36 protein-coding genes and 4 tRNA genes (2 of these 40 only partly in view) are annotated in these 57,671 nt (G+C 63.2%); 26 read left to right on the top strand and 14 right to left on the bottom strand.

The window, feature by feature from the left end; genetic code table 11:
• From OU994_RS03300 to OU994_RS03310, 3 genes are all read right to left on the bottom strand, one after another.
• A protein-coding gene (locus tag OU994_RS03300) for a CehA/McbA family metallohydrolase (protein WP_281609625.1) crosses the window boundary here: on the bottom strand, window positions 1-1,062 show its 5' portion. 366 nt of this gene lie to the left of the window's left edge; the window shows 1,062 of its 1,428 coding nt (coding positions 1-1,062); it begins with the start codon at window positions 1,060-1,062; its stop codon lies off the left edge, out of view.
• Window positions 1,052-3,535 (bottom strand): TonB-dependent receptor, encoded by a 2,484-nt coding sequence (locus OU994_RS03305; RefSeq protein ID WP_281609626.1) that lies wholly within the window; start codon window positions 3,533-3,535, stop codon window positions 1,052-1,054. Before OU994_RS03305 ends, OU994_RS03300 begins: the two co-directional genes overlap by 11 nt.
• A gap of 98 nt (window positions 3,536-3,633) precedes the next feature.
• Complete coding sequence (locus tag OU994_RS03310; RefSeq protein ID WP_130186612.1) at window positions 3,634-4,161, bottom strand: Lrp/AsnC family transcriptional regulator; 528 nt, start codon at window positions 4,159-4,161, stop codon at window positions 3,634-3,636.
• Window positions 4,162-4,288: 127 nt separating this feature from the next.
• On the opposite strand from OU994_RS03310, the gene hppD reads away from it, so the two are divergent.
• From hppD to OU994_RS03330, 4 genes are all read left to right on the top strand, one after another.
• On the top strand, window positions 4,289-5,419 hold the full coding sequence (gene hppD, locus OU994_RS03315) for a 4-hydroxyphenylpyruvate dioxygenase (RefSeq protein WP_281609627.1): 1,131 nt from the start codon (window positions 4,289-4,291) through the stop codon (window positions 5,417-5,419).
• A gap of 214 nt (window positions 5,420-5,633) precedes the next feature.
• Window positions 5,634-9,197 carry an indolepyruvate ferredoxin oxidoreductase family protein gene (locus tag OU994_RS03320; RefSeq protein ID WP_281609628.1) on the top strand — a complete coding sequence of 1,188 codons (3,564 nt, stop codon included), beginning with the start codon at window positions 5,634-5,636 and terminating at the stop codon, window positions 9,195-9,197.
• Window positions 9,198-9,461: 264 nt separating this feature from the next.
• Window positions 9,462-12,098 (top strand): TonB-dependent siderophore receptor, encoded by a 2,637-nt coding sequence (locus OU994_RS03325; protein WP_281609629.1) that lies wholly within the window; start codon window positions 9,462-9,464, stop codon window positions 12,096-12,098.
• 139 nt (window positions 12,099-12,237) lie between these two features.
• Window positions 12,238-13,995, top strand: a complete 1,758-nt coding sequence (locus OU994_RS03330; RefSeq protein ID WP_281609630.1) for a M14 family metallopeptidase — start codon at window positions 12,238-12,240, stop codon at window positions 13,993-13,995.
• 205 nt (window positions 13,996-14,200) lie between these two features.
• Here the strand turns inward: OU994_RS03330 and ttcA are convergent, their stop codons facing one another.
• From ttcA to OU994_RS03345, 3 genes are all read right to left on the bottom strand, one after another.
• The gene (gene ttcA / locus OU994_RS03335) at window positions 14,201-15,139 is read right to left on the bottom strand and encodes a tRNA 2-thiocytidine(32) synthetase TtcA (RefSeq protein WP_281609631.1); all 939 of its coding nucleotides are present in this window, start codon (window positions 15,137-15,139) and stop codon (window positions 14,201-14,203) included.
• Window positions 15,136-15,534 (bottom strand): dihydroneopterin aldolase, encoded by a 399-nt coding sequence (locus tag OU994_RS03340; protein ID WP_281609632.1) that lies wholly within the window; start codon window positions 15,532-15,534, stop codon window positions 15,136-15,138. Before OU994_RS03340 ends, ttcA begins: the two co-directional genes overlap by 4 nt.
• Before the next feature lie 111 nt (window positions 15,535-15,645).
• On the bottom strand, window positions 15,646-16,452 hold the full coding sequence (locus tag OU994_RS03345; RefSeq protein WP_281609633.1) for an SDR family oxidoreductase: 807 nt from the start codon (window positions 16,450-16,452) through the stop codon (window positions 15,646-15,648).
• A gap of 50 nt (window positions 16,453-16,502) precedes the next feature.
• Between OU994_RS03345 and OU994_RS03350 the strand changes: the two genes are divergently transcribed.
• The 3 genes from OU994_RS03350 (at window position 16,503) to OU994_RS03360 (ending at window position 20,514) form a co-directional block, all read left to right on the top strand.
• A complete protein-coding gene (locus OU994_RS03350) occupies window positions 16,503-17,651 on the top strand; it encodes a class I SAM-dependent methyltransferase (protein ID WP_281609634.1) in 1,149 nt (382 codons plus the stop codon).
• A gap of 120 nt (window positions 17,652-17,771) precedes the next feature.
• A complete protein-coding gene (locus tag OU994_RS03355; RefSeq protein ID WP_131148140.1) occupies window positions 17,772-18,716 on the top strand; it encodes a J domain-containing protein in 945 nt (314 codons plus the stop codon).
• Window positions 18,717-18,852: 136 nt separating this feature from the next.
• On the top strand, window positions 18,853-20,514 hold the full coding sequence (locus tag OU994_RS03360) for a tetratricopeptide repeat-containing response regulator (protein ID WP_281609635.1): 1,662 nt from the start codon (window positions 18,853-18,855) through the stop codon (window positions 20,512-20,514).
• 25 nt (window positions 20,515-20,539) lie between these two features.
• On the opposite strand, the gene OU994_RS03365 is transcribed toward OU994_RS03360, so the two are convergent.
• Complete coding sequence (locus tag OU994_RS03365; protein ID WP_281609636.1) at window positions 20,540-23,806, bottom strand: EAL domain-containing protein; 3,267 nt, start codon at window positions 23,804-23,806, stop codon at window positions 20,540-20,542.
• Window positions 23,807-24,010: 204 nt separating this feature from the next.
• Between OU994_RS03365 and OU994_RS03370 the strand changes: the two genes are divergently transcribed.
• The 14 genes from OU994_RS03370 to OU994_RS03435 all read left to right on the top strand — a co-directional run bounded on the left by OU994_RS03370 (window position 24,011) and on the right by OU994_RS03435 (window position 38,336).
• A tRNA-Tyr gene (locus tag OU994_RS03370) sits at window positions 24,011-24,096 on the top strand.
• A gap of 45 nt (window positions 24,097-24,141) precedes the next feature.
• Window positions 24,142-24,215 (top strand) — tRNA-Gly (locus OU994_RS03375).
• 25 nt (window positions 24,216-24,240) lie between these two features.
• Window positions 24,241-24,315: transfer RNA gene (locus OU994_RS03380), tRNA-Thr, on the top strand.
• Window positions 24,316-24,440: 125 nt separating this feature from the next.
• Window positions 24,441-25,631: an elongation factor Tu gene (gene tuf / locus OU994_RS03385; RefSeq protein WP_130186564.1), complete on the top strand. Its 1,191-nt coding sequence runs from the start codon at window positions 24,441-24,443 to the stop codon at window positions 25,629-25,631.
• A gap of 92 nt (window positions 25,632-25,723) precedes the next feature.
• Window positions 25,724-25,799 (top strand) — tRNA-Trp (locus OU994_RS03390).
• A 36-nt stretch (window positions 25,800-25,835) separates the two neighbouring features.
• Window positions 25,836-26,219, top strand: a complete 384-nt coding sequence (secE, locus tag OU994_RS03395; protein WP_131148137.1) for a preprotein translocase subunit SecE — start codon at window positions 25,836-25,838, stop codon at window positions 26,217-26,219.
• Window positions 26,220-26,846, top strand: a complete 627-nt coding sequence (gene nusG / locus OU994_RS03400; RefSeq protein ID WP_281609637.1) for a transcription termination/antitermination protein NusG — start codon at window positions 26,220-26,222, stop codon at window positions 26,844-26,846. It begins immediately after the preceding gene.
• 100 nt (window positions 26,847-26,946) lie between these two features.
• Complete coding sequence (rplK, locus tag OU994_RS03405; RefSeq protein ID WP_131148135.1) at window positions 26,947-27,378, top strand: 50S ribosomal protein L11; 432 nt, start codon at window positions 26,947-26,949, stop codon at window positions 27,376-27,378.
• Between the two features lie 2 nt (window positions 27,379-27,380).
• A complete protein-coding gene (gene rplA / locus OU994_RS03410; RefSeq protein WP_130186597.1) occupies window positions 27,381-28,076 on the top strand; it encodes a 50S ribosomal protein L1 in 696 nt (231 codons plus the stop codon).
• Window positions 28,077-28,346: 270 nt separating this feature from the next.
• Window positions 28,347-28,877: a 50S ribosomal protein L10 gene (rplJ, locus tag OU994_RS03415; protein ID WP_131149375.1), complete on the top strand. Its 531-nt coding sequence runs from the start codon at window positions 28,347-28,349 to the stop codon at window positions 28,875-28,877.
• A gap of 60 nt (window positions 28,878-28,937) precedes the next feature.
• Window positions 28,938-29,312, top strand: a complete 375-nt coding sequence (rplL, locus tag OU994_RS03420) for a 50S ribosomal protein L7/L12 (RefSeq protein WP_130186596.1) — start codon at window positions 28,938-28,940, stop codon at window positions 29,310-29,312.
• A 325-nt stretch (window positions 29,313-29,637) separates the two neighbouring features.
• Complete coding sequence (gene rpoB, locus OU994_RS03425) at window positions 29,638-33,747, top strand: DNA-directed RNA polymerase subunit beta (protein WP_281609638.1); 4,110 nt, start codon at window positions 29,638-29,640, stop codon at window positions 33,745-33,747.
• Between the two features lie 149 nt (window positions 33,748-33,896).
• Window positions 33,897-38,144: a DNA-directed RNA polymerase subunit beta' gene (gene rpoC / locus OU994_RS03430; protein ID WP_131148133.1), complete on the top strand. Its 4,248-nt coding sequence runs from the start codon at window positions 33,897-33,899 to the stop codon at window positions 38,142-38,144.
• A 27-nt stretch (window positions 38,145-38,171) separates the two neighbouring features.
• A complete protein-coding gene (locus OU994_RS03435) occupies window positions 38,172-38,336 on the top strand; it encodes a hypothetical protein (RefSeq protein WP_281609639.1) in 165 nt (54 codons plus the stop codon).
• A gap of 198 nt (window positions 38,337-38,534) precedes the next feature.
• Here OU994_RS03435 and OU994_RS03440 read toward each other — a convergent pair whose 3' ends face one another.
• From OU994_RS03440 to OU994_RS03450, 3 genes are all read right to left on the bottom strand, one after another.
• The gene (locus OU994_RS03440; protein ID WP_281609640.1) at window positions 38,535-41,138 is read right to left on the bottom strand and encodes an AAA family ATPase; all 2,604 of its coding nucleotides are present in this window, start codon (window positions 41,136-41,138) and stop codon (window positions 38,535-38,537) included.
• 1,417 nt (window positions 41,139-42,555) lie between these two features.
• Window positions 42,556-42,750, bottom strand: coding sequence for a hypothetical protein (locus OU994_RS03445; RefSeq protein ID WP_281609641.1), 195 nt, complete (start codon window positions 42,748-42,750; stop codon window positions 42,556-42,558).
• Between the two features lie 158 nt (window positions 42,751-42,908).
• Window positions 42,909-45,689 carry a pitrilysin family protein gene (locus OU994_RS03450; protein ID WP_281609642.1) on the bottom strand — a complete coding sequence of 927 codons (2,781 nt, stop codon included), beginning with the start codon at window positions 45,687-45,689 and terminating at the stop codon, window positions 42,909-42,911.
• A gap of 95 nt (window positions 45,690-45,784) precedes the next feature.
• Here OU994_RS03450 and OU994_RS03455 point away from each other — a divergent pair, with 95 nt between their 5' ends.
• Complete coding sequence (locus OU994_RS03455) at window positions 45,785-46,393, top strand: ArsR family transcriptional regulator (protein WP_281609643.1); 609 nt, start codon at window positions 45,785-45,787, stop codon at window positions 46,391-46,393.
• Window positions 46,394-46,477: 84 nt separating this feature from the next.
• Here the strand turns inward: OU994_RS03455 and OU994_RS03460 are convergent, their stop codons facing one another.
• The gene (locus OU994_RS03460; RefSeq protein ID WP_281609644.1) at window positions 46,478-47,908 is read right to left on the bottom strand and encodes a sensor histidine kinase; all 1,431 of its coding nucleotides are present in this window, start codon (window positions 47,906-47,908) and stop codon (window positions 46,478-46,480) included.
• A 202-nt stretch (window positions 47,909-48,110) separates the two neighbouring features.
• Between OU994_RS03460 and OU994_RS03465 the strand changes: the two genes are divergently transcribed.
• Window positions 48,111-48,557 (top strand): thioesterase family protein, encoded by a 447-nt coding sequence (locus OU994_RS03465; protein ID WP_281609645.1) that lies wholly within the window; start codon window positions 48,111-48,113, stop codon window positions 48,555-48,557.
• A gap of 132 nt (window positions 48,558-48,689) precedes the next feature.
• Here the strand turns inward: OU994_RS03465 and OU994_RS03470 are convergent, their stop codons facing one another.
• Window positions 48,690-50,504, bottom strand: coding sequence for a DUF885 family protein (locus OU994_RS03470; protein WP_281609646.1), 1,815 nt, complete (start codon window positions 50,502-50,504; stop codon window positions 48,690-48,692).
• Between the two features lie 225 nt (window positions 50,505-50,729).
• Here OU994_RS03470 and OU994_RS03475 point away from each other — a divergent pair, with 225 nt between their 5' ends.
• Complete coding sequence (locus OU994_RS03475) at window positions 50,730-51,404, top strand: PEP-CTERM sorting domain-containing protein (protein WP_281609647.1); 675 nt, start codon at window positions 50,730-50,732, stop codon at window positions 51,402-51,404.
• Between the two features lie 411 nt (window positions 51,405-51,815).
• On the opposite strand, the gene OU994_RS03480 is transcribed toward OU994_RS03475, so the two are convergent.
• Together OU994_RS03480 and OU994_RS03485 are read right to left on the bottom strand one after the other, a co-directional pair.
• A complete protein-coding gene (locus tag OU994_RS03480; RefSeq protein ID WP_373922540.1) occupies window positions 51,816-52,994 on the bottom strand; it encodes an HPP family protein in 1,179 nt (392 codons plus the stop codon).
• A gap of 7 nt (window positions 52,995-53,001) precedes the next feature.
• Complete coding sequence (locus OU994_RS03485; RefSeq protein ID WP_281609649.1) at window positions 53,002-53,490, bottom strand: Lrp/AsnC family transcriptional regulator; 489 nt, start codon at window positions 53,488-53,490, stop codon at window positions 53,002-53,004.
• Between the two features lie 99 nt (window positions 53,491-53,589).
• Here OU994_RS03485 and OU994_RS03490 point away from each other — a divergent pair, with 99 nt between their 5' ends.
• Both OU994_RS03490 and OU994_RS03495 read left to right on the top strand, forming a co-directional pair.
• Window positions 53,590-55,551, top strand: coding sequence for an aminotransferase class V-fold PLP-dependent enzyme (locus tag OU994_RS03490; RefSeq protein WP_281609650.1), 1,962 nt, complete (start codon window positions 53,590-53,592; stop codon window positions 55,549-55,551).
• A gap of 217 nt (window positions 55,552-55,768) precedes the next feature.
• Window positions 55,769-57,671, top strand: partial view of a GH36-type glycosyl hydrolase domain-containing protein gene (locus OU994_RS03495; RefSeq protein ID WP_373922541.1) — the beginning only. It continues 6,836 nt past the right edge of the window; the window shows 1,903 of its 8,739 coding nt (coding positions 1-1,903); it begins with the start codon at window positions 55,769-55,771; its stop codon lies off the right edge, out of view.

Consider the following 57,671-nt stretch of genomic DNA (forward strand, 5'->3'; position numbering starts at 1 on the left):
CGCCTGCGACAACGCCGCCGCATGCACGACGGTGGCCGGTATGCCGGGCGGGCTCTCGTCCGGCCGGTGGCTGTCGCTGCCACCGATCGCCGTGATCCGGTAGCCCCGGTCGAGTTGCGCCTCCCAGAAGGGGATGCCGGACCAGCGGGTGCCGGCATCCTTGCCATTGACGGCTTCGATCGCCTGCACCAACGCCATGTCGGTCCGCGTGTCCCAGCCGCAGCCCATGCAGTCTTCGCCGGACGGGCGCACCGGGTGGTTGATCGACACCAAGCCACGCAGTGCCTGCGCATCCTTCAATACCGTATCCCAGCCGCGGCGGAAATCCAGCGGCGCCAGCGTGCCGAACAGGTTGGCATGGCCATGAAACGTGGTGATCTCGCGGCCGGGCATCAACAGCAGCGTATCGAAATACGGTTGCAGTTCGCCCAGCGCCTGCGCATGCGACACGGTGTTGTGTTCAGTGACGGCCAGGAAGTCCAGCCGGCGCGCCGCCGCGGCTTGCGCCAGAACGAACGGCGGGCACGGCACGCTGGCCGAACCGCCGCGGTTGCGGCAACTGCCATCGGAGTGCCCCGTGTGGCTGTGCAGGTCGCCGCGGTACCAGCGTGCGCCGGTGGCCAGCGCCGCGTCATCCGAGGCCTGCCCGCGCGAGAACGTTACTGTCGCCGTGTAGTCGGCGGTGGCATTGGCGCGCATGTTCGGAATGCCGAGCAGCAGCGCCCATTGCCCGGCCAGCGCCGGCACCGCCAGGTAGGAAGGCGTGGCGTCGACGGTACCGACCGTGAAGGTGCGCTTGTTGCCCCCGCTCCAGCCGCGCAGCATGCCGTCCGGGCCGATCAGGCCCAGGTCGATCACGCTGCGCTGTTCCCTGCCCGTGTAGTCGAACGTGACGGTCACGCGGTCGACACCGGGCGGTACCGCGAACGGCACTTCCCGGTAGGTCTGGTGGTCGGTACCGGTCAGGCGTCCGCGCAACACCAGGTCGGTGGACTGGGCGGCCGCCTGCTCCAGCAGGCCGCACAGCAGGATGGCCAGTCCGGCAAGCCGCTCAAAACGCATACTTCAGTGCCGCGCGCACGGTGCGGCCCAGCAGCGGGCGGGCAATGAACGAGTTGGCACCGGCATCGGCGCTGGCCAGTTCGCCGGCGCGCGGGTTGCCTTCGGTGAGGCCCTGCGAATTGTCCACGTTGTCCACGTACAGGAATGCCTCGACCGCCGGCGTGGCCTGCCAGCGCGCCGAGAAGTTCAGCACGTGGTACTTGGGCAAGACCACGGTGTTGGCCGAGTCCACGTAGCGCTTGCCCTGGTATTCGTACGCCAGTTGCAGGCGCAGCTTGTCGCCCAGCAGGTTCACGCCGGGCACCAGCCGGGCGCTCACTTTCGGCACGCGGATCAACGCATTGCCCGAGTAGTCGCGCGGCACCGGCAGGTTGTTGACCCGGTCCGTATAGCGCAGGTCTCGGTACTCGGGATCCTGCAACGTCAGGTTGAAGCCCAGGTCGACCAGGCTGCTGGGGAACAGCCGGCCTTCCAGCTCCAGGCCGAAGGTACGCGACGATGCGTAGCCGGTCTGCGGGCGCGATGTCGCGTTATCGATCGAAAACACGTTGTTCGTGTACGCCACGTTGTCGTACTTCGAATAGAACAGGGTGGGATACAGTTCCAGCATCGCGCTGCTGTACTTGTAGCCCAGCTCGCCCAGGTCCATCGTCTGGATCACCGGCACCGCGGCCGGCGAGGTAATGTAGGACGACAGGTTCGGCAGGCGGAACGCCTTGGTCCACCGGCCGAACACGCCCGACGTGCGCGCCAGTTGCCAGTTCGCGCCGAGCGTCCAGCCCACCTTGTCGAAGTCGTTGTCGTAGTAATCCAGCACGCCGGTGCCGGTACGTATCTTCGAGGTGGCGAACGTGCCCAGATCGACGTTGGCACCGCGCTCGGTCCAGCCGCGCGTATTCACCTTTTCCCAGCGCACGCCGCCATCGATGCGCAGGCGCTCGTCGACCTGCCATTCGTCCGACAGGTACAGCGCGTGCGTGCGCGACTTGCCGCGCGCATGCTCCCATTCGTACCCGTAATTGTAGATGCCGCGCTCGGTAATCGTGCCGGCCGCGCGGCCGGCGGCGTCGAGGCCAGCCAGGTCCAGCAACGGCGCCTGGCTTTGCGCGCCAAGCAGCACGGTCGACGAATAGCGGTCGAACCCCTGCGTGAAGCGGGCAAAATAGTAGCCGAGCGTGACGTCGTGCGTTTGCGTGCCGGTGGCGAACTTGCGGGACAGGCGCAAGTCGTTGACGGTTTCCTCCAGCGGCATCGTCACGCCGCGCAGCCCGCCGACCAGCAGCAGGCCGTTCGGATCCGCGTAATCCGTACCTGGCGCGTCGACGCGCCGCAGCGCCAGCCGCGTGGCACCCGGCACGCGCGCCAGCAAGCCTTGCGATTGCCGCAGGAAGGCTTCGCTGGACAGCAACTGGTTCGGGAACACGCCGTTGCGCTGCGTGTCCGTGCTGGAATGGCGCAGCGATTCGGCCAGCTTCCAGCCGCCCAGTTCCTTGTCGAGCGCGACGGTGAACTGCTTGCGCTTGACGTGCGTGCCTTCGCCGTTGTCGAAACGGTAGGTGGCGCCGTTCCCCATCCGCATGTCGACCACCCTGGTCTGCGGCCCGGCCACGGTGCCGCGGTTGCCGTCGAAGCCGGGAATCGCCGCGATATCGCCATCCGGGTAAGTGCGCATCGGAATGCCGAGGAACAGCGCCACCTTGTCGTCCAGGTGCTTGAAGTCCAGGGCGATGCGGCCGCCGTCGAGCATGCGCGTCAGTCGCACGCGCACCTGGCCACCATCATTGGCGCGATAGCCGGGCGAGCGGATGCCGTCGTCGATGCGGTAAAAGCCGCCGATACCGCCTTTCCAGCCATTGCCGAGTGGCGCGCCGGCCCAGAAGTCGACGCGCCGCATGCCGAAATTGCCGGCGCCGACCTTGACGATGCCGCTCGCCGTGTCGCCGATCTCGCGCGTACGGAAGTTGATCGCACCGGCCGGCGCGTTCGTGTAGAACACCGACGACGGGCCGCCGCGCACGACCTCGATGCGTTCGATCGTCTCGTCGAGGCGGAATGCCTGGTCGGCATTCAGGTAGCCCAGCGAAGGATCGTGCTGCACCGGAATGCCGTCTTCCAGCAGCGTGACCGAACCGAAGCCATCGACAGGAATACCGCGAGCGCGAATATTGCCCGATGCTTCGCCGCCGGAAGCTTCGACCCAGAACCCGGGGACCGATTTCAGCGCTTCCGTCACCGACGTGGGGGCCTGCATTCGCAGCGCGTCCTCGTCGATCGTGGTGATCGAATAGCTGGCCTTCGATTTCGTGCGGGTACCGGCACCGGCGCGGCCGGTCACGATCACGACATCATGGGGAGCATCCGCCGCCTGTTCTGTCGCTGGCGGCGGCTGGACGTTTTCCTGTGCGAGCAGGGGAGCGCTGGCGAGGGCCAGCATGGCCGCGCGTACGGCATGGCGGATGATCGGCGAATTCACGTTGTCCTTTGCTGGTCTGGATGAACGCGCCAGACACTAGCAAAGGAATATGAAGCGATGATGACGAAAAGAAAACTCCGCGCACCGCGCGGCCGCCGTCAGACCAGCGGAAGCGCCGTGGTGTCCTTGATGCGTTGCAGCGCAAAGCTGGACTTCACGTCCAGCACGGCGGGGTGCCGCAACAGCGTGGCCATCATGAAGCGCGAGAAGTGGTCCATGTCTTCCACGTGCACGCGCAGCAGGTAATCCATCTCGCCTGTCATCGCATAGCACGCCACCACTTCCGGCCAGCCTTCCACGGCCACGGCGAAATCCTCGCGCGGCGAGACGGTACCCGGCAGCGCACCGAGCGCGCGGGCCGTGCTGTGCGCCACCGCGGCGGCATCGCTGTGCTTTTCCAGCCGCACGTTGACATAGGCCAGCAGGCCCAGGCCGATCTTGTCCGGGTCGAGCAGCGCCACGTACTGGCGGATCACGCCTTCCTCTTCCAGCCGCTTGATGCGGCGCAGGCAGGGCGAGGGCGACAGGCTGACCTGCTCGGCCACGTCCTGGTTCGACAGGCGGCCATCTTCCTGCAGGATCGATAGGATTTTACGGTCTGTCTTGTCCAGCGTGATCTTGGTCATAATCTCCTCGTGGCATGCCTGATAACGCAATATTATTGCTCAAAACCTGCATCGATGGGAAATCTTTGCAATTTAATTCTCCCCCGCGAAGCCTATACTTTTCGCTATTCGATAAAAGGAGACGCACATGCAATTCACGCCCTGGGAGAATCCGATGGGGACCGACGGATTCGAATTCGTCGAGTTCGCCGCGCCCGATCCGAAAGCGCTCGGCCAGCTGTTCGAAAACATGGGATTCACGGCCATCGCCCGCCACCGCACCAAGGATGTCACGCTGTACCGCCAGGGCGAGATCAACTTCATCATCAACGCCGAAGAGCACTCCTTTGCCCAGCGCTTCGCCCGCCAGCACGGCCCATCCGTGTGCGCGATCGCGATCCGCGTCGACGATGCGGCCTACGTCTACAACAAGGCGCTGGAAATGGGCGCCTGGGGCTTCGACAACAAGACCGGCCCGATGGAACTGAACATTCCCGCCATCAAGGGCGTCGGCGATTCGCTGCTGTACCTGGTCGACCGCTGGCGCGGCAAGAATACCGCCAAGGGCCAGGCGCCCGGCAGCATCGGCGACATCAGCATCTACGACGCCGATTTCGTGGCGATCCCGGGCGTGGACCCGAACCCGGTGGGCAACGGCCTGACCTATATCGACCACCTGACGCACAACGTCTACCGTGGCCGGATGGCCGAATGGGCGGGCTTCTATGAGCGCCTGTTCAATTTCCGCGAGATCCGCTACTTCGACATCACCGGCAAGCATACGGGCCTGAAGTCGAAGGCCATGACTTCGCCGTGCGGCAAGATCCGCATCCCGATCAACGAATCGTCGGACGACAAGTCGCAGATCGCCGAGTACCTGAACGAATACCACGGCGAAGGCATCCAGCACATCGCGCTCGGTACCGACGACATCTACCGCTCGATCCAGGGAATGCGCGACAGCGGAATCGCTTTCCAGGATACGATCGAAACGTATTACGAACTGGTCAACCGGCGCTTGCCGAACCATGGCGAAAACCTGGAAGAACTGCGCCGCCTGCGCATCCTGATCGACGGGCAGGCCTCAAGTGAACAGCAACGCGAATTGCTGCTGCAGATCTTTACGCAGAACGTGATCGGCCCGATCTTCTTCGAGATCATCCAGCGCAAGGGCGACCAGGGCTTTGGCGAAGGCAATTTCCGCGCGCTGTTCGAATCGATCGAGCTCGACCAGATTCGCCGCGGCGTGCTGGAGGATACTGCGAAGACGCCCGCTTGAAAAACATAACCACAGGCAGAAACCGGGGTCAGACCCGGCGGGGTGGAGCAGGAATTTCGCGAAGCATGCTTCGCGCCTGCGGAACGGTGCTGGCATGCAGGCCAGCACTCCTCCCTGACCCCAGGTTTTGCCTTGGGGTGAAAAGCAACCCGGCAGCTCTGCACAAGATAGGGCGCCGGCGTTGGGCTTTACAAAAGATATTGGAGACAAACCCATGAACGCACCTCACAAGGGTACGGAGCTAGGCAAAGAGGACATCACCCTCGAAGACAAATGGACGCTGGAGCGCGGCAGCGCGTTCCTCACCGGCACGCAGGCGCTGATCCGCCTGCCGATGCTGCAGCGCGAACGCGACCTGAAGGCTGGCCTGAATACGGCCGGCTACATCACCGGCTATCGCGGTTCGCCCGTCACGTCGATCGACCAGACGGCGGTGAAGGCGAAAAAATACCTGGAAGCGCACCACGTCAAGTTCCACCCCGGCATGAACGAAGACCTCGCCGCCACGGCGGTGTGGGGCACCCAGCAGACCAACCTGTTCCAGGATGCCAAATACGACGGCGTGTTCAGCATGTGGTACGGCAAGGGCCCCGGCGTGGACCGCTGCGGCGACGTGTTCAAGCACGCCAACAATGCCGGCAGCTCGAAGCACGGCGGCGTGCTGGTGCTGGCCGGCGACGACCACGCGGCGAAATCCTCGTCCACCGCGCACCAGTCGGACCATATCCTGGCCGCCTGCGGCATCCCTGTCCTGTATCCGTCCTCGGTGCAGGAGTACCTCGACTATGGCCTGCATGGCTGGGCCATGAGCCGCTACACGGGCCTGTGGGTGGCGATGAAGTGCGTGACGGACATCATCGAGTCCGGCGCCGTCATCGACTTCGATCCGGACCGCGTGCAGATCGCCATGCCGGACGACTTCGAGCTGCCGCCGGGCGGCCTGAACATCCGCTGGCCGGACGCGGTGCTGGACCAGGAAGTGCGGATGAACAGCTACAAGTGGTACGCGGCCCTCGCGTACTGCCGCGCCAATAAACTCAACAAGATCATCTGGGACAGCCCGCGGCCGAAGATCGGCATCATCACCGCCGGCAAATCGTATCTCGACACGCGGCAGGCGCTGGCCGACCTGGGCATCGACGAACAGGCCGCCGCCGACATCGGCATCCGCCTCTACAAGGTCGGCATGACGTGGCCGCTGGAGGCCGATGGCGTGCATGAATTCGCGCGCGGGCTGGACGAGATCCTGGTGGTGGAAGAAAAGCGCCAGATCCTCGAATACGCGCTGAAGGAAGAACTGTACAACCTGCCCGATGGCCAGCGTCCGCGCGTGGTCGGCAAGTTCGACGACACGGGCGAATGGTCGAACCAGCACCGCAGCGGCCACGGCGACTGGCTGCTGCCGGCCACCTATGAGCTGAATCCGGCGCAGATCGCCCGCGCGATCGCCAGCCGCATTTCGCACTACTGCGCCGGCCATCCGGTGGCGCAGCGTGTCCAGGAACGCATCGCCTTCCTGGAAGCGAAGGAACTGGTGCTGAAGAACGTGCCCGCCAAGGCCAATCCCGAAACCGACCGCACGCCGTATTTCTGTTCCGGCTGCCCGCACAATTCGTCCACCAAGGTGCCCGAAGGTTCGCGCGCGCTGGCCGGTATCGGCTGCCATTACATGGTGCTGTGGATGGACCGGGAAACGTCGACCTTCACGCACATGGGCGCGGAGGGCGTGACGTGGGTCGGGCAGGCGCCGTTCACGAACGAGCAGCACGTGTTCACCAACCTGGGCGACGGTACCTATTTCCACTCGGGCATCCTGGCGATCCGCGCCGCGGTGGCGGCCAAGGTCAACATCACCTACAAGATCCTGTTCAACGACGCGGTGGCCATGACGGGCGGCCAGGCCTTCGATGGCCCGCTCGATCCGGGCATGATCTCGCGGCAGATCGCCGCCGAGGGCGTCACGCCGATCATCGTGGTCACCGACGATCCGGACAAGTATCCCGACGACTACGCCTGGGCGCCCGGCGTGACGGTGCGCCACCGTTCCGAACTGATGGACGTGCAGAAGGAACTGCGCAACAAGCCCGGCGTCTCGGCCATGATCTATGACCAGACCTGCGCCTCCGAGAAACGGCGCCGCCGCAAGCGCAACGAGTACCCGGATCCGGCCAAGCGCGTGGTCATCAACGAAGCCGTGTGCGAAGGCTGCGGCGACTGCTCCGTGCAGTCGAACTGCCTGTCCGTCGAACCGCTGGAAACGGAACTGGGGCGCAAGCGCCAGATCAACCAGTCGAGCTGCAACAAGGATTACTCGTGCGTGTCCGGCTTCTGCCCGTCGTTCGTGACGGTGGAAGGCGGCCAGCTGAAAAAGCCGAAGAAGGCCGCGGCGGGCGGCGAAGTCCCCGCCTTGCCGGCACCGGTGCTGCCATCCACCGCGCAGCCATACGGCATCCTCGTCACGGGCATCGGCGGCACCGGTGTCGTCACCGTCGGCCAGATCCTGGCCGTGGCGGCGCACGTGGAAAACAAGGGGGCCGTGGTGCTGGACATGAGCGGCCTGGCGCAGAAGGGCGGGCCGGTGATGTCGCACGTGCGGCTGGCCGACCGGCAGGCGGACCTGCACTCGACGCGCGTGGGCACGGGCAGCGCCGATCTCGTGATCGGCTGCGACCAGATCGTCACGGCCAGCCGCGATGCCTTGAGCCGGATGGGCGAGGGCCGCACCTGGGCCGCGATCAATTCCACCGGCGCCACCACCGCCGCGTTCGTGAAGAATCCGGACTGGCAATTCCCCGGCAGCAGCTCGCGGGCGGAAATCGTGCGCGCCTGTGGCGAAGACCGTGTCGACTTCCTCGATGCCGGCCAGATCGCCACCTCGCTGATGGGCGACGCGATCGCCACCAACATGTTCATGCTGGGCTACTGCTTCCAGAAAGGCCACGTGCCCTTGTCGGAAGCGTCGCTGATGAAGGCGATCGAGTTGAACGGCGTGTCGGTGGCGTTCAACAAGGCCGCCTTCAACTGGGGCCGCTATGCGGCGCACGACCTGGCGGCCGTGTCGAAAATGGCGGTGCCTGCGCAGGTGGTTGAATTCAAGCGCACGCAATCGCTGGACGAGCTGCTTGCCCGCCGCGTCGAACTGCTGACGGCGTACCAGAACGCGGCGTACGCCCGCCAGTACACGGACTTCATCGACCAGGTACGGCGCGCCGAGGAACCGCTGGGCACGAAGCGGCTGACAGAGGCGGTGGCGCGCTACCTGTACAAGCTGATGGCCTACAAGGACGAGTACGAAGTGGCCCGCCTGCACACGGACCCGGCGTTCCGCCAGAAGATCGAAGGCATGTTCGAAGGCGATTTCACGGTGAAGTTCCACCTGGCGCCGCCGCTGCTGGCGAAGAAGGACAAGGATGGCCACCTCGTCAAGCAGCAGTTCGGCCCGTGGATGCGCAGCGCCTTCGGCGTGCTGGCCAAGCTGAAGGGCTTGCGCGGCACCCCGCTCGACGTGTTCGGCTACACGGCGGAACGGAAGATGGAACGTGCGCTGATCGGCGAGTATCGCGATCGCGTGCTGGCGCTGCTGCCGACGCTGGCGAAGGAAAACCTCGATACGGCGGTGGCCATCGCGCGCATTCCGGAAGACATCCGCGGCTATGGCCACGTGAAGGAGCGCCACCTGAAGGCGGCGAAGCAGAAGGAGGCCGCGCTGCTGGCGGCGTATCACACGCCACCACGCGCGGCGGCACCCGCGCCGGCCGTGGCACCGCACGCGGCCTGACGGCCGGCAAGGGGCACCCCGGCGGTGCCCCTTGTTTCATCTGCCTGTTTCGAGCCTCCTTCTCCAGCCTCCTTCCATCTGCCTTGTTCAATTTTCCTGCACCACCGAGCAACGCATAAGCAACTGCGAAAGGCTTCGTTCAAAAAAGGCAACGCGCTTCGTATGATCTGGTTCCCACAAGGACCAATCATGCCGAGTATGAAGACCACGAATCCGATCGCCGCCGCAGCATTGAGAGCCATATACTGCGCCCCATTGTGCGGCATGCCCCTGTTCGCGCAGGGGCAGGCTGACACGCCGCCCGAAGGGGCGGCGCCCTCCGTCGTCATCACGGGTTCGCGCATTCCGCGCACCAGCATCGAAGGCCCATCGGCCGTCACCGTAATCACCGCCGAGGACATCACCCGCCAGGGCTACCGGAACGTGTTCGATGCGCTGAACAACCAGGTGCAGAACAGCGGTTTCGTGCAGGGTGCCGATTTCGGCAATACCTTCACGCCATCGGCCAATACGATCAGCCTGCGCGGGCTGGGCCCGAACCACACGCTGGTCCTGCTGAACGGACGCCGGCTTGCCGATTTCCCGATCGCCTACGAAGGCACCGTCAACTTCACCAACCTGGCCAACATTCCTTCCACCGTCGTGGAACGGATCGAGATCCTGTCCGGTGGCGCTTCCGCGATCTACGGCTCCGATGCGATCGCCGGCGTCGTCAACATCATCCTCAAGAAGCAGCACGGCGGCTTCGATGTCAACCTCAAGGCCGGCGGCACCACGCGCGGTGGCGGCGCCGACCGGCGCGTGCAATTCACCGGCGGGCAGCAGTTCGGCAAGCTCGATACCGTGTTCGCATTCGAGGTCAGCGAGCGCCAGCCGCTGGCCGCCTACCAGCGTGACTTCATGGCCACCCGGGATGGCACGCCGACCAATGTGCTGTCGCGGCGCAATGTCAGCGCCGGCCGCTACGTGGACCCGGGCGGCACCTGCGATGCGATCGGCGGCCTGTTCGGCGGCAGTGTCGTGCGCTATACCGCGCGTACCGGAGCGTACTGCGCGAGCCCGAAAGTGGGGCCCACGTACTGGACCGTGCAGACCAGGAACCTCAGCAAGAATGCCTACGGCAGCGCCACCTATGCACTGGGCGATGACACCACGCTGTTCGCCGACGTGCTGGCCGGCCATAACGGCACGCAGAACAACACGCGCGGCCTGTCGTGGACGTCGCAATCGACCGCCAGCGGCTACTTCCTGAACCGGAACACCGGCAACTACGAAGCATGGACGCGCTACATCTCGCCCGAGGAAATGGGCGGCGTGGAGCAGTTCAACCGTGCCTGGACCGACCGCGCGCTGGCCGCGTCGGTGGGCGCACGGGGGCGCATTCCCGGCACCGGCTGGAAGTACGAAGCGGGCTACAGCGCCTCGTGGTACAAGAGCGAGAACCACGTGCCGCGCGCGCTTGCCAACATCGACGGCTTCTTCCTCGGCTCGCGCCTGGGGACCGACGAGGATGGCGTGGCGATCTACGCGCCCGACCCGGCGCGGCTCGCCACGCCATTGACGCCGGCCGAATTCGGCGTCATCAAGGGCCTGTCGCACAGCGAGGACGAGTCGTGGACCAATACGCTGTCGGCCACCCTGAACGGTACGCTGTACCAGCTGCCGGCCGGGCTGCTGCAGCTGGCCGTCGTCGCCGAAGCGGGGCGGCAGGGCTTCTCGAACGTACCCGATCCCCGCATCAACGAAGGGTACTTCAACGTCACCACGCGCAGCGACGTGACGGAGGGCACGCGCACCCGCTACGCGGCCGGCGCTGAAGTGAACATCCCTGTCCTGAAGACCCTGAATGCCACGCTGGCGGGCCGCTACGATCGCTACAAGTTCGCCGGGCGCACCAGCGGCAAGTCCACCTATGCCAGCGGGCTAGAATGGCGGCCGGCAAAGGAGCTGCTGCTGCGCGCGAACCGCGCCACCAGCTTCCGCGCGCCGGACATGAACTACATCTACAAGGCGCGCGGCACCGGCTATTACTCGTCCACCACGGATTACTACCGCTGCGGCCTGGCCGGCCAGCCGCTCGACACCTGCGACTACGCCAACGTGTCGCCCGGCGCCGACTATGTGCAGAACGGCAGCCGCGACCTGAAGCCCGAGCGGGGGCGTTCGTATGGTGCGGGGATCGTCTGGTCGCCCAGTTCGGCGTTCGACGTATCGGCGGACTACTGGAACATCCGCATCGACGACCTGGTGACGAACCTGTCGGCGGACCGCCTGTTGCGCGATGAAGCGGCATGCCGGCTGGGCGCGGCGGACATCAACATGCCGAGCTGTGTCGACGCGCTGGCCCGCATCACGCGCTACCCTGCCGATTCGCTGGTGCGCCCCGGAGAAATCCGCGAGATCCGCGTCAATCCGATCAACGCCGCGCAGCTGGGCAGCAGCGGCTTCGACGTCAGCGCGAAATATGCGCTGCGTACCGCCGCACATGGCGTGTTCACGGTGCGGGGCAACTATTCGAAAACGGTGACGCGCCGCTCCCGGCAGTTCGCCGGCGACCCGGTCAGCGACGAGCTGCATTCGTTCGAGAGCGCGGACTGGCCGGACAAGCTGACCGCCAGCGTGAACTGGAACGTGGGCCAGTGGGCCACCACGGTGTTCGCCACCCGCTACGGCAAGATCCCCAACGCCGCGTGGACCGGCTACCTGTCGCCGACCACGCTCGTCAACGTTAGCGCCGTGTACCGCGTGACGGACCGCCTGACCGTTTCGCTGATCGTCAACAACGTGGCCAACAGGATCAAGTCCGACACCACCGCCGGCTGGCCGAACTATCCGGTCGGCAGCTACAGCCCGGTGGGCCGCGCCGGCTGGATCGAACTGAATTATCACTTCGGCTCCTGAGGTGCCGGGCGAGCGAAGGCCGGGTGTGGGTGGCAAGCCGTAAGTCTATAATGCTCCGGCCATGGCGGACCGGCACGCGATCCGTGCCGCGTTCCGCTTTTCTTCATTGGTCGATCCGACCCTCACCGGAGCCCTGTAGATGATTCGCACCGCACTGTCGCTTGCCTTGCTCGCCGCCTTGCCGCTGGCCCATGCCGCCCCCGATCTCACCACCGTGTCGGAACGCTCCGGCTTCCAGGCCACCGGGCGCTACGACGAAGTGGTCAAGCTGTGCGCGGACTTCCAGAAGGCGTATCCGAAAGCGGTGCGATGCTTCGAGTTCGGCCGCACGCCGGAAGGGCGGCCGATGCTGGCGCTGGCCGTGTCGAAGAGCGGGGCGCTCACCGCCGGCGCGGCGAAGAAGAAGAACATTCCCGTGCTGCTGGTGCAGGGCGGTATCCATGCGGGCGAGATCGATGGCAAGGACGCCGGCTTCCTGGCGCTGCGCCATGCGCTCGATGGCAAGCTCGCCGGCGCCGCGCTCGACAGGCAGGTGCTGCTGTTCGTTCCCGTCTTCAACGTGGACGGCCACGAGCGCTTCGGCCCGAACAACCGGCCGAACCAGCGCGGGCCGGTGGAGATGGGCTGGCGCGTGACCGCGCAGAACTACAACCTGAACCGCGATTACCTCAAGGCCGACGCGCCCGAGATGCAGGCGATGCTGGCGCTGGTGAACCAGTGGGACCCGCTGGCCTACATCGACCTGCACGTGACCGATGGCGCGAAGTTCGAGCCGGACGTGTCGATCCAGGTGGAGCCCGTGCACGGCGGCGATGCGGCATTGCGCGAGGCCGGCACGGCGCTGCGCGACAATGTGATTGCCGACCTGCGCCAGCAGGGTTCCGACCCGAAGCACTTCTATATTTCATTTGCCAGGACGGATGAACCGCAATCGGGCTTCGTCGACGAAATGTCCGGGGCGCGTTTCTCGACCGGCTACTTCTACCTGCGCAACCGCTTCGGCATGCTGGTCGAAACGCACTCGTGGAAGGATTACCCCACGCGCGTGAAGATCACGTACAACACGATCGTGTCGGTAATGAACCAGGTGGCGAAGCATGGCACCGCGTGGCGCCAGGCCGCGCTGGCCGCCGATGCGCGCGCCACCGCGCTGGGAGGGCAGGACTTCCCGCTCAGCTACCGGACCACCGACAAGGTGCGGACGATCGACTTCCGCGGTTATGAATTCAAGCGCGTGCCGTCCGATGTCTCCGGCGGTATCTGGACGCAATACGACGAGACGAAGCCGCAGCTGTGGAAGGTGCCGCTGCGCGACGAGATCGTGCCCGACTTCACGATCAAGGCGCCGGCCGGCGGCTACCTGGTGCCGGCGGCACAGGCCGGCGCCGTGGGCGCCAAGCTGAAACAGCACGGCGTGGCATTCAAGGTGCTGGCCGCCGCGCCGGGCAAGCTGGAAGTGGAAGCGTTCCGCGCGACGAAGACCAGGCTGACGCCGCAATCGTTCGAGGGACACCAGATGCTGGCGGTGGAAGGGGCGTGGAACACCGAAGCGCGCGAGGTGGGCGCCGGAGCGCTGTTCGTGCCGATCGCGCAGCCGAAGGCGCGCCTGGTGATGACGATGCTGGAACCGCAGGGCGCCGATTCGCTGCTGGCGTGGGGCATGTTCACTGCCGCCTTCGAGCGCAAGGAGTACATGGAGGAATACGTGGCCGAAGAGGTGGCGCGCGAACAGCTGAAGGATCCGGCCGTGGCCGCCGCGTTCAAGGAAAGGCTGGACAACGATCCGGACTTCGCGAAAAGCTCGCGTGCCCGGCTGGACTTCTTCGCCAGGCGGCATGCATCGTGGGACGAGCGGTTCAACCTGTATCCGGTGTACCGCACGGACCGGAAGTTCTGAAGCCGGTACGGCAATAATCGAACGCAGCAAAGACAGGGACGGACCCGGATGCCGTTAAGTTAAGCCCACCCCAAGGGCAAATTCCGGGGTCAGACCCGCCGGGTCTGACCCCAGCCCTTCGCTGTTGGGGTGAATGCATGCGCTTTCAATGTGTCGAGCAATGCTTAACTAAGCGGGGTCAGGAGACGTCCCCATTTTTCGACCATTACTTCGGCTGCAGTGGAATGATCCCCGGCACGGTGGCCGGCGTCGAACATGGTTCTTCGTCGAACGCGATATCGCCCAGCGGGTTGGCCACGCCATCCGTCTTCAGGTCCGTGAAGCCGAACAGGTCGCGGTCCATCAGGTGCGACGGCACCACGGTGGACAGGGCCGAGAACACGCTTTCCACGCGGCCCGGGGTTTTCTTTTCCCAGTCGCGCAGCATTGCCTTGATCTGCTTGCGCTGCAGGTTTTCCTGCGAGCCGCACAAGTCGCATGGAATGATCGGGAAGCCCTTCACCGCCGCGTAGCGCTCCGTGTCTTCTTCCTTCACGTAGGCCAGCGGACGGATCACCATGTGCTTGCCGTCGTCGGAAACCAGCTTGGCCGGCATGCCCTTCAGCTTCCCGCCGAAGAACATGTTGAGGAAGAAGGTTTCCAGGATGTCGTCGCGGTGGTGGCCCAGCGCGATCTTGTTGCAGCCCAGTTCATCGGCCACGCGGTACAGGATGCCGCGGCGCAGGCGCGAGCACAGCGAGCAGGTCGTCTTGCCTTCCGGGATCAGGCGCGTGACGATCGAGTAGGTATCCTGGTTTTCGATATGGAACGGCACGCCCAGTTCCGTCAGGTAGCGGGGCAGTACCTCGGCCGGGAAATTCGGCTGCTTCTGGTCGAGGTTGACGGCGACGATGTCGAAGTGGATCGGTGCGCGCTCGCGCAGCGTCAGCAGGATATCGAGCAGCGCGTAGCTGTCCTTGCCGCCTGACAGGCAGACCATTACCTTGTCGCCGTCCTCGATCATGTTGAAGTCGCCGATCGCCTGGCCCACCAGGCGGCACAGGCGCTTGTGCAGCTTGTTGTTCTCGTAGGCGATCTTGTCGGCGGCCTTGTCCGCGCCCTTGCCCGCGCCTTCTACCGCGGCGTTGTCGACGACGGCGTTCATGCTTCATCCTTGATGTGGAACACTTCGACGCCGACGCCTTCGCAATCGGGATAGACGTCCGGCTTCATGGTGGACAGGCGCACGGCGCGCACGCGCGGGTGGGCCAGCAGTGCCTTCACCAGGTCGTCGCACAGGGTTTCCTGCAGGTGCACGTGGCCCTCGGCCATGCGCGCGGCGATGGTATCGCGCATGAAGTCGTAATCGACCACTTCATGCAGTTCGTCGGACTGCGGCGTCGACACGGCGAGCGGAATGTACAGGTCGACATTGAACAGCACGCGCTGCTCGCCCTTCTTCTCGAATTCGTGGACGCCGATGTTGATCAGCACTTCGTAATTGCGCAGGAACAGCCGGCGGCAATCCTGCAGGCGGGGGTGGGTGAGGGCGGACAGCATGGTGGCGATAGTGGCTATTTAAGAAATTATTCGGCGAGAAGTTCGGCGAGAAGTTGTTGGGCGCGAAATGATCGGGTGCTGGTTTTTTGGCGCGACGTTATGGGCGCGAAGTCATTGGGCCAGGAACATCACGTCGCGCGGCAGCGGCAGCAGGTGCTGGCCACCGTCGACCAGCAGCGTGGTGCCCGTCACCGCGCGCGCCGTTGCCGCGTACAGCACGGCAGCGGCGATGTCTTCGGGAGTGCTGGAGCGTCCCAGTGGCGTTTGCGTGTGGGCCTTGGCGAATCCTGCCTCGCTCTGGTCACCGGACACCATCGTGATGCCCGGTGCCACGCCGACCACGCGCACCTTCGGCGCCAGCGCCTGGGCCAGCACCGTGGTCGCGGTATGCAGCGCCGCTTTCGACAGCGTGTACGACAGGAAATCGGGATTGAGATTGTACAGCTTCTGGTCCAGCAGGTTGACGACCACGCCCTGGGCACCATCGGCCACATGGGCGTGCAAGGCCTGCGCCAGCAGCACCGGCGCGGCCACGTTGGCGCGCATGTGCGCATCCAGGCGGGCACTGGTGAAGTCGGTGGCGCTGTCGTAGTCGAACAGGGAAGCATTGTTGACGATGCAAGTGACCGGGCCCAGCGCGTCGGCGGCGGCGGGCAGCAGGCGCCGCACGGCTGCCTCGTCGCCCAGTTCGCCATGCACCAGTGCCGCGCGGCGGCCCATGGCGGCGATCTCGCGGGCGACTTCTTCGGCATCGGCGCGGGAAGCGCGGTAATGCACGGCCACGTCCCAGCCGGCGCGCGCCAGCGCCAGCGCAATGGCGCGGCCGAGCCGGCGGCCGGCACCTGTTACCAGCGCCACCGGCGCCCCATGGTGGCCGGCGGCGGACTGCTCGCTGTTCGCTTGGTGTGTTGTCGTCATGTCAGATCGTCAAGTTGGGGAGCCATGCCCGATTCGCTACAATGCGGGGCATGTCCCTTCCCGCACCTTCTCCGGACGCGCTGGCCGCGTCGCAAGCCCTGCAGCAGCAGATCGCTGCCGATGTGGCGCGCCACGACGGCGTGCTGTCCTTTGCCAGTTTCATGGAAACGGCGCTGTATGCGCCTCGCCTCGGCTATTACACCGGTGGCGCGGCCAAGCTGGGCAAGGACGGCGATTTTACAACCGCGCCGGAGATGTCGCCGCTGTTCGGCGCCGCGCTGGCGCGCGTTGCCGCCGACATTATCGCCCAAAGCGCACCCAACATCCTCGAATTCGGCGCCGGCACCGGCAAACTGGCACGCGACGTGCTGACCGAGCTGGCCGGCATGGGGGTGGCGGTGGAGCGCTATGCGATCGTCGAACTGTCCGGCGAACTGCGCTCGCGGCAGCAGGAAGCGTTGCGCGATTTTCCGCAGGTGGTCTGGCTGGATGGCTTCCCCGACGCGTTCGACGGCGTGGTGCTCGGCAATGAAGTGCTCGATGCGATGCCCGTGCACCTGGTCACGAAAACCGCCGATGGCTGGCGCGAGCAGTGCGTGACGGTGGCGGACGGCCGCTTCGACTACGTGGCCGCCGAGCCGGCGCCGGGGCTGCTGGAGCAGGTCGCCCGGCAGATCCCGGACCATGGCACCCTGCCGGAAGGCTACGTGACGGAATTGCACGGTACCGCGTGCGGCTTCATGGGCACGCTGGGCGCCTTGCTGGCCAGGGGCCGCGGTGCCGCGATCCTGCTCGACTACGGCTTTCCGGCCCACGAGTTCTATCATCCGGACCGCTCCGCCGGCACGCTGATGTGCCATTACCGCCATCACGCACATCCCGATCCCTTCTTCCTGCCCGGCTTGCAGGACATTACCGCGCACGTGGATTTCACCGCGATGGCGCTGGCGGCGCAGGATGCGGGGGCCGAGGTGCTGGCCTACATGAACCAGGCGACGTTCCTGCTGGGCGCCGGCATCGGCGACCTGCTGCTGCGCACCGACCCGGCCGATACGAAAGCGTACCTGCCGCAGTCGAACGCGGTGCACAAGCTGCTGTCGCCGGCGGAAATGGGCGAACTCTTCAAGGTGCTGGTGGTGGGCAAGGACGTTGCGCTGCCACCGGTGCTGATGGCCAGCGACCGCGCTTACCGCCTGTAGCCGGCGCGCGCCGGCGCCACCTTCATCCCCTGTTACTGTGCAAAAATTGTTATAAGTTCGGCTATTATGGTTGACCTGGCGCGAAACCCGTCGTGACGCGCGGCTGAGAATATTGGAACGATGGGAAAGATCCATACACATTATGACAACCTGAAAGTGGCCCGCGGTGCGCCACCGGAAGTCGTACGTGCCGCCTATAAGGCGTTGAGCCAGAAATACCATCCCGACAAGAACCCCGGTGACGAGCGCGCGGCGCGCATCATGGCGATCGTCAACACCGCCTATGGCACGCTGGCCGATCCGCAGCGGCGCAGGGAACACGACGAGTGGATTGCCCAGGAAGAATACGAGATCGAACTGGTGGACAGCACGCGCCAGGACGATCCGCACCGGGTGGCCGATGCGCCCGTCGGCGCGTGGTCCGACGGGGTGCAGCCGGTGCGCCGCCGCCAGCGCCTGCTGACCAGCTGGCGCTGGTGGCTGACGGCGGTGAGCTGCCTCGGTGCCGGCTGGCTTGGCGGCGTGCTGACGGTGGCGGAGCCGCGCCAGGTGTCGAGCGTGGTCGCTGCCGCCTGGGGGGCCAAGCCGGCGGGCGAGGTCACCGCCAAGGCAACCACGTATCCGCGTGCCGCGCAGGGCCAGGTGGCGAGCGATGGCTGGGAGACCGCGCCGCGGCCCTATTCGCCGGACAGCGACATGCAGCCGCCGCCGATCAAGGTGGTGGCGCTGTCGCAGGTAATCCTGCCCGGCTATGCGGGCGATTGCGAGAACGAAACGCCGGCGCTGGTGGCGCCGAACGGCGAGCCCTGGCCCACGAAATCGGGCTACGTGGAAGGATTCCCGCAGATGAGCAAGGGCCAGGACATGCAGCTGACGCTGGACAACAGCGACAACGCCTTCCCCGTGTTCATCCGGGTCTTCGACCTGGAGCGCCGTTCCAACGTGCGCTACGTATTCGTGCAGGCGCAAGACCGGTTCGTGGTCGACCAGCTGGCCACGGGCAGGTACGAGATCCGCTACCAGAACATCGACCTGGCCGGCACCAACAGCTGCGCGCGCCGCTAGTCCGGCTGGCCTCCTTGCGCGCGACGCGCGACCGCGCTGACGCATACCATGAAAACTGGGACAATGGCCGTGCTGATACCCACGGCCACCATTGCTTGACCACCGGAGCTCTCACCACCATCATGGCGCAAACATCATGGCGCAACTCATGGCGCAACTGAACGGCCTTGCCGCACTGCTCATCGAGCCGCATTCGGGAATGCGGGCGAACCTGCAGAACATGCTGACCACCCTGGGCCTGGCCCGCGTGGACGTGGCGACCAACGCGCAAGGCGCGCTGCGCGTCCTGGCGGCGCGGCAGTTCGACCTGATCCTGTGTGAATACGAGCTGGAAGGGGGGCAGGATGGCCAGCAGTTGCTGGAAGACCTGCGCCAGCAGGAACTGATCGCGCCAGCCACGCTGTTCTTCATGGTCACGGCGGAAGGGCAGAGCAGCAAGGTCACCAGCGTGGCCGAACTGATGCCGGACGATTACATCCTGAAGCCATTCAAGGCCGATACCCTGCTGGCCCGCATCGAGCGGGCGCTGGACCGGCGCGCCGCCTTGTTGCCCGTGCAAGCCATGCTGGACGCGGGCGATTACCGCGCGGCGATCGCCGCCTGCGCGGAACAGGAAGCGGCGCTGCCGCGCTACAAGGCCGATTTCATGCGCCTGCGCGCGGAAACCCACTTGCTGCTGGGCGAACCGGAGCAGGCCGAACACGTGTATGCCCTGGTGTGGCAGGAACGCCAGGCGCCGTGGGCGCGCCTCGGGCAGGCCAAGACGCTGGCGCTGCGCGGCCGCATCGACGAGGCGCGCGACATGCTGGCCGAGCTGCTGGGCCATAACGAGCGCTATCTGGCCGCCTACGACTGGCTGGCCCGCGTCCACGAGGAGGCCGGCCAGCTGGCCGAAGCGCAGGCCGTGCTGTCCGATGCCGCCACGCTGTCGCCGCACGCCGTCGGGCGGCTGCGCCGGCTGGGCGAGGTGGCGCTGGAGGCGGGCGACGCCGATTCGGCCGAGCGGGCACTGAAGCAGGTGTTGCAGCGTGCCCGGTTTTCCGAATTCCGCGATCCGGAAGATCACGCCAGGCTGGCGCAGTCGCTGCTGAGGAAGGGCGACGCGGCCCAGGCCGAACTGGTGATCCGCGACATGGAGCGCTCGCTGGCGAACCGCGAGAACACGCCGGTGTGCGCCGCGATCGCCACGGCGATGCTGCTGGAAGCCACCGGCGATACGGCGCGCCTCGGCGCCGCGCTCGACAGCGCGCTGGCCGGCGTGCGGCTGGCGCCCCACCTGTCGGCCGGCATGAAACTGGAGCTGGCGCGTACCTGCCTGGCGGCCGGGCGCGAACAGCAGGCCTCCGAAGTGATGCGCGACGTGATGTCCAGTGCCGGCGGCGGCGCGCCGATGGCGAAGGCGATGCGCCTGCTGGAACAGTCGGGCAAGGGCGACATGGCGAACCGGCTGGCGCGGGAAAGCCGGCACGCGGTGGCGGAAATGGTGGCGCAGGGCGCGGCGCAGGCCAAGGCCGGCGACCTGCGCGGCGCGGTCGACACGCTGCTCGATGCCGTGCACAAGCTGCCGGACAACCCGCAAGTGGTGTTCAATGCCGCTGTCGCCGTGCTGAAATACCTGGAACGCACGGGATGGGACGAGAAGCTGGGCACCAAGGGCATCGAACTGGTGGCGCACCTGCGCCGCCTGGACCCGGCCAACGCGCGGCTGCCGGCGCTCGGCGGCCTGCAGGAAGAACTGCTGAAAAAATACAACGTGCGCCCTGGCCGCCGCACCGTCACGGTACGGCAGCGCGCGTAATCGCGTCGGACGGCGTCCCTGCGTCTCAGGCGGCGGCGCGCCCTGGCCCGCTTGCTTGTCCGCTCATCGGTCCCCGCAGTGGCCCATCCAGCGTGGCGCAGGTATCCCGCTCGAACTGGCGGGGCGGCATCGGCCGCGCGAACAGGTAGCCCTGCGCCTCGTCGCAGTCGTGGGCGCGCAGGAAATCGGCCTGCGCCATCGTTTCCACTCCCTCGGCGATCACTTCCAGCCCCAGCGCATGCGCCAGGCCGATGGTGGCGCTGACGATGGCCGCATCGTTCGGGTCGGACTCGATATCCTTGACGAAACCGCGGTCGATCTTGATGCGGTCCAGTTCGAACAGCTTCAGGTACGACAGCGACGAGTAGCCGGTGCCGAAATCGTCGATCGCCACGCGAATCCCCCGTGCCCGCAGTGCCTGCAGCAAGGCACGGCTGCGTTCGGGGTCTTGCATGGCCGCCGATTCCGTGATTTCCAGCTCCAGCAGCGCCGGGTCCACGCCCGCGTCCGCCAGCATGCCGTCGAGCTGCGCCAGCAGGCCGTGACCCTGGCATTGCCGGGCGGAGAGGTTGACCGCCAGCCGCAAGTGGCCCAGCCCGATCGTCTGCCAATGGCCGAGCAGCCCGATCGCGCGCTGCAGCACCCACTCGCCCAGCGGCAGGATCAGGCCGGATTCCTCGGCGATCGGAATGAAACGGTCCGGCCCCACGGTGCCCAGTTCCGGATGGTGCCAGCGCAGCAGGGCCTCGGCGCCGATCACGGCACCACTCGGCAGGTCGATCTGCGGCTGCAGGTACAGCTCGAATTCGCGCTGTTCCAGCGCCTGCCACAGGCGGCTTTCCAGCAGCAGGCGCTCGTGCGTGGCGGCATTCATGTCGCGCGAGAAGAACTGGAAATTGCCGCGGCCGCGGCTCTTCGCCGCGTACATCGCCGTATCGGCATGCTGCAGCAGCGTGTTGGCATCCTCGCCATCCACCGGGTACATCGCGATGCCGACACTGGTCCCGCTGTGCACGGCCTGGGCCTGCAGCGGATACGGCCGTGCCAGCATGTCGACGATACTGGCCGCCATGTGGCCAGCATCGTCCGGCGTGACATGGCCGGTGACGACAATGAATTCGTCGCCGCCGAGCCGGGCGATGGTGTCCACCTGGCCCAGCAGGTCGCGCAGCCGCTGCGCCACCGCCAGCAGCAGCTGGTCGCCTGTCTGGTGGCCGTGCGTATCGTTGATTTTCTTGAAGTGGTCCAGGTCGAGGAACATCACGGCCACCGTATGCCGTTGCCGGCGCGCCCGTGCCAGCGCCGCTTCCAGCCGCAGGTTCAGCGACAGGCGGTTTTCCAGGCCCGTCAGGGGATCGTGGTGGGCCAGCCGGTGGATGCGTTCCTGGGCGCGGCGCTGCTCGGTCAGGTCGTGCAGGATCGCCACGAACAGGTGTCCGCCCGGGACTTCCACTTCGCTGACCGATACCGCCAGCGGGAAAGCGGCGCCATCGCTGCGCCAGCCGGTGGCTTCGTGCTCGCGCGTGGTGCCGGCCGCGATGCGGCGCAGCAGGGCCACCGGGGTATCGCCTTCGCCGACCGGCAGCAGCCGTGCCAGCGGCAGTCCGGCCATCAGCTCGGGCGAGTAACCGAACAGCCGGCCGGCCGCCACGTTGGCGCTGGTCAGCATGCCGTCGGTGGAAATGGTCAGGATCGCGTCCGCCGCCTTTTCCAGGATCGCCTGCAGCCGCGCCTCGCGTTCCTGCAGCCGGGCCGTGCTGGCCTCCACCTGGGCGCGCACCGAGGCCTGTTCGCCGCTGGTCAGCAGCAGCAAGCCGCCCAGCAGGCTGGTCAGGACCAAGCCCGCGCTCAGCACGGACCAACTCTGCCAGCCGCGCTGGCTGGCCAGGTAGGCCGCCGTGGGCGTCAGTGTCAGCCGGTACTGGCGGCCGCCGAAACCCAGCAATTGTTCGTATGCGGGCTCATCCGCCGCACCGACGAGGGGCGGCGACAGCACCGCGCCGGTGGCCTCGTCGCGCAGGCTGGCCAGCAGGTGGGGAAAGCCGACCTGGCGCATCACGCTGTCCAGGTAAGTGCTGGGTTCGAGCGCGATCAGCATGACGGCGCCCGGCGGCTCGCTGCCACCCGAGGGCACGGCCTGCATCAGCGCCACGCCCTGGTTCCGGTCCGGCTGGACCAGCGTCAGGGGCGCGCTGGCGGTCGGTTCACCGCTGGCCAGCGCCTGCCGCACGGCCGCGGCGCGCACCGGCTCCGACAGCATGTCGAGCCCCAGGTAGATGCGGTTGCCGCGCGGTTCGGCATAGGCGGCCACCACATACCGGTCGCCCTGCGGCTCCGGGCGCAAGGTCCCGTCGGCATCCGGCGCACGGATGGCGTAGGTCGGGTCGACCACCTTGCGGGCCCATGTTTCGAAGGTGTCGCGGTCGGCACCGGCCACCGGCACCAGCCAGCCCATCGTCAGGATTTCCGGGTGGCGCACCTGGTAGCCGTGCGCGATATTGCGGAAGATTTCCGGACGAATATGGCGGCTGTTGCCGCTGATGGCATTGGCGATCGCGAACAGGTAGCGCTCGTGCTCGGACAGCTTGGCGTGCAGCAAGTCCGATGCCTGCTGCGCCATCAACTGCACCTGCTGCATCTGCTGGTGCGATTCCCACCGGCGCACCTGCAGGAAGATCACCAGGAACAGCGCCACCAGCACCAGCATCGGGCCGCCGACGGTCCAGCGCCGGCGCGACCACAAGGCGCGCGGCTGGCCAACGACGGTCCAGGCCAGCGGCGCGCCCAGCAGGATACCCAGCACGTCGCCCACCCACCAGATGAACCAGCTGGCGAGCAGCTCGTCGGCCGGGATGACGCCGAGCAGCCCCAGCGCGCACAGCGACAGCGTGCTGCTGATCAGGGCCAGCACCGGCGGCAGGGCCAGGAAACGCAGCACATCGCGGCCGGCGCCGATGGCCGGGTGCACCCAGCGGGCGAACGCATGCATTCCGGCATAGGCCTGCAGCGTCGCGGCGGCGGTGGCCGCCAGGGCAGCGGCGGCCAGCGTGCCCGTCGACACTACGGCCGAGTTCGGCAATGCGTGCAGGTTCAGCAGCAGGGTACCCAGCGCGACACCGGGCAGCAGGCGCGGCCCGCCGCTGACGAGTGCCGCCAGCGCCAGGCCGGCGGGAAGGAAGAAGGGAGTGGCAAAGCCCGGCATCAGGGCCAGTTCGAGACCGGCGGCTCCCAGGGCCGCATAGGCGGCCGCCAGCAGGAGGTTGGCCGGCAGGCGGCGCTGAAGGAGAGTCAAAAAGGGTGCTCCAGGGTGGGCCGGCATACGGCTGACTTGCGGATTCTATAGCAAAGCATGCAACGTAAAAACAACACTTGCATTTCCCACGGGGTAGCCGCTACAATCTCGCCCCGAAGCAGGCAGTTAGCTGCTCGATACCAAGTGTTTGTGTCGAGACGTTGACAGTTTTGATTTTATGCTTCATACTCTGCGGTTCCTCGCGGAGGGGTGGCCGAGTGGTTAAAGGCAGCAGACTGTAAATCTGCCCTCTTATGAGTACACTGGTTCGAATCCAGTCCCCTCCACCAAGTTTTCGCAAGGAAGCTGAGTGCAATGTAGTGAAACGGAACCTCGCGGGTGTAGCTCAATGGTAGAGCTGAAGCCTTCCAAGCTTAAGACGAGGGTTCGATTCCCTTCACCCGCTCCAGTCTTCGTTGCAAAGTGGTAAAAAAGCCCTTTTAGCTCAGTGGTAGAGCACTCCCTTGGTAAGGGAGAGGCCACGTGTTCAATCCACGTAAAGGGCACCAGAATTCACTGCGCGATCGATGGTAATCCAGTCGATCGCGCAGTAGCATCAGACAGCAGTATCAGTATTCAATCTGACAGTCGGGCGCGTGCCCAGCAATATCTTAAAAATTGTTAGGAGTCTAAAATGGCAAAAGGTAAGTTTGAGCGGACTAAACCGCACGTGAACGTTGGCACCATCGGTCACGTCGACCATGGCAAGACCACCCTGACCGCTGCAATCGCAACCGTGCTGTCGAAGAAGTTCGGCGGCGAAGCCAAAGCCTACGACCAGATCGACGCTGCTCCGGAAGAAAAAGCACGCGGCATCACGATCAACACCGCGCACGTCGAGTACGAAACCGCTGCCCGTCACTACGCGCACGTTGACTGCCCAGGCCACGCCGACTACATCAAGAACATGATCACCGGCGCAGCCCAGATGGACGGCGCGATCCTGGTGTGCTCCGCAGCTGACGGCCCGATGCCGCAGACCCGCGAACACATCCTGCTGGCCCGTCAGGTTGGCGTGCCTTACATCATCGTGTTCCTGAACAAGTGCGACCTGGTCGACGACGCGGAACTGCTGGAACTGGTGGAAATGGAAGTGCGCGAGCTGCTGTCCAAGTACGAGTTCCCTGGCGACGACCTGCCAATCATCAAAGGTTCGGCACGTATGGCCCTGGAAGGCCAGCCGGGCGAAATGGGCGAAGAGTGCATCATCCGCCTGGCGGACGCACTGGACACCTACATCCCGACGCCTGAGCGCGCTGTGGACGGCGCCTTCCTGATGCCTGTGGAAGACGTGTTCTCGATCTCCGGCCGCGGTACCGTGGTGACCGGCCGTGTCGAGCGTGGCGTGATCAAGGTCGGCGAAGAAATCGAAATCGTCGGCATCATCGACACCGTCAAGACCACCTGCACCGGCGTGGAAATGTTCCGCAAGCTGCTGGACCAGGGTCAAGCTGGCGATAACGTCGGCCTGCTGCTGCGCGGCACCAAGCGTGAAGACGTGCAGCGTGGCCAGGTTCTGGCCAAGCCGGGCTCGATCAAGCCGCACAACCACTTCACCGGCGAGATCTATGTTCTGTCGAAGGATGAAGGCGGCCGTCACACCCCGTTCTTCAACAACTACCGTCCTCAGTTCTACTTCCGTACGACGGACGTGACCGGCTCGATCGAGCTGCCAGCGGACAAAGAGATGGTCATGCCGGGCGACAACGTGTCGATCACCGTCAAGCTGATCTCCCCGATCGCCATGGAAGAAGGCCTGCGCTTCGCAATCCGTGAAGGCGGCCGTACCGTCGGCGCCGGCGTCGTAGCCAAGATCCTGGGCTAATCAGCAGTTTAGTAGTAAAGAGTCCGCCAAGTAATGCTGGCACCCAACAACGTTGGGTGCTAGAATTACGGATTCCACTGTAAGTTTTACGTAGGGGCGTAGCTCAATTGGCAGAGCGTCGGTCTCCAAAACCGAAGGTTGGGGGTTCGATGCCCTCCGCCCCTGCCACCGAATTCTGGTGCAGGGCACCGAAAGTAAAAACGAATGTCTAATCAATCCGTGCAAACCGTTGGCACGAGCGGCGACAAGCTGAAAGTCGTGCTCGCGGTGGTTGCAGCGATTGCAGGCGTAGTCGGGTTCTTCTACCTGGCAGGTCAACCAACCCTGGTGCGGGCAGCTGCGCTTGTGGTTGGTTTGCTTATTTCCGTCGGCATTGCCTACACCTCCACTTCCGGCCGTGACTTCATCAATTTCTCGAAAGAAGCTGTTCGCGAAACCAAGAAAGTCGTCTGGCCTACGCGCAAAGAAGCAACGCAGATCACGCTGATCGTGTTTGCTTTCGTGGTGGTGATGGCAATGTTCCTTTGGGGAACGGATAAATTGCTTGAGTTCCTGTTGTACGACTTGATTCTTGGCTGGAAAAACTAAATGAGCGATAACGTGCAAGACGACGCAACCGACGTTCCTGTGCCAGGCGATGCGCCGGCGCAGGACGCGGCTGCTCCTGTCAGCGTACCGGTCAGCAACAAGCGCTGGTACGTGGTGCATGCTTATTCCGGCATGGAGAAAAGCGTGCAGCGTGCCCTGACCGAGCGTGTCGAACGCGCGGGCATGCAAGAGCAGTTCGGCCAGATCCTGGTGCCGACTGAAGAAGTTGTCGAAGTAAAGAACGGTCAGAAATCCGTGACCGAACGCCGTTTCTTCCCGGGCTACGTGCTGGTGGAAATGGAAATGACGGACGAAACCTGGCACCTGGTGAAGAACACCGCCAAGGTTACCGGCTTCATCGGCGGCAAGTCGAACAAGCCGACGCCGATTCCGGCCCGCGAGATCGAAAAGATCATGACGCAGATGCAGGAAGGCGTCGAGAAGCCGCGGCCGAAAGTGCTGTACGAAGTGGGCGAGCAAGTCCGCATCAAGGATGGCCCGTTCACCGACTTCAACGGCAACGTCGAGGAAGTCAACTACGAGAAGTCCAAAGTGCGCGTCTCCGTCACCATCTTCGGTCGCGCTACCCCCGTCGAACTCGAATTCGGGCAGGTCGAGAAGGTCTGATCTGCCTCCCGCCTAACGGAGCGTTCAATCCGTACGAGGAGCCCTGCCAGTCAGTATCGGCGGGGCGCTACCACTCAAATCCAACGATAGGATAGCCATCATGGCAAAGAAAATCATTGGCTTTATCAAGCTGCAAGTGCCAGCTGGTAAGGCAAACCCGTCTCCTCCGATCGGCCCGGCGCTGGGTCAGCGCGGTCTGAACATCATGGAATTCTGCAAGGCGTTCAACGCGCAGACCCAGGGTATGGAACCAGGCATGCCGATTCCGGTGGTGATCACCGCCTTCGCGGACAAGTCCTTCACCTTCGTGATGAAGACCCCGCCGGCAACCTTCCTGATCAAGAAGCACTCGGGCGTGCAAAAAGGCTCTCCGAAGCCGCACACCGACAAGGTCGGCACGCTGACCCGCGCTCAAGCGGAAGAAATCGCAAAACTGAAGACCCCGGATCTGACCGCCGCCGACATGGAAGCCGCAGTGCGCACCATCGCTGGCTCGGCACGTTCGATGGGCATCACCGTTGAGGGCTTCTAATCATGGCAAAACTGTCCAAGCGCGCACAAGCCATCAAGGCTAAAGTTGACCGCACCAAAGTGTACCCGTTCGACAACGCCGTATCGCTGATCAAGGAACTGGCCACCGCCAAGTTCAATGAATCGATCGACGTGTCCGTCCAGCTGGGCGTGGATCCGAAGAAGTCGGACCAGGTCGTTCGCGGCTCCGTCGTGCTGCCAGCAGGCACCGGCAAGACCGTTCGCGTGGCCGTGTTCGCTTCCGGCGACAAGGCTGAAGCTGCCAAGGCAGCTGGCGCCGACGTGGTCGGCATGGAAGACCTGGCAGAACGCGTGAAGGCCGGCGACATGCCGTTCGACATCGTGATCGCTTCGCCGGACACCATGCGTATCGTCGGTACCCTGGGCCAGATCCTGGGCCCGCGCGGCCTGATGCCGAACCCGAAAGTCGGCACCGTGACGCCTGACGTCGCTACCGCCGTGAAAAACGCGAAAGCTGGTCAAGTGCAATACCGTACCGACAAGGCCGGTATCATCCACGCGACCATCGGCCGCAAGTCGTTCAGCGACGCCGATCTGAAGACCAACCTGGTCGCTCTGATCGAAGCCCTGAACAAGGCCAAGCCGGCCTCGTCGAAAGGCGTGTACCTGCGCAAGGTCTCGCTGTCGTCGACGATGGGCGCAGGCGTCCGTGTCGATCACGGCACGCTGGCTGCTTAAGTCAAGTATTAAGTCCTCGTGCCTGCCGGGTAACCGAGCAGGCGAGAGGCAGATCTTTGGGCTGGCGGATCCGCAAGGGTTCGCCAGGCAATCAAAGACCGTTGGGCTCAGTGCAGCAGGCAGGCACCGGGTTAATAGTCGGGGTAATACCCGTTCCCAACGCAGATGGTGTACCCGAACAAGTTTTGCAGTCCATTGGACTCCTAACCTCGGACGCCGTTGTTCGAAACCGATGCGGAAATTTTTCTGCATCTCACAAGGAGATTGACCGTGGGTCTCAATCTGAATGACAAAAAGGCCGTTGTCGCCGAAGTTTCCGCAAAAGTAGCATCTGCGCAAACGATCGTCGTGGCTGAGTACCGTGGCATCCAGGTTGCTCACTTGACGAAACTCCGTGCAACCGCGCGTGCCCAGGGCGTGTACCTGCGTGTTCTGAAGAACACGCTGGCTCGTCGCTCTGTCGAAGGCACGCAGTTCGCCAACCTGGCCGATGCAATGACCGGTCCGCTGATCTACTCGATCTCGGATGATGCCGTGGCAGCAGCGAAAGTCATCAACGACTTCGCCAAAACCAACGACAAGCTGGTCGTCAAGGCAGGTAACTATGCAGGCAAGCAGCTCGACGTGGCTGGCGTGACTGCACTGGCGAGCATCCCGAGCCGTGAAGTCCTCATCTCGCAGCTGTTGGGCGTCATGCTGGCACCGGTTTCCGGCTTTGCACGTGGTCTGGCTGCACTGGCAGCCAAGAAGAGCGAAGGTTCCGAAGCTGCTCCGGCAGCCGAAGAAACCGCAGCAGCGTAATTGCCGCACGTTCTCGTCAAGTAATCAATCTGTAGCATACAAATCAATTAGGAGTTTCAAATGGCAATTAGCAAAGACGATATCCTGAACGCAGTGTCCGAAATGTCCGTGATGGACCTGAACGACCTGGTCAAGGCATTCGAAGAGAAGTTCGGCGTGTCGGCAGCTGCAATGGCAGCTCCGGCAGCTGGCGGCGGCGCTGCTGCTGCTGCTGTTGAAGAGCAGACCGAGTTCAACCTGGTGCTGACCGAAGTCGGCGCGAACAAAGTCGGCGTCATCAAGGCAGTTCGTGAAATCACCGGTCTGGGCCTGAAAGAAGCCAAGGACGTGGTTGACGGCGCACCGAAGACCGTGAAAGAAGCCCTGTCGAAAGCTGACGCAGAAGCCGGCAAGAAGAAGCTGGAAGATGCTGGCGCCAAGGCCGACCTGAAGTAATTTAGTATCATAGGCGCCGGTATCACTTAGCGCCCGAGCCAAAGCCCAGGCCCTCCCTCTTGAAGGGGGAGGGCCGGCTTTGGCTCCTTTGTCGTCCCTGCTGTATTTAACGGCATCAGTTCAGCAGCACCGTTTCAGCAACATCGTTTCAGCAAGACCGTTTCAGCAGCACCTTTTTAGCATCATCCTCGTCCCAGTACCTAGTCCCGACACGAGATGGTAGTGCCTTGAGGTTTCGCCTGAGTGCCGTTCGGTATCCACCGATTGCAAGCATACAAGCCGAAACCTGAATTTTCTACCCTTTCCTGTCACTCACGGAGTGTCCATGCACTACTCATTTACTGAGAAGAAGCGCATCCGCAAATCATTCGCGAAGCGCGCCAACGTCCACAACGTTCCGTTCCTGCTGGCGACCCAGCTCGAGTCGTACGAAAACTTCTTGCAAGAGCACACTCCGGTGGCAAGCCGCAAGAACGAAGGCCTGCAATCGGCCTTTACTTCCATCTTCCCGATCGTTTCGCACAACGGCTTTGCACGCCTGGAGTTCCTCTCCTACGTGCTGGGCGACCCCGCCTTCGACGTGAAAGAGTGCCAGCTCCGTGGCCTGACCTTCGCTTCCCCGCTGCGCGCCAAGGTGCGCCTGGTGATCCTGGACAAGGAATCGCCGACCAAGCCGGTCGTCAAGGAAATGAAGGAGCAGGAAGTCTACATGGGCGAACTGCCCCTGATGACGACCACCGGTTCGTTCGTGATCAACGGCACCGAGCGTGTCATCGTGTCGCAGCTGCACCGTTCCCCGGGCGTGTTCTTCGAACACGACCGCGGCAAGACGCACTCGTCCGGCAAACTGCTGTTCTCGGCCCGTATCATTCCTTACCGCGGTTCGTGGCTGGACTTCGAGTTCGACCCGAAGGACATCCTGTACTTCCGCGTCGACCGTCGCCGCAAGATGCCGGTCTCGATCCTGCTGAAGGCCATCGGCATGACGCCGGAACAGATCCTGGCGAACTTCTTCGTGTTCGACAACTTCAACCTGCGCTCGGAAGGCGGCGAACTCGAGTTCGTGGCCGAACGCCTGCGCGGTGAAGTCGCGCGCTTCGACATCGTCAATCCGAAGGATGGCAAGACGATCGTCACGAAGGACAAGCGCATCAACGCCAAGCACGTGCGTGAAATCGAAGCAGCCGGCATCCAGCACATTTCCGTGCCGGAAGACTACCTGCTGGGCCGCGTGCTGGCCAAGAACATCGTCGATCCGGAAACGGGCGAAGTGGTGGCCTCGGCCAACGACGAGCTGACCGAAGAGCTGCTGAACCGCCTGCGCGACGCCAACATCAGCGCCATCCAGACGCTGTACACCAACGACCTGGACCAGGGTGCCTACATCTCGCAGACGCTGCGGATCGATGACACGGCCGACCAGAACGCCGCGCGCGTGGCGATCTACCGCATGATGCGTCCTGGCGAACCGCCGACCGAAGAATCGGTGGAAGCGCTGTTCAACGGCCTGTTCTACAGCGCCGACCGCTACGACCTGTCCGCCGTCGGCCGCATGAAGTTCAACCGCCGCATCGGCCGTGACGAACTGACCGGCGCGATGACGCTGGCCAACGAAGACGTGCTGGCCGTGATCAAGATCCTCGTCGAGCTGCGCAATGGCCGCGGCGAAGTCGACGATATCGATCACCTGGGTAACCGTCGCGTGCGCTGCGTGGGCGAACTGGCCGAAAACCAGTTCCGCGCCGGCCTCGTGCGTGTGGAACGTGCCGTCAAGGAACGCCTCGGCCAGGCCGAAGCGGACAACCTGATGCCGCATGACCTGATCAACAGCAAGCCGATCTCGGCCGCGATCCGCGAATTCTTCGGTTCGTCGCAGCTGTCCCAGTTCATGGACCAGACCAACCCGCTGTCCGAGATCACCCACAAGCGCCGTGTTTCCGCACTGGGCCCGGGCGGCCTGACGCGCGAACGCGCCGGCTTCGAGGTGCGCGACGTGCACCCGACCCACTACGGCCGCGTGTGCCCGATCGAAACGCCGGAAGGCCCGAACATCGGCCTGATCAACTCGCTGGCACTGTATGCCCGCCTGAACGAATACGGCTTCCTGGAAACCCCGTACCGCAAGGTCGAGAATTCCAAGGTCACCGACAAGATCGATTACCTGTCCGCCATCGAAGAAGGCCGCTACATCATTGCGCAGGCGAACGCCCGCATCAATGAAGAAGGCCAGCTGGACGACGAACTGGTGTCGGCCCGTGAAGCCGGCGAAACCATCCTGGTTTCCCCTGAGCGCATCCAGTACATGGACGTGGCACCGGGCCAGATCGTTTCCGTGGCGGCTTCGCTGATTCCGTTCCTGGAACACGATGACGCGAACCGTGCACTGATGGGCGCCAACATGCAGCGCCAGGCCGTGCCTTGCCTGCGCCCTGAAAAGGCGCTCGTTGGTACCGGTATCGAACGCACCGTGGCGGTCGACTCCGGCACCACCGTGCAAGCGCTGCGTGGCGGCGTGGTGGACTATATCGATGCAGGCCGCGTGGTCATCCGCGTCAACGACGAAGAGGCGCAAGCCGGCGAAGTCGGTGTGGATATCTACAACCTGATCAAGTACACCCGTTCCAACCAGAACACCAACATCAACCAGCGTCCGATCGTGCAAGTGGGCGACCGCGTGGCCAAGGGCGACGTGATCGCCGACGGCGCATCGACCGACCTGGGCGAGCTGGCACTGGGCCAGAACATGACCGTGGCCTTCATGCCATGGAACGGCCTGAACTTCGAGGATTCGATCCTGATCTCGGAAAACGTCGTGAAAGACGACCGTTACACCTCGATCCACATCGAAGAACTGTCCGTGGTGGCCCGCGACACGAAACTGGGCGCGGAAGAAATCACCCGCGACATTTCGAACCTGGCGGAAAACCAGCTGGCCCGCCTGGACGAATCGGGCATCGTGTACATCGGCGCCGAAGTGCAGGCCGGCGACACGCTGGTCGGCAAAGTGACGCCGAAGGGCGAAACGCAACTGACGCCGGAAGAAAAGCTGCTGCGCGCGATCTTCGGTGAAAAAGCATCCGACGTGAAAGACACGTCGCTGCGCGTGCCGTCGGGCATGGTCGGTACCGTGATCGACGTGCAGGTGTTCACCCGCGAAGGCATTCCGCGCGACAAGCGCGCCCAGCAGATCATCGACGACGAGCTGAAGCGCTACCGCCTGGACTTGAACGACCAGATGCGTATCGTGGAAGGCGACGCCTTCCAGCGTCTGGAAAAGATGCTGATCGGTAAGATCGTCAATGGCGGTCCGAAGAAGCTGGCGAAGGGTGCCGCGATCACCAAGGAATACCTGGCCGACCTGGACAAGTATCACTGGTTCGACATCCGCCCGGCCGACGACGATGCGGCGACCGCGCTGGAAGCGATCAAGGAATCGATCAACGAGAAGCGCCACCAGTTCGACCTGGCCTTCGAAGAGAAGCGCAAGAAGCTGACGCAGGGCGATGAACTGCAGCCTGGCGTGCAGAAGATGGTCAAGGTCTACCTGGCCGTGAAGCGCCGCCTGCAGTCGGGCGACAAGATGGCGGGCCGCCACGGTAACAAGGGTGTGGTCTCGCGTATCGTTCCGGTGGAAGACATGCCATACATGGCCGACGGTACGCCGGCGGACGTGGTGCTGAACCCGCTGGGTGTTCCGTCCCGCATGAACGTGGGTCAGATCCTCGAGACCCACCTGGGCTGGGCAGCGAAGGGCCTGGGCATCCGTATCGGCGAAATGCTGGCTCAGCAGATCAAGGTCGAAGAGATGCGCAAGTACCTGACGACCGTGTACAACGAGTCCGGCGCCAAGGAAGACATCGCCTCGCTGTCCGACGACGAGATCATGAAGCTGGCGGCCAACCTGAAGAAGGGTGTGCCGTTCGCGACGCCGGTGTTCGACGGTGCGCACGAATCGGAAATCCGCCGCATGCTGGACCTGGCGTATCCGGACGACATCGCCACGAAGCTGGGCATGACCCCGTCCAAGAACCAGGTCACGATGTACGACGGCCGCACCGGCGAAGCGTTCGAGCGCAAGGTTACCGTGGGCGTGATGCACATGCTGAAACTGCACCACCTGGTCGACGACAAGATGCACGCCCGCTCGACCGGCCCGTACTCGCTGGTGACGCAGCAGCCGCTGGGTGGTAAAGCCCAGTTCGGCGGCCAGCGCTTCGGTGAGATGGAGGTGTGGGCACTGGAAGCGTACGGCGCATCGTACGTGCTGCAGGAAATGCTGACCGTGAAGTCCGACGACGTGAATGGCCGTACCAAAGTGTACGAAAACCTCGTCAAGGGCGATCACGTGATCGAGGCCGGCATGCCGGAATCGTTCAACGTGCTGGTGAAGGAAATCCGTTCCCTGGGTATCGACATCGACCTGGAACGCACCTAAACGGCAAATGCCGAACCCAACGGCAGAAGCAGGGGTCAGACCCGCCGGGTCTGACCCCAGGTTTCCGCCTCTGGGTGCAAAGCCTGCACGACTCGCTGGCGGAAGCGCCGCGAAAAAACTGAAGAATTCATCACTACCTGGAGTGATACATGAAAGCCCTGCTCGATTTATTCAAGCAAGTACAGACGAACGAGACCTTCGACGCGATCAAGATCGGTCTCGCCTCGCCTGAAAAAATCCGTTCGTGGTCCTACGGCGAAGTCAAGAAGCCGGAAACCATCAACTACCGTACCTTCAAGCCCGAGCGGGATGGCCTGTTCTGCGCCAAGATCTTTGGCCCGATCAAGGACTACGAGTGCCTGTGCGGCAAGTACAAGCGCCTGAAGCACCGCGGCGTGATCTGCGAAAAGTGCGGCGTGGAAGTCACGCTGGCCAAGGTGCGCCGCGAGCGCATGGGCCACATCGAACTGGCTTCGCCGGTCGCCCACATCTGGTTCCTGAAATCGCTGCCGTCGCGCCTGGGCATGGTCCTGGACATGACGCTGCGCGATATCGAACGCGTGCTGTACTTCGAGGCATATGTCGTGACCGATCCGGGCATGACGCCGCTGAAGAAGTGCCAGATCATGTCGGAAGACGACTACGCCGCCAAGTACGAAGAGTACGGCGACGACTTCACCGCCTTCATGGGTGCCGAGGGTATCCGTGAACTGCTGCGCTCGATCGACATCCACCGCGATGCCGAAACGCTGCGCGTGGAACTGAAGGAATCGAAGTCCGAAGCGAAGATCAAGAAATACGCCAAGCGCCTGAAAGTGCTGGAAGCGTTCCAGCGTTCCGGCATCAAGCCGGACTGGATGATCATGGAAGTGCTGCCGGTGCTGCCGCCGGAACTGCGTCCGCTGGTCCCGCTGGATGGCGGCCGTTTCGCCACATCCGACCTGAACGACCTGTACCGCCGCGTCATCAACCGTAATAACCGCCTGAAGCGCCTGATGGAACTGCGCGCACCGGAAATCATTACGCGTAACGAAAAGCGCATGCTGCAGGAAGCAGTGGACTCGCTGCTGGACAACGGCCGTCGCGGCAAGGCGATGACCGGCGCCAACAAGCGTCCGCTGAAGTCGCTGGCTGAAATGATCAAGGGCAAGGGCGGCCGTTTCCGCCAGAACTTGCTGGGCAAGCGCGTCGACTACTCGGGCCGTTCGGTCATCGTGGTGGGTCCGCAGCTGAAACTGCACCAGTGCGGCCTGCCGAAGCTGATGGCCCTGGAACTGTTCAAGCCGTTCATCTTCAACAAGCTGGAACTGATGGGTCTCGCGACCACCATCAAGGCCGCCAAGAAGCTGGTCGAGCAGCAAGAGCCGGTCGTCTGGGACATCCTGGAAGACGTGATCCGCGAACACCCGATCATGCTGAACCGTGCGCCGACGCTGCACCGCCTGGGTATCCAGGCATTCGAGCCGGTGCTGATCGAAGGCAAGGCCATCCAGCTGCACCCGCTGGTCTGCGCCGCGTTCAACGCCGACTTCGACGGTGACCAGATGGCAGTCCACGTGCCGCTGTCGATCGAGGCACAGATGGAAGCGCGCACGCTGATGCTGGCGTCGAACAACATCCTGTTCCCGTCGAACGGCGAACCGTCGATCGTGCCGTCCCAGGATATCGTGCTGGGCCTGTACTACGCGACCCGCGAGGCGATCAACGCCAAGGGCGAAGGCATGCTGTTCCCGGACGTGTCGGAAGTGATCCGAGCGTACGACAACAAGGAAGTCGAGCTGGCTACCCGCATCACCGTGCGTATCGTCGAGAATCCACGCGATCCGGCAACGGGCGAGTTCGTCCGTACCGTCACGCGTTATGAAACGACGGTCGGCCGCGCCATCCTGTCCGAGATCCTGCCAAAAGGCTTGCCGTTCAGCGTGCTGAACCGCCCGCTGAAAAAGAAGGAAATCTCGAAGCTGATCAACACGTCGTTCCGCAAGTGCGGCCTGCGCGCCACCGTGGTCTTCGCCGACCAGCTGATGCAGTCGGGCTTCCGCCTGGCGACCCGCGCCGGTATCTCGATCTGCGTGGACGACATGCTGGTGCCGCTGGAGAAGAAGACGCTGATCGCGACCGCCGAGTCGGAAGTGAAGCAGATCGAACAGCAGTACGCTTCCGGTCTGGTGACCGCGGGCGAGCGCTACAACAAGGTCGTCGACATCTGGGGCAAGACCTCGGACGAAGTCGGCAAGGCGATGATGGACCAGCTGAAGGTGGAAGACGTCGTCAAGCGCGACGGCACCAGCACCACGCAGGAATCGTTCAACGCGATTTACATGATGGCCGACTCGGGCGCCCGCGGTTCCGCGGCGCAGATTCGCCAGCTGGCCGGTATGCGCGGCCTGATGGCGAAACCGGACGGTTCCATTATCGAAACGCCGATTACCGCGAACTTCCGCGAAGGCCTGAACGTTCTGCAGTACTTCATCTCGACCCACGGTGCTCGTAAAGGCCTGGCCGATACGGCACTGAAGACGGCAAACTCGGGTTACCTGACGCGCCGCCTGGTCGACGTGACGCAGGATCTGGTCGTGATCGAAGACGATTGCGGCACGTCCAATGGCACGCTGATGAAGGCGATGGTCGAAGGCGGTGAAGTCATCGAGGCACTGCGCGACCGTATCCTGGGCCGCGTGGCGAACAACGACGTGGTCAATCCTGAAACCCAGGAAACCGTGTACGAAGCCGGCACGCTGCTGGACGAAGACATGGTCGAAGACATCGAACGCATGGGCATCGACGAAGTCAAGGTCCGCACGCCGCTGACCTGCGACACCCGTTACGGCCTGTGCGCGAAATGCTACGGCCGCGACCTGGGCCGTGGCCAGCTGGTCAACACCGGCGAAGCCGTCGGTGTGGTGGCGGCACAGTCGATCGGTGAGCCAGGTACCCAGCTGACGATGCGTACGTTCCACATCGGTGGTGCGGCATCGCGTGCAGCCGTGGCATCGTCCGTCGAAGCCAAGTCGAACGGCACCGTGCGCTTCACGGCCACGATGCGTTACGTCACCAACGGCAAGGGCGCCCAGATCGTCATTTCGCGTTCCGGCGAAGTGCTGATCACGGACGACCATGGCCGTGAGCGCGAGCGCCACAAGGTGCCGTACGGCGCCACGCTGATCGTCAAGGATGGCATGACGATCAAGGCTGGCGTGCCGCTGGCGACGTGGGATCCGCTGACCCGTCCGATCATTACCGAATACGCCGGTACCGTGCGTTTCGAGAACGTCGAAGAAGGCGTCACCGTGGCCCGCCAGGTGGACGAAGTGACCGGCCTGGCAACGCTCGTCGTGATCGACGCGAAGCGCCGCGGTTCGCTGACGAAGACCGTGCGTCCGCAAGTGAAACTGCTGAACGACGACGGCGCGGAAGTGAAGATCGCCGGCACCGAACACGCCGTGGCGATCGGCTTCCAGGTCGGCGCGCTGATCATGGTGAAGGATGGCCAGCAGGTATCGGTGGGTGAAGTGCTGGCACGTATCCCGACCGAATCGCAGAAGACCCGCGACATTACCGGTGGTCTGCCGCGCGTTGCCGAACTGTTCGAAGCACGTTCGCCGAAAGACGCCGGCATGCTGGCGGAAGTCACCGGTACGGTGGCGTTCGGCAAGGAGACGAAGGGCAAGCAGCGCCTGGAAATCACCGACATGGACGGCAACAAGCACGAGTTCCTGATCACGAAGGACAAGCAGGTGCTGGTGCACGACGGCCAGGTGGTGAACAAGGGCGAGATGATCGTGGACGGCCCGGCCGATCCGCAGGACATCCTGCGCCTGCTGGGCATCGAAGCACTGGCCCGCTACATCGTCGACGAAGTGCAGGACGTGTACCGTCTGCAGGGCGTGAAGATCAACGACAAGCACATCGAGGTGATCGTTCGCCAGATGCTGCGCCGCGTGCAGATCCAGAACGCCGGCGACACCGACTACATCGTCGGCGAGCAGGTGGAGCGTTCGGAGCTGCTGGAAGAGAACGACAAGATGAATGCCGCGGCGAAGCTGCCGGCCACGTATGAAAACGTGCTGCTGGGTATTACCAAGGCATCGCTGTCGACCGACTCCTTCATCTCGGCCGCATCGTTCCAGGAAACCACCCGCGTGCTGACCGAAGCCGCGATCATGGGCAAGCGCGATGGCCTGCGCGGCCTGAAGGAAAACGTGATCGTCGGCCGCCTGATCCCTGGCGGTACGGGTCTGGCCTTCCACCGCGCCCGCCGCGAGAAGGAAGTGTGGGAAGCGGAAGAGCGCAACGCGCTGCTGCAAGCCGAGCGTCAAGCCCAGGCTGGTGCGGAGCTGGAAGCGCTGGATGCTGCTCCTGCGGAACAGCACCACCACGAGGGCGGCGAAGGCTGATCCTCGATGTAGCCTTCGGGCTATAAAATGAAAACGGCACCGGAAAGGTGCCGTTTTTTTTTGACTGTCAGCCACGACATTGCCAGTGGTCTTTATCCCGTTGCCGAACTGTTCGAAGCAGGTTCGCCCAAAGATGCCGGCATGCTGGCGGAGCGGTGTACAGTGTCCTTCGGCACGGCCTGCGTAGCCTGAAGGAAAACGTGATAGGCGACTGCTTGGCGATACGGCTTAGGCTACGCTTTAGTGCAACTAGCGGCTTAGTAAAACGACGCCGAAAAGTGCCGTTTTTCAAGGTTCGGAAATCTGCGGTGGACAACGCCGACAGCTGACAAACATAGCTAACGTCTGGTAAAACTTGTATGAAAAATTCGGTTATCAAAGGGGTTGCAGTTAGTTAGGCGACCGAGGTGAACGAACATACTTCATTTTTAGACCGGCTTTGTAAACGCGGCCTGTTCGCCACGATCCATGATAACCAGGCCGATTTTCAAACATACCAATAGCTTTCATGTCATCAAGCGCTTCTCTGATGCGTTCCTGAGGAAGTTTGACTTTTGATGATAAAGTCTCAACCATCCTCTCAACTACAAAAGGAGTCGGTTCGTCCGAAAAACTATTGATAAGACGATCAACCATACTACGGTTCTTGTCGTCTACCGGATCGAGAGTCAATAAATTATAAAGCTCAGTGCGCACTTCATTGATAAAACTCTCAGTCGCAATATCATATGCCTTCAATACAAGTCCGCTAAGAAGTTTTCCATCGAGTAAGGTTTTCTCCTTGTATTCTTGATCGGCAAATTCTACAATTTTCCGTAGGAAAACATCGAATAGTCGCGGATAAAATGACGCTTTTTCATCGGTTTCGCTTCCTGCATCTGAGAAATAGGTGGAGAAGAATGTAGTGGTCTTAAGCCTATTTCTCTCTAAACTTGACGGAAAGATTTCGAGGAGAAGTTGCTCAGTTTGTTCATCTGGTACTGAACCTTTCTCAATTGCCGATGCTAATTCATCTATGCGTGAGCACACCGTAGGAAAGGTCGAACGGTACCAGGAAAGACTTGCGATGCGGCCTAAGGCAAAGTTCAGAATTGAGGTCTTGTCCCACCGGAGATATATAACACGTCCCTCGATCTGCTGTTCAACGTTTTGAACCGCGCCCGTCGAAAGATCGGATCGTAAAAAGAGTCGAACTGTTAACTTGTCCGATATTTTTTGGTTATACTGAACCGAAGCCATGAAACGAAATAACGATTCCACAAAACGTCGAAGGTCAGCAGCAGGGACTGCGGTTTCCACTCCATCAATTAAGAAAACACGCTTTCTACCACTTTCAGAGACTAATTTTTCAATCTCGGAAGGCGTGGTGCACTCTAATACTGAGTCCCTGCCAAGTTCCTCGAATTGATCAATCATGTGATTAATTTCTGCCAATCCCATTGATTTACTTTCTACGCCAATTCGAAGAAGCAGCCACCAAAAAACTTCAAAATTGTTGTTTGAAATTTTTAGTAGTCTCGTGAACGCCGGACCTAGACTTGCTACACCTGCCTTGTCATAATCTGAAGCGACCAGTAATGGTTCACCCAAGTGCGCATTTGATAGTTCCCGAACAAGTCGAGTTTTTCCGGTACCCTTGCGACCAAAAATATATAAGAGCTTGTTATCAAGGCTAAATAGTCGCGATACGTCAGGAGTACGAATGAACCACCCTTCATCTGTTGCACCGCTTCGAGTAAGATTCTTCTCCGGGAGGGCCGCTCGAACACGAAAATCAATCCCTAATACTTCCTTGAGTTGTTGCAGGGAGGATAAATTGTCCTTGGACAAAGAATCCGGTTCTGGCATCCGATCACTCAGGAGCGCTCGATCGTGGTGCCATAATACCCAATTCCTATCAAGTTCACTCGGGTCAACAATATCTCCACCATTTCGCTCGTACGCGTCAGCAATTGACTCAAGTAACCTCTCAATAAAGGCTCCTTTGACTCCTTTGGCCGTCAATAATGTCTCAACAGGGTCTAAAGAGAAGCTCACGAAAACACCGGGAGTGTCGACATCATAAGAGAGCAAGGCGTCGAAGAGCTTGCTATTTTCAATGTTTTTAGACGAGCTATCAGGGCGAACGAATATTGCAGCTGATCCTGGTAATTCTTCCATTATAGGCAGAACCGATGGCGCCATGCCCGTGCGGTGATCGATAAGCAAGACATCGTATCTGGGTAGATTATCGGGCCCACTTGCTGCGAACGAGCGTATGCTTCGTGCAGCCTTCTTTAATGTCCTGACGTCCATCCCAATATTAAGAAGAAATGCAGCAAAGTCCATATCAAAAGCTGAGGATTTCGGCCTGCACGCTATAACATCAATCTTCCCACCTTCTTTCCCAATATATGCTTCGGAAATAGGAAAGATTTCCGTTCCCCAGCCGCATGCGCCCATGAGTGTCGAATTAAGGTTTTCAGTAGCAACATCTAACATCATATCTACTGAGGGAGCCTCGACATCCGCATCAACAATAAGAACACGGAAACCAATTGTCGCAAGATATTTCGCTAGCATAACGAGCACGGTGGAGCGTGCCTGTCCGCCCTTATATCCATAAAAATGAATTGTTCTAATAGGGTCGTAGTCTTCACGTCGTCTTTCACTGGTGAGAATTGGTGGTTCGGTGTGTCTAGCCCAATTCTGAGGATCAAACCAAGAAAGCCAGCTTTGATCCTCTTCCGCCTCATCGAGAAATCCAAATTCGTGCGTTCTTTCATGTGCAGTGGAAAGAACTAGCTCTAATGCTCCGGCGCGACGGACTGTCTTGAGGTCGTCATCAGATAATTCAACATTTTCGGCAATTATTTTTTCGCGTCCAGTAGCATCGAGCCCTTCGAATTCATCTGAAGTACATATGACATAAAGGGTCGGATGTAGATATTTAACCTCTACATCAGTGGTGGATTTTTCTCGAAGATCGGTAATAAAGCGTGAAATTGTGGTCATAACTCGTACCCGTAATTTTTTCTAAGGTAGTTTCGGATTCGGCTCACGGTTGTTGACAGCTCCTTTAGATCCTCAAAAGTTGATGCTGGGGGCGCCCAACCATCCTCTAAGAATGCCGTGTAACGAATATAGGGATAGGAAACGTGGGGCGCCGTGCGTCTCTCACCATTTTTTCCAGTCACCTGGATCCCATCAATGGCATTACGAAGTTGAGTAATCAGACTTATTAGATTAAATCCACCTGGCTTCGGTTTCGTTATGTTAAGTCTAGCTAGTCCGCTCGGAACGTCGTGGTCCTTGAGGCCAATTTCAGCTTTCAGAACTAATTCCAGAGCGACCAGCCCACAGTAGGCCCTAAGGAGATAATTTGAGCTGGAATTCGAGGCTTCTACAAAGGCTTTTGCGTTTTCGGCATGAGGCATATGCTCTTAGAAAAGTCGTAGAAAGAGTATGGTCTATCAACAGAGCGCAATTGGCAAGAGCTGTATTCAGAATAGATGCTATTCCCCGCTTTGCCTCACCTGAGGGAAGCAGAAGAGCGCGACTCACTGCTGTAGGCTGAACGTCAAACCAAAGTCGGTGCAGAGCTACGGGCGCCGATGATCCCGCAGAACAGCACCACCACGAGGACGAAGAAGGCTGATCTGCTATGTAGCCTCAGGCGCAATAAGAACGGCACCGAAGGGTGTCGTTCTTGATTCGAATAATTTTTCTCTTGATGTCATGCCAGTTCCAAACATACCACAGGCATGTAATGACTACGCGAGCCGGTGTACTCGACCAGTTCCGGCGAAGTCCCGCGTCTCCTTTCGCGCGGTCGCCGGGGTCCGGCCGCTGCTGTTTGCTGCTGTCTTGGTCGTCGAAGGACCGCGCTGGGGGACCCAAGCGCTACCTTTATCGATACCGTTCGGCTTAACCTCAGGAGCGAGACCATCAGCGCAGACGGAACTTGGCTTCCTGCAAGCGGAATGTATACGTTTGGGGCCGGCCTCCGGCGGAACAGACGACCGCGGTGCCGCACGGAACCGGGCGCTAATCGACATAGTTGGCATCGCTGAAAATAAGACTCTGCCCAGCCCGGACCTGCTAGGTGATTTTTGGGTGCCGTTAAAGAATGTGCTACGAGACCGTCTCGATTCGCTACTGGCAATCTTCGTACTCGACCGGACAATGGACCGGATTAGGCGGTACACTAGATATAGCGATAGATACACCAAGCCAGCGACGGCGTGACGTGCAATGTTCACGGCAAAAATTCTGAAAACCGCGCCGCAAAACGGCAAGCAGTCAGTACACGCCCAAGTCACGACAGCCTATGCAGGAAATAACGTCCAGGAGGCTCGTCGCATAACCTGCCGGGAAGTAGCCGGTTTCACCAATAGCTGACTAAGACTGTGCTCAGCGAATTTCGCCGCACCTAGTGCACGATCGCCTGATGCCGCGGCTCCGTGCCGCCCGCCGTGGCATCCTCCGCCGTGGCCGAGGCGGTTGGCGCCACGATGACCAGGTAATCCCCGGCACTCACCGGTTCCCAGCGCCACTCGGCGGCAATGACGGTCGTTGCGATGGTGCCCAGCAGGAGGGCGACGGCTTGCAGGTAGGTTCGGTTCATGATGGTCCCTTGTCGTGATCGGATCCTGCCCGGCGCAGCGTGATCAGATAAATCATCAGATAAATGCCAACAGGAAATGCCATGCTACGCAAGCGAGGGTGCGTCATTTTGATCTGGCGCAAACCTTGCCGAATGTCATTGAACTGCTGCAACACCGTTTAACGAGCGGGCTTGCCATCGCTGTCGAGCACCACGATATCTCCCCAGCCCAGTTCGCGAATGCGCGGCTCGATCTTCTTCAGGTCGCCCACCACCAGCCACACCACATCGTCCGGGCGGATGAATTTCGCGGCGGCGCCGGCCAGTTGCGGGGCGCTCAAGCTGCGCATGCCACTGGCGTAATTCGCCCAGTAATCTTCCGGCAACCCCAGGTTGATGGTTTCCAGCGCGGCCGATTCCAGCGCGTTGATCGTCTCGAAACGCCCGGGCAGGCGCGAGGTCATGTTTCGCATGATGCTGGTGAACTCGTTGCCCTGGATCGGCCGCTTGCCGGCGATGTCGTGGATTTCCTTGTTCACCTCGATCATCGATTCCTTCGTCTTGTCCGACTGCACGGCGATCAGGGTAAAGAAGTTGCGCGGGCCGCGCACGCTGGTCAGCCGGCCCACGCCGCCATAGCTCCAGTGCTTGTCCAGCCGCAGGTTGCGGTTCAGGCGCGACGTCGCCATGCCGCCGAAATTCTGCATCACGGGTTCCATCGCCAGGTCTTCCGGCTGGCCGGGCGGCAGTGACAGGTGGCCGGCAAGGATGGTCGACTGCAGCGCGCCGGGCTTGTCGATCAGGTAGATGCGCTTCGCCACCGGCGCCGCGGGTGCCGTGGCGGCCGCCTTCGCGGGAGCACTGCCGGCCTGCCACTTGCCGAACGACGCTTCCAGCAGCGGCACCACCTGCGCCAGCGTCGTGTCGCCGGTCACCACGATGGTCGCGCTGCCGGGCTTGAACCATTCGCCATGCCAGCGAACCAGGTCGTCGCGCTTCAGGCTCGCCACGGAGTGCTCGAAGCCCGACGCGGGCAGTGCATAGCTGCTGCCGGCGCCGTACAGGATGGCCGGCAGGGTGCGCAGGGCCAGCGCGTTCGGCTGCGCCTTTTCCTGCGCGATGCCGGCCAGCCGCCGCTGTTGCGCCAGCGCGAACTGGTCGGCGGGGAAGGCCGGCGCCAGCGCCGCTTCTGCCAGCAGCGCCAGCGATGGCGCCAGGTTGGCGGACATCGCCTGTAGTCGCACCAGCGACATGTCCGACCCGGTGCCCGTGAACAGGCGCGCGCCCAGCGATTCCAGCGCGTCCGACATCTGGTAGGCATCACGAGCCCTGGTGCCCTTGTCCAGCAACTCCAGCGTCAGCGAGGCCAGCCCGGCCTTGTCCGGCGTGTCGGCCGCCGTGCCCGCATCGATGGCCAGCGCCACGTTGACGATCGGGGCGGCGTGCCGTTCCAGCAGCACCACTTTCACACCGTTCGACAGCGTGGCCTTCTGCATCGCCGGGAATCTCACGTCCGGTGCGTCGCCCAGCGCGGGCAGCACTTTCCGGTCCACGGCCGGCGCGGCGGCGGACACCTTGGCGAACGGTTTCACCGTCATCGTGTAATGCGCGGCGCGCAGCCACTGCGCGGCCACCGCCTTCAGCGCGGCCGGCTGGGCGGCCGACAGCGTGTCGAGCTGCTTCAGGTAGGCATCCGGCGTGCCGCCGTAGGTCATGCTTTCGGCCAGCACGTCCGAGCGGCCGCCGAAACCGCCCAGGCGCTCGATGCCGCGCGCGAACGCCGCCAGCGTGCTGGCTTTCACGCGCGCCACTTCAGGCGCGGTCGGTCCCTTGTCCAGCAGTTCGGCCACCACCGCGTCGAGTTCCCGCTCTACCAGCGCCGGATCGACACCGGGCTTGACCGTGACGGCGATGTCGAATGTGCTCGACAGTTCATTGACGTCGAGACCCGACGAGACGCCGGTGGCCAGCTTCTTCTCGTCGATCAGCCGGCGGTTCAGCCGCGCATTCCTGGAATTGGCCAGCACGTCGGACACCATGCCGAGCCTGGCCACGTCGGCATCGCGCCAGCCCGGCACATGCCAGCTGCGATAGATGCGCACCTGCGGCACCTGGTCTTCCATTTCATCGCGCACATTGCCGTCCAGCCGCGGCACCCAGGCCTCCAGGCGCGGCAGTGGCGGGCCGGGCGGGATCGATTCAAAGTACTTCTTCACGAGCGCCAGCGCGCGCTCCGGAGTAATGTCGCCGGCCAGCGAGATGACCGCGTTATTCGGGCCGTAGTAGGTGCGGTACCACTCGCGGATATCGTCCAGCGACGCGGCCGCCAGGTCTTCCATGCTGCCGATCACCGGCCATGAATAGGGGTGCGAATACGGATACATCCTGGCCGACTTTTCCAGGTGCACCCTGCCATAGGGCTGGTTCTCGCCCTGGCGCTTTTCGTTCTGCACCACGCCCCGTTCGCGTTCGAGCATCTCCTTCGAGATGTAATTGCCGAGAAACCCCATCCGGTCCGCTTCCAGGTACAGGGTGCGTTCCAGCGCCGACACGGGCACGTCCTCGAAGAAATTGGTCCGGTCGGTATTGGTCGTGCCGTTGCGGTTGTTGGCGCCCAGGTCGTCCATCGCTTCGCGGAAGCCGTGCGGATGGTTTTCCGATCCGTTGAAGAAGAAGTGCTCGAACAGGTGCGCAAAGCCGGTCTTGCCGCGCTTCTCGTTGCGGGAGCCCACGTGGTACCAGATATTCACGCCCACCACCGGCACGCTGTGGTCTTCGTGCACGATCAGTGTCAGGCCGTTCTGCAGCGTGAACTGCTTGTAGGGGATCACATACGCCTGGCGCTGGTACGGCGCGGCAGCGGGGGCTTTCTCTGCCGGAACCCTGGTGCCGGCCGGCGCGGCCAGTGTTCCAGCGCTGGTGCAGGCTGCCAGCAAGGCAAGGGCGATCGTGCGTTTCATGCGGCTCCCCGATGGTGGACGGATCGGGATATTGTAGCGCGCAGGAACGGCCATGCCGGACCGGACGCCACGGCCATCATGCTAAGATTTGGTCCATGATTCCATCGGCCCTGTTTACTCCCGCCCAGCAAAAATTGCTGGGCTTGTTGTTTGTGCGGGTGAATGAAGGATTTCACCTGAACGAGATCATGCGCCAGACTGGGCTCGGCAGCGCATCGGCCCAGCGCGAGCTCAAGCGGCTGCACGAATCGGGCCTGATCATCTCCGAACGGATCGGCAATGTGCGCCAGTTCCGCCCCAACAAGGACAGCCCCGTCTACGAGGAATTGACCAGCATCGTCAAGAAGACGTTCGGCTTGCTCAGCGTGCTGCATTCCACACTGGGGCCGCTGCGCAAGTCGCTGAACGTGGCGTTCGTGTACGGCAAAACGGCAAGGGAACAGGAAGCGAGCGCGGATGCCGTCGAGTTGCTGCTGATCGGCGAGAACACCACTTATGGGGAATTGTTGAACCGGATGCCGGTGGCGGAGCGGCTGTTGCGCCGCAAGATCAACCCGAACCTGTATTCGCTGCCGGACTTCCAGCGGCGCGTGCGTGAACAGCAGGGGTTCATCCTGACCATGCTGGAAGAACGCAAGATCTTCGTGCTGGGCGATGAGACGGACCTGGACCGCATCGTGCAGGATGCGCAGGCGGAGAGATAAGCAAGCCGTGCAAGAACAGCCAGGCAAGTCATCAGGCAAACGGATCAGGCGGATCGATCTCGAAGGGGCGTACTCGCCGGAAGTTCACTTGGCCCGGTCGGGCAGCGGCATGTCATCGGGCAGGCACTGGCCGGTCGCCTGCGCGGGCAATGCGCGCTCGAGCGGGAAGCCCAGTGCGAAGCGGGTATAGCGGCCCACTTCCGATTCGCAGGAAATCGTGCCGCCGAACGCGGTCACCACCTTGTGGCAGAAGGCCAGGCCCATGCCGGTGCCGCCACCGGTCTTGCGCGTCGTGTAGAACGGTTCGAACACGTGCGGCAACACATCGGCGGCGATGCCGTGGCCGGTATCGGTAACCACCAGCATGTTCTGGTCGAAATCCCGGTAGCACTCGATCACCACCGCGCCTTCGCCCTTGGTCTTCAGCGCGTGCAGGGCGTTCTTGAGCAGGTTGTACAGCACGTAGACCAGCAGCGTATCGGAGCCGTAGAAACGGTAATCGTCGCTTAGCCGGGTACTGACTTTTTCCCGCTCGCGTTCCGTAAACGGGTAGCAGGCCAGCGCCTCGTCGACCACCTTCCTGATCGAGTGCATCGCGAAATTGTCGCGTTCCAGCGAGCCCACGCGGGCCGATGCCAGCAGCATGTCGACGATGAAATTCGAGCGCGATACTTCGGCCTCGATATGCCGCGCGATTTCGCTCAGGTATTCGAGCTGTTCCTCGTTCAGGCCGGGAGCCTGCGAGCGCCGGTACCCGGCGATCAGTTCCGGCAGGCTGCGCGCCAGCACGCGCGACTGGCTGCGGATGGTGGCCAGCGGCGTGCGGACCTCGTGCGCGATGCTGGCGGCGGTGGCCAGCGGATCGGCCAGCAGGTTGTGCCGCACCATCGCCTGGGCGATCAGGCCCAGGCTGGCGGCAATGAACAGCACGCCCGGCGGATAGAACTCCACGCCGTAGTTGCACAGGTAGTCGATGGATGCCACGGCATAGATCAGGATGCTCACGAGGCAATAGCGCAGCCGCGCCTTTTCCGTCGACAGCGCCACCTGCTGCCGGCGGTACAGCAGGTACAGGCCGCGCAGGATCACGACCACCGTCTGGAGCAGGTGCACCGGGTGCAGCCAGCCGGCGCGCGGATAGAAACCGTAGAAATAGGTGTAAAGGCCGGACAGCAGCCACTCGGTGGAAGGAATCAGCAGCGCCAGCACGCCGGCCAGCGCATAACTGGCTTGCACGAAGGGGCGTTCGCTGCGGCGGCCCGTCAGTTCCGCGATGAAGTGGTACAGCGTGGTGGGCAGGAACAGGATCGGCAGGTAGCCCAGGCGCACAAGGATCAGCGCCGTGTCCGGGTTCGTGACCTGGAACATCAGCGCCCACGTGGCTTGCCAGCAGAACGTGGTGATGCAGATGAGGAAAAAGGTCAGGCTGGCACGGTTCGCTCCGCGCGAATTCAGCACGTATACGCCGTAGCTGATGAATACCAGCGAGACCAATCCCGGCAAGATCGAATACATGCGCGCTCCTTGGGGAGATGACAGTGAACAGGCAAGCGATCTTAGCAACAGAAAATTGTGCAGTGCGTGCCAAGTTCCCCGTATCTGGCTAAAGGTTGCGTTTAGTCAAAAGGGAATAATGCTTTAAGGCAAAAAGTAGAGGTGTTCTGCATCCTTTCAAACACCTTGCCGGCGGCCGGCTTCCACTTCCCAGGAGAACATCATGTTTATGCATGCCAACGTAGCGAGCGAAGCCCAGACCAGCGCGGCGCTGACGTTCCATCACCAGCTATCGATCTACCTCAAGGATTCGAATGCTTATGGCAATACGTATTTTGCGCGTTATTTCGAATGGCAGGGGATCTGCCGCGAAAAATGGTTCTACGAGTGCATTTCACGCGACATGCTGCAACAGGAGGGGGTGTTCATCACCAAGCATGCGGAGCAGGACTTCCTGCAGGAGACGTTCCCGTTCCAGGACATCACCTGCGAAGTCAACAGCTATGACATCAAGCGTTGCTCGTTCTGGCTGGAGTTTCGTTTCTACGCCAACGGCGAACTGGTGGCGAGAGGGCGCCAGCAGCTGGTCTTTGCCAGCCACACCAAGCAGATCAAGGCATTGCCGGAACTGGTCTTGAAGCGCATCGGCCGCTACGCCCTGAAGAACTGATGCGGGGAGCAATCGAAGACAGCCCGGCGTCCCGACGCGCGCCACCGCGCCGAGAGACCAGTACCCATTCCACTTCACCTGGCAAACACACGCGTGCCCAAACAATGCCGCGTATTGGCCAGGCACTGACGATCAAGGCACGCGCTGCTGCGCGATCCAGCCGTCGATCTTCGCTTCGAGCAAACTGAGCGGCAATGTGCCGTCACCCAGCACCTGTTCATGGAAAGCCGGCAGGCTGAACCGATCGCCCAGCGCCGCCTGCGCCCGTTGCCGCAACTCCATGATCTTCAATGCGCCGATCTTGTACGCCAGCGCCTGCCCCGGCCAGGCCATGTAGCGTTCCGTTTCGCTGCGCGCCACCGCGTCGTAGCCCAGCGTGTCCTTCATGTACTGGATCGTTTGTTCGCGTGACCACCCTTTCGCATGCATGCCGGTATCGACCACCAGGCGCGTCGCGCGCAGCAGTTCATCGTTCAGGTGGCCGAAGTACTGGGCCGGATCGTCGAACAGGCGCATTTCCCGGCCAAGCGTCTCGGCGTACAGCGCCCAGCCTTCCGTGAATGCCGTGTTGCCGCCGAACTTGCGGAAGTTCGGCAAGCCCAGCTCCTGCATCAGCGCGATATGGAAGTGGTGGCCCGGCTTGCCCTCGTGCAGGAACAGCGTCGTCATGCCCGTGCTGCCGTACTTTGCCGGATCGGTGACGACGGACCAGAACACGCCCGGCCGCGAGCCATCCGCCGCCGGCGCCGTGTAATGGTCGGAGGCCGTGTCGCGCGACAGTTCCGGTTCCAGCCGCAAATCGAGCCTGGCCTTCGGCAGCAGCGTGAACATGGCCGGCAGCTTTTCATCGAGCACGCCATCGAGCTTGCGGTACACGGCCTGCACCTCGTCTTCCGTCTTGAACGGGAAGAAACGCGGCTGTTGCGAAACCCACACCGGCAGGCCGGCCGCGGGGCCGTCATAGCCCAGTTGCGGGCCCAGCTTGGCGAACTCGGCCTGGATACGTGCCACCTCCTTCAGGCCGATCTCGTGGATCGCTTGCGGCGCCAGGTCGGTGGTGGTGGACTCGGCCACGCGCACCGCATACCAGGCGCGGCCATTCGGCACTTCCGAAAAGCCGGTCGACGTGCGGCAGGCCGGAATGTAGTCGTGCTCGATGAACGCGGCCAGCCGCGCCAGCGCGGGCTGCAGTTGCGCCACCGCGGCGCGGTAGTTGGCTGTCAACGCGGCCTTGTCAGCGGCGGAAAAGCCGGCCGGCAGGCGCGTGACGGGGCTGTAGTAGATGCTCTGTTCCGGCGCCGTGCTGACCAGCTTTTTGAACTGCGGCAGCGCCGACACCATGATCGCCTTCGGCTGCGTGACGCCGGAGCGCATGCCTTCGCGCATGTTGGCGATGGCCTGGTCGATCCAGGCCGGCAATTGCGTGAGCCGGTTCAGGTAAGCGCGGTACTGCTTCACGGTGGTCAGCGGTTGCGACGCTTCGCCGCTGGCGAAGTTGGCCAGGGTCACCGGCATGCTGTCCATCTGGCTGAGCGGCAGCAGGTGGCCCGGATACGGTTCATACGACAGCAGCGTTTTCAGCTCGAAGGCCAGCACGTCGTAGTTGATGCGGTCGCGATGCGTCAGCTTGTGGCGGTCGATCGCCCCCAGCCGGCGGGTGTAGTCGTGGTAGCGGGCGAATTGCCTGGCCCGTTCGGCCGGTGCGATGGCCATGCCGATCTGGTCGTCGAAGCGGTTGTCGCCGTTGTCGGTGGCGTACACCGGCTCGAAGCGGGCGATGGCGTCGTAGTACTCGTCGGCCAGTGCCAGGAATTTCCGGCTTTCCGCCGCGGATACGGCGGCCGATACCTTGCCGCCGGCCTTGTGGACCGGTGGCGTGGCGTGTGCCGGACCGAAGGCCAGCAGCAGGGCCGCGGTCAGCGTGCCCAGGTTGAGGTAATGCTTCATGCGTGATGTCCAGAGGTTGAGGGAGTGGCAATGAATCGCGCAAGCATAAGCGATCCATTGTCACGAGGGAATGGCGGGGGCGGAGGAATTGTCGCGCCTGGTCGCGAAATTGTATTGCTTTGTCTTATAGATTTTTTTCTTGCAAGCATGTCATTAGAATGGCAGCTCAGCAGTTGCGGTTCCAATAACACACCCTACTTCAATGTATTTCCCTCAGGAGCAAGCATGAAAAAACTGTTCGGTCCCGGCCTGCTGGCCGCCACCCTGGCTGTCCCGCTGCACGCTTCCGCCGATCCGGTGAGCTGGATCGACTGGAGCAGCGGCAACGCCGGCAGTCTGGTCCAGGACGGCAAGACGATCGATGTCGCCTATACCGGCGCGGCGGGCATTTCGCATTCCGACTACTTCTCCGCCTTCCCGGCAACGTTCACCAGCGAAGAAGTGAGCAACGGCCCCGGCTCGAACGGTTTCCTGCAGCTTGCCGGCGGTGCGTCGGCCCTGCAGCACCACATTCATTTTTCGTCGGCTGTCGTGAATCCCTATGTCGCCTTCCTCAGCCTTGGCGCCTTCAACGGTGCCGCCACGTTTACCTTCCAGGGCGTCAACAAGATCGACCTGCTCAGCCAGGGTAGCGGCCCGTGGGGCGGGAGTGGCGTGACGGTCTCCGGCAATGTCGTGAGCGGCGCCGAAGGCAATGGCGTGGTGCGCCTGAACGGCACGTTCACCGACCTGTACTTCACGACGCCCGTGTATGAGAACTGGTACGGTGCCGCGATCGGCGCCGCCGAGGTGTCGCCGGTTCCGGAACCGGGCACCTGGGGCATGTTGCTGGCCGGCGGCGCCGTGCTGGCGCTGGTGAGCCGCCGCCGCGGCAGCGACAAGTTCGCGCACGCAGCGTAATCGCCACCGCTTCCGGAAACCCGGTGGTGAAGCAGGGGGGCGACGAGCATGGCTCGTCGCCTGCGTAACGGGGATGGCCTGCAGGCTATCTCTCCTTCCAGCCCAAGTGCAAATTCTGGGGTCAGACCCGGCGGGTCTGACCCCGGCCCTTCGCTGTTGGGGTGAAAGCGTGCGCTTTCAAAGCGTCGAGTAACGCTTAACCAAGCGGCATCGGAAAAATGGTGACTGTCACCGTTTTTCGGAAATCGGAGCCTGTCCCCGATTTTTTTTGTCACCGGATCGGAAAAATGGTGACAGGCTCCGATTCTTTTGCAATATTTCTGGAAAAATGGTGACTGTCACCGTTTTTCGGAAATCGGAGCCTGTCCCCGGTTTTTTTGTCACCGGATTGTAGTTGGCGTTTTGCAGCGCTCAGGCCGGTTCCGTGGTTTCGGCCAGCCGGTGTTCGTACAGCGCGGCCACCACGTCCGACTGGGTGACGATGCCGACGAAACGCTCGTTGGCGTCGACAATGGGGATGTGGTGCAGTCCGGCGTCGGCCATCAGCGGCACCAGGTCGACGATGGGCGTATCGGCTTGCGCCACGCGCGGGCGCGCCGTCATGATCTGGCCCACCACTTCCGCCTTTTCCGTATGCGACAGGCCGGTCGGCTTCAAGAACTCCTTCAGCTTTTCACGCATGCCGCGGTAGTCGTCCAAGCCGCTGTGCTTGAGGAAATCGCTCTGCGTGACGATGCCGATCACGCGCCGCGCCGGATTGAGCACGGGCAGGGCGGCGATATGGCGCTCGCGCATCGCGTGCCATGCCTCCGTCAGCGGCGTGGCGAATTCCGCCGTCACCACGTCGCGCGACATGATGTCGCCGCAGGTGATCACGCCGAAGCGGCGCTGGTAGGCGCGCAATTCGGTCTGCAGGAACAGCGCTTCCAGGTCGTCGCGGCTGATGTCGAGCACCTGGCCATAGCGCCGCAGCACGGCATCCAGGTCTTCCGGCTTGAAGCCCAGCCGCACGGTCGGCACCTCATCCTTGGTGGCATGCGGATTCGGATGCGACAGCGTCTGCGCGTGCGGATAGCGCCGCCCTGTCAGGTTGTTGTAGACGATCGCCGCGGCGACCAGCAGCACCGAATCCACCAGCACCGGACCCAGCGCGAATGAAAAGCCGGCCGCATGCACGGCAGGGCCGCCGATCACGGCCGTCAGTGCCGCCGCGCCGCCGGGTGGGTGCAGGCACCGCGTGAAGAACATCACGGCGATGGCGAGCGCCGTGCCCACCGCCGCCAGCGCGGGCATCGGCAACAGGTGGCCCAGCCAGCGCACGCAGGCGGCGCTGACCAGGGCGGAGATGACGTTGCCGCCGATGACGGACCAGGGTTGCGCCAGCGGGCTGGCCGGTACGCAGAACAGCAGCACCGACGAGGCACCCATCGGCGCCACCAGCCAGATCGCATCGTCACCCAGCATCAGGTGGGCGACCGTGCCCGTCACGAAGAGTCCCAGCAGGGCGCCGACGCTGGCACGCAGGCGTTCCTGGATGCTGGCCGTGCTGGGTGCGGGCAGCAAAACACTAAACAAAGATCTTACACGCATCTTTTGATTATCCCATGGCGACCCCATGCGCGACCAGATCCAGCGGCAGCGCGGTCGTGTATTTGATCTGTTCCATCGAAAAAGCCGACGAGACGCCGGTCAGGTTGGCCACCCGGATCAGCTTCTTGTAGAACCGGTCGTAGCCGTCGATATCGGTGGTGACCACCTTCAGCAGGTAGTCGACATCGCCGCTCATCCGGTGGAATTCCATCACTTCGGGCAGCGCGACGACGGCGGCGGCAAACCTGGCCAGCCATTGTTCGTCATGCTGGCTGGTGCGCACGCTGACGAAAACGGTGACGGGCAAGCCGGCCTTGCGGCGGTTCACCAGGGCGACGCGGCGGTCCAGGTAGCCGTCGTCCTGCAGGCGCTTCAGGCGCTTCCAGCAGGGCGTGCTGGTCAATCCAACCTTTACCGCCAGGTCGGCCACGGACAGCGTGCCATCCACCTGCAACGCGCCCAGGATCGCGTAATCGAATTTGTCGAGATCGTCCATGCTGCATTTCCCAATTAATAAGAACAAACATGCTCATTATGCGGTCTATACAAGGCTATTTGGCATGGCTGCTCCGCCGATGTCCGTTAAGCTGGATGGATGGACAATGAAATCTATCTCGACGGAAACGCCACGACGGCCGTCCTCCCCGCCGCACTGCGGGCCGCCACGGAAGCCATGGCGGAGCGGTATGGCAACCCCAGCAGTACTCACGCCACGGGGGTGAAGGCAAAAGCGCTGCTGGACACCGCGCGCGAACGCGCCTGCCGCCTGCTCGGAGCCGGCCCCGGCCGGCTGATGTTCAACAGTGGCGCCACCGAAGGCATCCAGACCGCGGTCTTGTCCGCGCTGTGCGCAGTGCGGGCACGCCGGACTGCGGGGGAACCGGCGGGCACGCTGCTGGTCTATGGGGCCACCGAGCACAAGGCCGTACCGGAGAGCCTGGCGCACTGGAATGCACTGCTGGGCCTGGACCTGGAACTCGTGCCGCTGCCGGTGGGGCACGACGGGCGCCACGATCTTGCCGCGCTGCGCCGGCTGGCACCACACGCCGCGTTCGTCTGCACGATGGCGGCCAACAACGAGACCGGCGTGATCTCGGACCTGGCCGGCATCGCCGCCGCGCTGGCGGACAGCCCGGCCCTGTGGATGGTCGACTGCGTGCAGGCGCTGGGCAAGCTGCCGCTCGACCTGGCCGCCACCCGCATCGACTACGCGCCATTTTCCGGCCACAAGCTGTATGCGCCGAAGGGCGTCGGCATGCTGTACGTGCGTGCCGGGGCACCGTTCACGCCGCTGATGAAGGGCGGCGGCCAGGAGACGGGCTGGCGTTCCGGCACCGAAAACATGGCCGGCATCGCCGGGTTCGGCGCGGTGCTGGCGGCGCTGGAGCCGGGCAGCCCGCCGGACGGCGCCACGTTCCGCTCCCATGCCGAACTGTGCGTGTTTCGTGACCGCCTGGCGGATGCGCTGTGCCAGGCCCTGCCAGGCATCGTCTTCAACGCCCCCTTCGACAAGGCATTGCCGACCACGCTCAATTTTTCCGTGCCGGGATTGTCCAGCAAGGAATTGCTGGACCTGTTCGACGCCGCCGCCGTGCGCGTATCGGCCGGCAGTGCCTGCTCCGCCGCGAAGGCGCAACCGTCGCATGTGCTGGAGGCAATGGGCTTGCCCGAATGGCGCAGCAGCAATGCCGTGCGGCTGTCGTTCGGCCCGCTGATGGAAGAGGCCACCGTGCAGGAAGCCTGCGCGCGCATCGCCCGCTGCGGCGACGCCCTGCGCCAGGCCGGCATGCTGGGCGAACCGACGGCGGCACGGCCGGACGGCTTGCTGCAGCTGAGCGCCGGCGGCAGCCACACGTGGCTGGTGTTCGATGCCGCCAGCGGCAGCTGCGCCGTGATCGATCCACAACCGGCGCTGGAAGACCGCATCGGCACGCTGCTGCGCGCGCACGGCTATCGCGAGGCGGTCCGGCTGTCCACGCACGACGGCACGGGGTGGCCGGCCACCGGCGACAGCCTGGGCCTGGGCGCGCAATGCCTGCGCCGCATGGCGTCCGGCACCGGCCGCCTGTGCTACCTGCTGGGCCCGGACGGCGAAGCGCCGCGCCACGCCTTCATCGGCGCTGCCGATCCTGCCGGCCTGGCGCACCTGCTGCCTGCGAATATCCTGCTGTGCCCGGGAAGGGATGCGCGGCCCGATGCGCCACCGGCGCTGTGCTCGGTGCCGCCCGCGAATACCGCCCCGGCATCGCTCGCCGGCATGCATCTCGATGCGGCCGCCGTGGCAAGCCTGCTGCGCGAGCACCCCGCCGCGCTGCTGGTCGATGTCCGTGAACCGTACGAACATGCGGCGACCGCCCGGTTCGCCGGCCCGCGCGCGGTCAGCATTCCCCTGAGCCGGCTGGCGGGAGAGCTCCCGGCGTGGCTGGCGCGGGCCGAGCGGGCCCCGCTGGTGTTCTTTTGCCGCAGCGGCAACCGCAGCGCCCGCGCCGCCGGTTGCCTGCGCAGCCTGGGCTATGCCGAGGCTTACCATTTGCAAGGCGGTATCGCCCTGTCCTGAGCAGCCTGGGGGGAAACCGGTTCTGCTTGAGGCGGCCACTGGCCGCCTTTGACGTTTACCTGAGCCACGTTCATGGTGCGGAGGGGTGTTTTTTTGCACTGCACCATCGCTATGTACGCTAGCGAACAGTGGCGTGACGTGCGACGGCATAATATTTCCTGCAACATACTCCAGCCGTGGCAGGCCTCCTTGCCAGCCACCCCGAAGCGAGGCTCCCTTGAAAGAACACTTCAAATCGTGGCCCGGCTTCATCGCCGGATTCCAGGAAGCCGCGCCCGGTTCCGCCGCATCCGATACCGAAGCAGACCTGCCGTTCCGCGCAGAGCTCTACAGTGCCCAGCAGATGGCGCACCATGGCCGCACGCTGGCGGAAACACATGTGCTGAGCAAGCGCCGCGGCCCCGACCAGCTGCTGTCGCGCCTTGCCGACAATGCCCGCGTGCTGCGTGGCACCGCCGAGGAATTGACGTCCGCCGTCAAGGAAGGGCGGCAGATCACGCCCGCATCCGAATGGCTGCTGGATAACTACTACCTGATCGAAGAACACATCCGCATCGCCCGGCGCCATTTGCCGAAGGATTACAGCAAGGAGCTGCCGCGCCTGGAAAAAGGCGCGGTCGACGGCACGCCGCGTGTCTACCGGCTGGCGCTGGAAGTGATCGCCCATGGCGACGGCCGCGTCGATCCGGAAAGCCTGTGCCGCTTCGTGGAGGCCTACCAGGAGCTTGCCCCGCTGACCCTGGGCGAGCTCTGGGCGATTCCCATCATGCTGCGCCTGGCGCTGCTGGAAAACCTGCGCCGGGTGGCCGCGCGCGTGGCCGAAAACCGCTACCAGCGCGACCTGGCCAACAGCTGGGCCGACGGAATGGTGGAAATCGCCGACAAGAATCCTTCCGGCCTGATCCTGCTGGTAGCCGACATGGCGCGCTCCAATCCGCCCATCACGAGCGGCTTCGTGGCCGAGCTGGCGCGGCGCCTGCAGGGCCAGAGCCCGGCGCTCACGCTGGCGCTCACCTGGGTCACCTACCGGCTGGCCGAAGCGGGGCAGACGATCGAGCAGCAGATCCAGGCCGAGATCGGCCAGCAGGCGGCCGACCAGGTGTCGATCGCCAACACGATCGGCAGCCTGCGCTTCCTCGGCACGATGGACTGGCAGGAATTCGTCGAGACGATGAGCACCGTGGAGCGGGCGCTGCGCGAAGACCCGTCCGGCATCTATGGCGCGATGGATTTCGCCACCCGCGACCATTACCGCCACGTGGTGGAAAAGGTCGCCCGCGGTTGCCGGCTTACCGAGGCGCAGGTGGCGCACGAGGCGGTCGAGCTGGCGCGCGCGCATGCCGGCAGCGACGATCCGCGCCACGGCCACGTGGGCTTCTACCTGGTCGACAAGGGCGTGCTGCTGCTGGAAAAGAAGGTGGCGCGGCGCCGTTCGCCGCGCGAATCGCTGCGCGCCACCGTGCGCGCCGCGCCGCTTGCCTCGTACCTGGGCGCGATCGCCGCCCTGTCCGTGATCGCCACCGCGCTGATGGTCGAGCGCGCGATGCGCGACGGCGTGGCCGGCTGGGAAACCGTGGTGCTGGCCGTGCTGGGCCTGATGGGCAGCAGCCAGCTGGCACTGGCGCTGGTGAACTGGGTGGCCACGCTGGTGACGCATCCGAGCCCGCTGCCGCGGATGGATTTCAAGGCCGGCATTCCTTCCGACGCGCGCGCCATCGTCGTCGTGCCGTCGCTGTTCTACAGCCTGGAAAATGTCGACGAACTGTGCGAGCAGCTCGAGGTGCGCTTCCTCGCCAACCGCGACCCGAACCTGCATTTCTGCCTGCTGTCCGACTTTGCCGATGCACCGGCTGAAACGCTGCCCACCGATGCCGGCCTGCTGGAACGGGCGCGCGGCCATATCGAAGACCTGAACCGCAAGTACGGGCAGGAAGACAATGCCTGCCCGTTCGTGCTGCTGCACCGGCCGCGCCTGTGGAATCCCGCCGAAGGGGCGTGGATGGGGCAGGAACGCAAGCGCGGCAAGCTGGCCGACCTGAACCGCTTCCTGCGCGGCGGCGCACGCGACCGCTTCACGCTGGTGGTCGGCGACAGCGGCCAGCTGCTGACCGTGAAATATG

The organism is Pseudoduganella sp. SL102 (genome assembly GCF_027856995.1).
Classification (GTDB): domain Bacteria; phylum Pseudomonadota; class Gammaproteobacteria; order Burkholderiales; family Burkholderiaceae_D; genus Rugamonas; species Rugamonas albidiflava.

What these genes read in the sequence shown, in the direction of transcription:
- OU994_RS03350 (WP_281609634.1), top strand. Translation starts at nt 16,503, where the DNA reads ATGTCCCTTCCCGCACCTTCTCCGGACGCGCTGGCCGCGTCGCAAGCC.
- OU994_RS03490 (WP_281609650.1), top strand. Translation starts at nt 53,590, where the DNA reads ATGGACAATGAAATCTATCTCGACGGAAACGCCACGACGGCCGTCCTC.
- OU994_RS03345 (WP_281609633.1), bottom strand. Translation starts at nt 16,452, where the DNA reads ATGACGACAACACACCAAGCGAACAGCGAGCAGTCCGCCGCCGGCCAC.
- rplL (WP_130186596.1), top strand. Translation starts at nt 28,938, where the DNA reads ATGGCAATTAGCAAAGACGATATCCTGAACGCAGTGTCCGAAATGTCC.
- OU994_RS03445 (WP_281609641.1), bottom strand. Translation starts at nt 42,750, where the DNA reads ATGAACCGAACCTACCTGCAAGCCGTCGCCCTCCTGCTGGGCACCATC.
- nusG (WP_281609637.1), top strand. Translation starts at nt 26,220, where the DNA reads ATGAGCGATAACGTGCAAGACGACGCAACCGACGTTCCTGTGCCAGGC.
- OU994_RS03320 (WP_281609628.1), top strand. Translation starts at nt 5,634, where the DNA reads ATGAACGCACCTCACAAGGGTACGGAGCTAGGCAAAGAGGACATCACC.
- tuf (WP_130186564.1), top strand. Translation starts at nt 24,441, where the DNA reads ATGGCAAAAGGTAAGTTTGAGCGGACTAAACCGCACGTGAACGTTGGC.
- OU994_RS03355 (WP_131148140.1), top strand. Translation starts at nt 17,772, where the DNA reads ATGGGAAAGATCCATACACATTATGACAACCTGAAAGTGGCCCGCGGT.
- rpoC (WP_131148133.1), top strand. Translation starts at nt 33,897, where the DNA reads ATGAAAGCCCTGCTCGATTTATTCAAGCAAGTACAGACGAACGAGACC.
- OU994_RS03330 (WP_281609630.1), top strand. Translation starts at nt 12,238, where the DNA reads ATGATTCGCACCGCACTGTCGCTTGCCTTGCTCGCCGCCTTGCCGCTG.
- rplA (WP_130186597.1), top strand. Translation starts at nt 27,381, where the DNA reads ATGGCAAAACTGTCCAAGCGCGCACAAGCCATCAAGGCTAAAGTTGAC.
- OU994_RS03480 (WP_373922540.1), bottom strand. Translation starts at nt 52,994, where the DNA reads ATGCGTGTAAGATCTTTGTTTAGTGTTTTGCTGCCCGCACCCAGCACG.
- OU994_RS03460 (WP_281609644.1), bottom strand. Translation starts at nt 47,908, where the DNA reads ATGTATTCGATCTTGCCGGGATTGGTCTCGCTGGTATTCATCAGCTAC.
- rplK (WP_131148135.1), top strand. Translation starts at nt 26,947, where the DNA reads ATGGCAAAGAAAATCATTGGCTTTATCAAGCTGCAAGTGCCAGCTGGT.
- OU994_RS03310 (WP_130186612.1), bottom strand. Translation starts at nt 4,161, where the DNA reads ATGACCAAGATCACGCTGGACAAGACAGACCGTAAAATCCTATCGATC.
- OU994_RS03325 (WP_281609629.1), top strand. Translation starts at nt 9,462, where the DNA reads ATGCCCCTGTTCGCGCAGGGGCAGGCTGACACGCCGCCCGAAGGGGCG.
- OU994_RS03455 (WP_281609643.1), top strand. Translation starts at nt 45,785, where the DNA reads ATGATTCCATCGGCCCTGTTTACTCCCGCCCAGCAAAAATTGCTGGGC.
- OU994_RS03440 (WP_281609640.1), bottom strand. Translation starts at nt 41,138, where the DNA reads ATGACCACAATTTCACGCTTTATTACCGATCTTCGAGAAAAATCCACC.
- OU994_RS03435 (WP_281609639.1), top strand. Translation starts at nt 38,172, where the DNA reads ATGAAAACGGCACCGGAAAGGTGCCGTTTTTTTTTGACTGTCAGCCAC.
- rpoB (WP_281609638.1), top strand. Translation starts at nt 29,638, where the DNA reads ATGCACTACTCATTTACTGAGAAGAAGCGCATCCGCAAATCATTCGCG.
- OU994_RS03465 (WP_281609645.1), top strand. Translation starts at nt 48,111, where the DNA reads ATGTTTATGCATGCCAACGTAGCGAGCGAAGCCCAGACCAGCGCGGCG.
- ttcA (WP_281609631.1), bottom strand. Translation starts at nt 15,139, where the DNA reads ATGAACGCCGTCGTCGACAACGCCGCGGTAGAAGGCGCGGGCAAGGGC.
- OU994_RS03340 (WP_281609632.1), bottom strand. Translation starts at nt 15,534, where the DNA reads ATGCTGTCCGCCCTCACCCACCCCCGCCTGCAGGATTGCCGCCGGCTG.
- OU994_RS03470 (WP_281609646.1), bottom strand. Translation starts at nt 50,504, where the DNA reads ATGAAGCATTACCTCAACCTGGGCACGCTGACCGCGGCCCTGCTGCTG.
- OU994_RS03450 (WP_281609642.1), bottom strand. Translation starts at nt 45,689, where the DNA reads ATGAAACGCACGATCGCCCTTGCCTTGCTGGCAGCCTGCACCAGCGCT.
- OU994_RS03485 (WP_281609649.1), bottom strand. Translation starts at nt 53,490, where the DNA reads ATGGACGATCTCGACAAATTCGATTACGCGATCCTGGGCGCGTTGCAG.
- hppD (WP_281609627.1), top strand. Translation starts at nt 4,289, where the DNA reads ATGCAATTCACGCCCTGGGAGAATCCGATGGGGACCGACGGATTCGAA.
- secE (WP_131148137.1), top strand. Translation starts at nt 25,836, where the DNA reads ATGTCTAATCAATCCGTGCAAACCGTTGGCACGAGCGGCGACAAGCTG.
- OU994_RS03360 (WP_281609635.1), top strand. Translation starts at nt 18,853, where the DNA reads ATGGCGCAACTCATGGCGCAACTGAACGGCCTTGCCGCACTGCTCATC.
- OU994_RS03475 (WP_281609647.1), top strand. Translation starts at nt 50,730, where the DNA reads ATGAAAAAACTGTTCGGTCCCGGCCTGCTGGCCGCCACCCTGGCTGTC.